General features: G+C 67.1%; 44 protein-coding genes and 2 pseudogenes (2 of these 46 cut by a window edge). 8 read left to right on the forward strand and 38 right to left on the reverse strand.

Annotated elements, in window-relative coordinates; genetic code table 11:
* The 3 genes from BLV92_RS30220 to BLV92_RS30230 form a co-directional block, all read left to right on the forward strand.
* A protein-coding gene (locus tag BLV92_RS30220) for a heavy metal translocating P-type ATPase (RefSeq protein ID WP_244283979.1) crosses the window boundary here: on the forward strand, nt 1–1,819 show its 3' portion. Its footprint begins 263 nt before the window's first position; only the last 1,819 of its 2,082 coding nucleotides appear in the window; its start codon lies off the left edge, out of view; its stop codon occupies nt 1,817–1,819.
* Between the two features lie 94 nt (nt 1,820–1,913).
* Nucleotides 1,914–2,408, forward strand: a complete 495-nt coding sequence (locus BLV92_RS30225) for a helix-turn-helix domain-containing protein (RefSeq protein ID WP_177197898.1) — start codon at nt 1,914–1,916, stop codon at nt 2,406–2,408.
* Nucleotides 2,401–3,741 carry a type II toxin-antitoxin system HipA family toxin gene (locus BLV92_RS30230; RefSeq protein WP_090552802.1) on the forward strand — a complete coding sequence of 447 codons (1,341 nt, stop codon included), beginning with the start codon at nt 2,401–2,403 and terminating at the stop codon, nt 3,739–3,741. Before BLV92_RS30225 ends, BLV92_RS30230 begins: the two co-directional genes overlap by 8 nt.
* A 115-nt stretch (nt 3,742–3,856) precedes the next feature.
* Here the strand turns inward: BLV92_RS30230 and BLV92_RS30235 are convergent.
* From BLV92_RS30235 to BLV92_RS30265, 7 genes and pseudogenes are all read right to left on the reverse strand, one after another.
* A pseudogene (locus BLV92_RS30235) lies at nt 3,857–4,273 on the reverse strand (dihydrodipicolinate synthase family protein); the annotation flags it as partial.
* Between the two features lie 260 nt (nt 4,274–4,533).
* Nucleotides 4,534–5,028 (reverse strand): helix-turn-helix domain-containing protein, encoded by a 495-nt coding sequence (locus tag BLV92_RS30240; protein WP_090552805.1) that lies wholly within the window; start codon nt 5,026–5,028, stop codon nt 4,534–4,536.
* The gene (locus tag BLV92_RS30245; RefSeq protein ID WP_090552807.1) at nt 5,018–6,334 is read right to left on the reverse strand and encodes an EAL and HDOD domain-containing protein; all 1,317 of its coding nucleotides are present in this window, start codon (nt 6,332–6,334) and stop codon (nt 5,018–5,020) included. The genes BLV92_RS30240 and BLV92_RS30245 overlap by 11 nt, the downstream gene beginning before the upstream one ends.
* Before the next feature lie 514 nt (nt 6,335–6,848).
* Nucleotides 6,849–7,152 (reverse strand): annotated as a pseudogene (locus tag BLV92_RS30250) (ANTAR domain-containing protein); the annotation flags it as partial.
* Nucleotides 7,153–7,205: 53 nt separating this feature from the next.
* Nucleotides 7,206–8,072 (reverse strand): NmrA family NAD(P)-binding protein, encoded by an 867-nt coding sequence (locus BLV92_RS30255; RefSeq protein WP_090552808.1) that lies wholly within the window; start codon nt 8,070–8,072, stop codon nt 7,206–7,208.
* 84 nt (nt 8,073–8,156) lie between these two features.
* Nucleotides 8,157–8,561 carry an MAPEG family protein gene (locus BLV92_RS30260; protein WP_090552810.1) on the reverse strand — a complete coding sequence of 135 codons (405 nt, stop codon included), beginning with the start codon at nt 8,559–8,561 and terminating at the stop codon, nt 8,157–8,159.
* 202 nt (nt 8,562–8,763) lie between these two features.
* Nucleotides 8,764–9,057 carry a hypothetical protein gene (locus BLV92_RS30265; RefSeq protein WP_090553186.1) on the reverse strand — a complete coding sequence of 98 codons (294 nt, stop codon included), beginning with the start codon at nt 9,055–9,057 and terminating at the stop codon, nt 8,764–8,766.
* 109 nt (nt 9,058–9,166) lie between these two features.
* Between BLV92_RS30265 and BLV92_RS30270 the strand changes: the two genes are divergently transcribed.
* Together BLV92_RS30270 and BLV92_RS30275 are read left to right on the forward strand one after the other, a co-directional pair.
* On the forward strand, nt 9,167–10,132 hold the full coding sequence (locus BLV92_RS30270; RefSeq protein ID WP_090552811.1) for a GlxA family transcriptional regulator: 966 nt from the start codon (nt 9,167–9,169) through the stop codon (nt 10,130–10,132).
* Between the two features lie 210 nt (nt 10,133–10,342).
* Nucleotides 10,343–11,173: a methyltransferase domain-containing protein gene (locus BLV92_RS30275; protein ID WP_090552813.1), complete on the forward strand. Its 831-nt coding sequence runs from the start codon at nt 10,343–10,345 to the stop codon at nt 11,171–11,173.
* 188 nt (nt 11,174–11,361) lie between these two features.
* Here BLV92_RS30275 and BLV92_RS30280 read toward each other — a convergent pair whose 3' ends face one another.
* The 5 genes from BLV92_RS30280 to gcvA form a co-directional block, all read right to left on the reverse strand.
* Entirely contained in the window at nt 11,362–12,576 is a 1,215-nt protein-coding gene (locus BLV92_RS30280) for a helix-turn-helix domain-containing protein (RefSeq protein ID WP_090552814.1), read from the reverse strand.
* Between the two features lie 181 nt (nt 12,577–12,757).
* Nucleotides 12,758–13,888: an NAD(P)-dependent alcohol dehydrogenase gene (locus BLV92_RS30285; RefSeq protein ID WP_090552816.1), complete on the reverse strand. Its 1,131-nt coding sequence runs from the start codon at nt 13,886–13,888 to the stop codon at nt 12,758–12,760.
* A 10-nt stretch (nt 13,889–13,898) separates the two neighbouring features.
* Nucleotides 13,899–15,374 carry a benzaldehyde dehydrogenase gene (locus BLV92_RS30290; RefSeq protein ID WP_090552817.1) on the reverse strand — a complete coding sequence of 492 codons (1,476 nt, stop codon included), beginning with the start codon at nt 15,372–15,374 and terminating at the stop codon, nt 13,899–13,901.
* A 415-nt stretch (nt 15,375–15,789) separates the two neighbouring features.
* Complete coding sequence (locus BLV92_RS30295) at nt 15,790–17,997, reverse strand: putative bifunctional diguanylate cyclase/phosphodiesterase (RefSeq protein WP_090552819.1); 2,208 nt, start codon at nt 17,995–17,997, stop codon at nt 15,790–15,792.
* A gap of 276 nt (nt 17,998–18,273) precedes the next feature.
* Complete coding sequence (gene gcvA, locus BLV92_RS30300; protein ID WP_090552820.1) at nt 18,274–19,182, reverse strand: transcriptional regulator GcvA; 909 nt, start codon at nt 19,180–19,182, stop codon at nt 18,274–18,276.
* A 128-nt stretch (nt 19,183–19,310) separates the two neighbouring features.
* Here gcvA and BLV92_RS30305 point away from each other — a divergent pair, with 128 nt between their 5' ends.
* Nucleotides 19,311–20,153, forward strand: coding sequence for a DMT family transporter (locus tag BLV92_RS30305; RefSeq protein ID WP_090552822.1), 843 nt, complete (start codon nt 19,311–19,313; stop codon nt 20,151–20,153).
* Nucleotides 20,154–20,232: 79 nt separating this feature from the next.
* Here the strand turns inward: BLV92_RS30305 and BLV92_RS30310 are convergent, their stop codons facing one another.
* From BLV92_RS30310 to BLV92_RS30410, 21 genes are all read right to left on the reverse strand, one after another.
* Complete coding sequence (locus BLV92_RS30310; protein ID WP_090552824.1) at nt 20,233–21,762, reverse strand: methyl-accepting chemotaxis protein; 1,530 nt, start codon at nt 21,760–21,762, stop codon at nt 20,233–20,235.
* Between the two features lie 655 nt (nt 21,763–22,417).
* A complete protein-coding gene (locus tag BLV92_RS30315) occupies nt 22,418–23,104 on the reverse strand; it encodes a GntR family transcriptional regulator (protein WP_090552825.1) in 687 nt (228 codons plus the stop codon).
* A gap of 32 nt (nt 23,105–23,136) precedes the next feature.
* Nucleotides 23,137–23,916 carry a 2,3-bisphosphoglycerate-dependent phosphoglycerate mutase gene (locus tag BLV92_RS30320; RefSeq protein ID WP_090552827.1) on the reverse strand — a complete coding sequence of 260 codons (780 nt, stop codon included), beginning with the start codon at nt 23,914–23,916 and terminating at the stop codon, nt 23,137–23,139.
* Between the two features lie 11 nt (nt 23,917–23,927).
* A complete protein-coding gene (locus tag BLV92_RS30325) occupies nt 23,928–24,125 on the reverse strand; it encodes a hypothetical protein (protein WP_090552828.1) in 198 nt (65 codons plus the stop codon).
* A gap of 7 nt (nt 24,126–24,132) precedes the next feature.
* Nucleotides 24,133–24,921 carry a carboxymuconolactone decarboxylase family protein gene (locus tag BLV92_RS30330; protein ID WP_090553188.1) on the reverse strand — a complete coding sequence of 263 codons (789 nt, stop codon included), beginning with the start codon at nt 24,919–24,921 and terminating at the stop codon, nt 24,133–24,135.
* Between the two features lie 75 nt (nt 24,922–24,996).
* Nucleotides 24,997–25,392, reverse strand: a complete 396-nt coding sequence (locus BLV92_RS30335; RefSeq protein ID WP_090552830.1) for a cupin domain-containing protein — start codon at nt 25,390–25,392, stop codon at nt 24,997–24,999.
* Entirely contained in the window at nt 25,389–26,306 is a 918-nt protein-coding gene (locus tag BLV92_RS30340) for an NAD(P)-dependent oxidoreductase (RefSeq protein ID WP_090552832.1), read from the reverse strand. The genes BLV92_RS30335 and BLV92_RS30340 overlap by 4 nt, the downstream gene beginning before the upstream one ends.
* A gap of 28 nt (nt 26,307–26,334) precedes the next feature.
* Complete coding sequence (locus BLV92_RS30345) at nt 26,335–27,684, reverse strand: MFS transporter (protein ID WP_090552834.1); 1,350 nt, start codon at nt 27,682–27,684, stop codon at nt 26,335–26,337.
* A 107-nt stretch (nt 27,685–27,791) separates the two neighbouring features.
* A complete protein-coding gene (locus BLV92_RS30350) occupies nt 27,792–28,187 on the reverse strand; it encodes a carboxymuconolactone decarboxylase family protein (protein ID WP_090552835.1) in 396 nt (131 codons plus the stop codon).
* Between the two features lie 123 nt (nt 28,188–28,310).
* On the reverse strand, nt 28,311–29,741 hold the full coding sequence (locus tag BLV92_RS30355; RefSeq protein WP_090552837.1) for an aldehyde dehydrogenase family protein: 1,431 nt from the start codon (nt 29,739–29,741) through the stop codon (nt 28,311–28,313).
* A 26-nt stretch (nt 29,742–29,767) separates the two neighbouring features.
* Nucleotides 29,768–30,655 (reverse strand): NAD(P)-dependent oxidoreductase, encoded by an 888-nt coding sequence (locus BLV92_RS30360; RefSeq protein ID WP_090552838.1) that lies wholly within the window; start codon nt 30,653–30,655, stop codon nt 29,768–29,770.
* A gap of 12 nt (nt 30,656–30,667) precedes the next feature.
* Nucleotides 30,668–30,994 (reverse strand): NIPSNAP family protein, encoded by a 327-nt coding sequence (locus BLV92_RS30365; protein ID WP_090552839.1) that lies wholly within the window; start codon nt 30,992–30,994, stop codon nt 30,668–30,670.
* 35 nt (nt 30,995–31,029) lie between these two features.
* On the reverse strand, nt 31,030–31,953 hold the full coding sequence (locus tag BLV92_RS30370) for an NAD(P)-dependent oxidoreductase (protein ID WP_090553189.1): 924 nt from the start codon (nt 31,951–31,953) through the stop codon (nt 31,030–31,032).
* A 38-nt stretch (nt 31,954–31,991) separates the two neighbouring features.
* Nucleotides 31,992–33,350, reverse strand: a complete 1,359-nt coding sequence (locus tag BLV92_RS30375; protein WP_090553191.1) for an MmgE/PrpD family protein — start codon at nt 33,348–33,350, stop codon at nt 31,992–31,994.
* Nucleotides 33,351–33,384: 34 nt separating this feature from the next.
* Nucleotides 33,385–34,182, reverse strand: a complete 798-nt coding sequence (locus BLV92_RS30380; protein WP_090552841.1) for an SDR family oxidoreductase — start codon at nt 34,180–34,182, stop codon at nt 33,385–33,387.
* Nucleotides 34,183–34,995, reverse strand: a complete 813-nt coding sequence (locus tag BLV92_RS30385; RefSeq protein ID WP_090552842.1) for an N-acyl homoserine lactonase family protein — start codon at nt 34,993–34,995, stop codon at nt 34,183–34,185.
* Nucleotides 34,996–35,060: 65 nt separating this feature from the next.
* Complete coding sequence (locus BLV92_RS30390; protein WP_090552844.1) at nt 35,061–36,467, reverse strand: MFS transporter; 1,407 nt, start codon at nt 36,465–36,467, stop codon at nt 35,061–35,063.
* A 427-nt stretch (nt 36,468–36,894) separates the two neighbouring features.
* On the reverse strand, nt 36,895–39,159 hold the full coding sequence (locus BLV92_RS30395) for a copper-transporting P-type ATPase (protein ID WP_167627170.1): 2,265 nt from the start codon (nt 39,157–39,159) through the stop codon (nt 36,895–36,897).
* A gap of 263 nt (nt 39,160–39,422) precedes the next feature.
* Nucleotides 39,423–42,005 (reverse strand): 2-oxoglutarate dehydrogenase E1 component, encoded by a 2,583-nt coding sequence (locus tag BLV92_RS30400; RefSeq protein ID WP_090552847.1) that lies wholly within the window; start codon nt 42,003–42,005, stop codon nt 39,423–39,425.
* A gap of 276 nt (nt 42,006–42,281) precedes the next feature.
* Nucleotides 42,282–43,961 carry a methyl-accepting chemotaxis protein gene (locus tag BLV92_RS30405; protein WP_090552848.1) on the reverse strand — a complete coding sequence of 560 codons (1,680 nt, stop codon included), beginning with the start codon at nt 43,959–43,961 and terminating at the stop codon, nt 42,282–42,284.
* 679 nt (nt 43,962–44,640) lie between these two features.
* The gene (locus BLV92_RS30410) at nt 44,641–49,674 is read right to left on the reverse strand and encodes a YadA-like family protein (RefSeq protein WP_090552850.1); all 5,034 of its coding nucleotides are present in this window, start codon (nt 49,672–49,674) and stop codon (nt 44,641–44,643) included.
* A gap of 672 nt (nt 49,675–50,346) precedes the next feature.
* Here BLV92_RS30410 and BLV92_RS30415 point away from each other — a divergent pair.
* Nucleotides 50,347–51,594 (forward strand): porin, encoded by a 1,248-nt coding sequence (locus tag BLV92_RS30415; RefSeq protein ID WP_090552852.1) that lies wholly within the window; start codon nt 50,347–50,349, stop codon nt 51,592–51,594.
* A gap of 39 nt (nt 51,595–51,633) precedes the next feature.
* On the opposite strand, the gene BLV92_RS30420 is transcribed toward BLV92_RS30415, so the two are convergent.
* The 5 genes from BLV92_RS30420 to BLV92_RS30440 all read right to left on the reverse strand — a co-directional run bounded on the left by BLV92_RS30420 (nt 51,634) and on the right by BLV92_RS30440 (nt 57,005).
* Entirely contained in the window at nt 51,634–52,767 is a 1,134-nt protein-coding gene (locus BLV92_RS30420) for a DUF2827 domain-containing protein (RefSeq protein WP_090552853.1), read from the reverse strand.
* The gene (locus BLV92_RS30425) at nt 52,764–53,324 is read right to left on the reverse strand and encodes a hypothetical protein (protein ID WP_090552855.1); all 561 of its coding nucleotides are present in this window, start codon (nt 53,322–53,324) and stop codon (nt 52,764–52,766) included. The genes BLV92_RS30420 and BLV92_RS30425 overlap by 4 nt, the downstream gene beginning before the upstream one ends.
* On the reverse strand, nt 53,321–54,484 hold the full coding sequence (locus tag BLV92_RS30430; RefSeq protein WP_090552857.1) for a DUF2827 domain-containing protein: 1,164 nt from the start codon (nt 54,482–54,484) through the stop codon (nt 53,321–53,323). The genes BLV92_RS30425 and BLV92_RS30430 overlap by 4 nt, the downstream gene beginning before the upstream one ends.
* On the reverse strand, nt 54,481–55,617 hold the full coding sequence (locus tag BLV92_RS30435) for a DUF2827 domain-containing protein (RefSeq protein WP_090552858.1): 1,137 nt from the start codon (nt 55,615–55,617) through the stop codon (nt 54,481–54,483). Before BLV92_RS30435 ends, BLV92_RS30430 begins: the two co-directional genes overlap by 4 nt.
* A gap of 458 nt (nt 55,618–56,075) precedes the next feature.
* Nucleotides 56,076–57,005 carry an AraC family transcriptional regulator gene (locus BLV92_RS30440; protein WP_090552860.1) on the reverse strand — a complete coding sequence of 310 codons (930 nt, stop codon included), beginning with the start codon at nt 57,003–57,005 and terminating at the stop codon, nt 56,076–56,078.
* 196 nt (nt 57,006–57,201) lie between these two features.
* Here BLV92_RS30440 and BLV92_RS30445 point away from each other — a divergent pair, with 196 nt between their 5' ends.
* Nucleotides 57,202–57,671: the start of an NAD(P)-dependent alcohol dehydrogenase gene (locus BLV92_RS30445; protein ID WP_090552861.1), read on the forward strand. Its footprint extends 592 nt past the window's final position; only the first 470 of its 1,062 coding nucleotides appear in the window; the start codon lies at nt 57,202–57,204; its stop codon lies off the right edge, out of view.

Below are 57,671 nucleotides of genomic sequence, written 5' to 3' on the forward strand. Positions count from 1 at the left end.
GGTGCTCGTCGCCGGGCCGGTGTTCGCCGGCGCCTGGCACAGCCTGAAGTCGCCGGATCTGCATGGCGTCACCGACCGGCTCATTGCGCTCGCGATGCTCGCCGCGTGGGCCACCGGCGACATGGTCACGGCCGCCCTGCTGCCCGTCGTCATGACGTTCGGACACGCGCTCGAAGAACGCAGCGTGTTGGGCTCGCAGGAGGCGATCCGCGCGCTGTCCCGGCTCGCTGCAACGCATGCGAGGCGCATCAAGGCGGACGGCACCGCCGAGGACGTGCCCGCCGAATCGCTCGCGCCCGGCGACCTGCTCGAAGTCGCCGCCGGCGCGCGCATTCCGGCGGACGGTGTCGTGAAGAGCGGCCGATCCGCCGTCGACAACAGCCCGATCACGGGCGAGTCGCTGCCGCTCGAAGTCGTCGCGGCGGATACGGTGTATGGCGGCGCGATGAATCTCGACGGCGCGCTGCGCGTGGAAGTCACGCAGGTGGGCGGGCAATCGACGCTCGGCAAGATCGTCGAGTTGCTCGCACACGCCGAGCGCGCCAAGCCGCCCATCACCGAGGCGCTCGAACGCTACATGGGCGGTTATCTCGCGCTCGTGCTGCTGTGCGCGGCGCTCGTGTGGTTCGTCTCGGCGAACGCATCGGCGATGCTCGCCGTGATCGTCGCCGCCTGCCCTTGCGCGCTCGTGCTCGCGGCTCCAGCGACGGCCATCGCCGGCATCGCCGTGGGCGCGCGCCACGGCCTGCTATTGCGCAACGCGGCGTTCCTCGACCGCGTGGCCGACCTCGACTCGCTCATCGTCGACAAGACCGGCACCCTCACGCACGGCGAACTGCACGTCGTCGACGTCGCATTGCAGCCGGGCGCCGATGCGGCCCAGGTCTTCGCGCTCGCCGCGCAGTTGAGCCGCGGCAGTTCGCATCCGGTGAGCCGCGCGCTGCAACGCTACGCGAACGCGCACGGCCATCACGCGGCCGGCGAGGACGCCGTGCGCGAACTGCCGGGTCTCGGCGTGGTGGCGCAAACCGCGGACGGGCTCGCCGTGCTGGGCCGCGACGCGTTGCTGCGCGAACACGCGCAGGACCTGCCCGCGCCGCCCGCACTGCACGACGGACCGCTTGCCGGCCTCGTGCTGGACGGCCGGCTGCTCGCCTGGTTCGCGTTCGCCGATACATTGCGTCCGGACGCCATCGATGCTCTCGCCGAACTGCGCAAGCTGGGCCTCGCACGCCAGACGCTGCTCACCGGCGACCGCGAGCCAGTTGCGCTCGAAGTCGCCGCGCAGGTGGGCATCGAGCGCGTGATTGCCGGCGCGCTGCCGCACGACAAGCTCGAATTCGTGAAGCAGGAACTCGCGGCGGGGCGCCGTCCGCTCGTGGTCGGCGACGGCCTGAACGACGTGCTCGCCATCAAGGCGGGCGCGACCAGCATCGCCATTGGCGGACGTGGCGTGGATATCGCGGTCGCCTCCGCCGACGTCGTGCTGCTCGGCGACGACCTGCGCCGCATTCCGGTCTGTGTGAGGCTCGGCCGGCGCTGCCGGCGGACCGCGACGGTCAACGCGATTTTCGGCATTGCGTGGACGGCCGCGGTCATCGCGGTCGCTGCGCTGGGCGTGCTCGGCGCGGTATGGATCGCCGTGCTGCACAACATCGGCACGTTCATCGTGCTCGCCAATGCAGGCAGACTGCTGCGCGTCGCCGAACCCGGCGTCACGCCCGCGCCGCCGCCAGCAAGGGGGGAAAGCGGGCCGGCCGCCGGGCATGACGATGGCGCGCCGCCGACTTCGAGCAGCACGACGCGACGGACGAACTGATCACCGCCATTGCTGCGACCTGCGGCAGCGTTCCGGAACCGCTTCAACTACGACTACAACGCGTTCTATCACCGAATAGCCGGGACCTGGCCTCATGGTGCATTCGGACCAGGGCACGGTGTCCTCAGATTCAGGGGGCTGCTCCAAGCCGCATCCGGCGATCTCCGCGCGGGCCACGCGTAAGCGGCCGGTACCGGCGCAGCCCTTTCTGTCGGCCTTAAATTTTCATATAATAAAAATTAAACCGGTTAAATTGGAAATTATTGTGAAAAAGCGGTTGGACGCTGACCTGCTTCCCTACGAGATAGAGCAGGCGTTGGAGGTGCTCGGCGAGAGCATTTCACTTGCCCGGCGCGCGCGTGGATGGACGCAGGCCGACCTTGCCGCAAAAATCGACGCAAGCGTCAATACCGTGGTCAGTCTGGAAAAGGGAAGGCCATCGGTATCGCTCGGGCAACTGGCAAAGGCGCTGTGGACGCTCGACCGGATAGATCTGTTGCGCGAAGTGGCGGCAGTCGATCGCGATACCATTATTCAGGAAGCGGCCCTCGGCAGCATTCCGCGCCGCGTGAGGTCACGACGTGGCTAAGCGCTCCCATCCGGTCTGGGTCTGGCTGCCAGGCGCGGTCGCGCCACGGGAGTGCGGCATCTTCTCGTGGGAGCCCGGACGAGGTGAATTCGGATACGCCGACGGCTACAAGGCATCGGCTGGCGCGATGCCCATTGATCCGATCAACCTCCCCTTTACGCATTCCCGGAAACCGGCGCTCACGACCGACATGAAGGGCGTTTTTGGCGTACTGCGCGACGCGTCACCGGAAGGTTTCGGACTCGACCTGCTGAATGCGAAGTACGGTAGCGAAATGCTCGACGAACTCGATCGCATGGACCTTGCGTCGGGCGATGGTGTGGGAGCCATAGAGGTCTGTGCGGAAGCACGAATCGAAGCAAAGAGCGCCTTCGTGCCGCCTCCCGAAACGCGCCTGCAGGTCGAGCTTGAGAAGATTGAACCGGGTGTATCTGCGCGGCGCGTGGTGCAGCGGATTGCCGGCACGGACGACGGCACCAGTCTCGGCGGCGAGAAGCCGAAGCTGACCATTACGCGAGAGAGCGCAAGCGGCACCGAATGGTGGATCGCGAAACTACAGGCCCCAAACGATCCACCGTTTCTGACCGCGAGAGAATATGTCGGGATGTCGCTTGCGCGTCGATGTGGCGTCCATACCGCAGACGTCGAGTTTTGCCACATTGGCCCTCATCCCATTACCCTGATCAGGCGCTTCGATCGCGCAGTGACGCCGGCCGGCGTGGAGCGAACCCTGTTCGCGAGCGCGGCCACGCTCCTTCGCCTGAAATCGGATGACCGCGACGATCCGCGTCGCTCGTACGTCAATCTGGCCCACGAGCTCCGTCGATGGTGCGGGAACAGGGAATATGACCCGTCCGAAGAGTTGCGCGAACTCTGGCGCAGGATGGTCGTCAATGCGCTGGTTGGCAACTACGACGACCATCCCCGTAACCACGGCGTGATTTTTACGGAGCGTTCGTGGCGCCTGTCACCGGCTTATGACATCGTGCCCATTCCGGTGAGGAACCCGGAGCAAAGCGGAACCGTGCAGGCGATGGCGATCAACCGCGAAGGCCAGCGCACCGTCACGGCCGCGGCCCTGGTCGCAAGCGCCGAGGTGTTCGAATATTCCGCGGCCGAGGCGTGGGAGATCATTCGGGCGATGGCGGCACAGGTCCATGAAGGGTGGCGTGACCTTTACATCCGCGACTGTGGTCTGACAGAAGAGGAGGCTGACCGGCAGCGATCGGCATTCCGCTTTGCCGAGAAGGTCGTGACCGGCCAGCAGTCGGTCGATCTGGAGGCACTTGCGACTCGACGCGGGGGGCGGCGAGGCACGGCGGGTCGGCGCTGACGCAGAACGAATATCCGCCTCGCGCGGCCGGTTCATGTCGGGTTGCTGTTTGGCATAAAACAGCTTTTAGAGCCTATAAATTTAACTTTATTGCGAATAAAGATCGGCGGGTACTCAACTGGGTCGCGCGGCAGACGCGGATCGCGTGCGCCGCCACGCCGTCGGAGTCGCATTCGGTCAGATACGGCGGAAACAGCAGAATGCCGTCCGCGCCGCTGGCTTCCGCTGCCCGGGCCTGCTCGATCGCCTGCGCGGTGCCGCCGCCCGCCGGCGCGATGACGGGCACCTTGCCCGCCACCTGTTCGACCGCGGCCTTGACGACGCGATCGACCTCGGCGGACGTCAGCGAGAAAAACTCGCCGGTGCCGCCGGCAGCGAAGAGTCCCGCTACGGAATAGCTCGACAGCCAGTCGAGGTTGCTGCGGTAAGCCGCTTCGTCGAACCGGTAGTCGTGGTCGAAATGGGTAACAGGGAAAGAGAGCAGCCCGGCGCTCAACGCGTCGCGCAGTTCCTGTTGTGTGTATTGGCTCATCGGCGTGATTGCTCCATCAAGAATGAGGGAGACTTTAGGAGGTAGACCGATTCACGTAAATTTCAAACAGTGAATCGATCGATACCTTTCCTGGATCGATCGCCGGGAAAGCCAGGAGAGGGATTACCGGTCCGGACGCGGCGCGGCATACTCATGGCGATTTTTCACCGTGGCGCCGGCCACATCGAACGCTTCGACGAACATCGAGCATCTATGACGCATTCGGCCGCCGACGGCGCGACCGGCGTGTGCCTCGCTGATTACATCAGCATGCCGAAGGGAAGTCGGTACCGATTGCATGCGGCCGCCCTTCCATCGACCAGACGCGACGAGCGGGATACCGCTTCGCATAACGGCATTTCCGGGGGGAAGCCAGAAGCGACGCCGCTCGGGTTATAACCAGACCGCGTCCGGAACGCCCTGCTGAAATGCGCTGCCGACCTGAATCCGAATCTTTCCACCAGTCTCAGCAGAGGTAGCCACCCGGCCCCTGTCAACAGGATGCCGCGTATCTTGAGGAGCCGACGCTCCCCGACGTGCCGCTCGACGCCGCCGCGCAACAGCGCATACGGCGCCGGCCCCATCACGACGATCACCACGTCGTTGGACACAACGGCGTCGAAGTTCTCGACGATGGGCGTCGCAGAGCCGAAACGCTCCGCGATCCGCGGCCGGATCTGCCGCCGCACTTCCTGTGCCGCTGACTCCGGCCGGTCATCGACCTCGCCGTTGTTCCACTGCCGATCAATCCCCATCCGCCAGGTTCGTCTCCCTGACCGACCACTGCGCCGCGCTCAGCCCCAATTCCGCAACCGCGCTGCGATCGAGTTCCCGCCACTGCCGCGCGACGGTGCCGAGCGTATCCTCGTCCTGTATTTCCAGCGCTTCGGCACAGGCGAGCAATGCGCCGAGGCAACCCTCCCGCGAGATAAGCGCGCCGCGGATCGCGCAGGACACCCGAAGCTGGTCGAGCAGTTCCGGCAGATCGATCTGCAGAACCACATGCGCCAGCGACAGCATGCCGGTCAGGTACGCCTCGGCGGCAAGATCGCCGGCCGCTGCGTTGCCGGTCGCGATGCGATGCGCCGCCAGTTCCATGAAGCGGGCTCGCGCGACGACCAGTTGAACCAGCGGATTGACCCGCAGCGGCACATCGCTGCTGCCCGCATACAGCAGCAGTTGAACCCAGCGCACCAGCCGACGCGTGCCCACGCGGGCAATCGCATCGTACAGCGTGCGCACGGCAGGAAAAGCACTGGATGCGGTGGCGTTGGCGAAACGCAGGACGTGCATCGCGATGTCCGGATGCGCCTTTAATGCCACTTCAAGCTTCTCCAGATCCGGATCGCCGTTGAGCAACGTCATCAGTTGCAGCAGCTGGCCGGACGAATTTCGCGCCTTGCGCGCGACCAGCACTTCCGGACGGGCGAAGAAATATCCCTGGAAAAGCGAGCAGCCCGCGCGACACGCGCGTTCGAATTCGCCCTGCGTCTCGACCTTTTCGGCGAGCACCGTTTTCCCGGTTCTCGTGAAACGGTTGACGAGGCGAGCCAGATCGTCCGGCACCGTTGCAGCGAGATCGATTTTGACGATGTCGACGGCCTTCAGGATCTCATCCGGAATATGCCGGTCCGGCGTGACGTCGTCGAGCGCGAGTCGATACCCGGCGTCGCGCAGCGCCCGACATCGCGCGACGAGCGAATCGTCGAACTCCACGGTTTCCAGAATTTCCAGCACGAAATCGTCCGGCGACAGCACTTCGAGCACGTCGTCGCGCAGCAGGCCGCTACCGATGTTGATATAACCGGGATGACCGTCGAGGATGCCCGCCGCGCCGAACCAGCCCAATGCGTTTTCCAGCACCTGGGCGCTCGCCTGCCGATCATCGGTCACGCGTGCGGCATTCGTCCAGTTCTGCCTGAACAGCAGTTCGTAAGCCGAAAGTCTCCCCATTCGATCGAGGATCGGTTGCCGCCCCAGGTAGATGTCCGCAACCAGCGTGGGATGGACCTCCGCCGGTTGCGCATCGAGCCGGATTATCGGCGCGCCCCGTCTTTTCATCTTTGAATCCTTCCCCCTGATAAAACCCAGCTTATATGTTGTTCTGAAGTTCTACGATCCTGCCGAACGGAAACGCGCGCTCGTCCGGCGACCAGGGAAGCAGGCGATCGGCCCAGGGCGTCGCCTGGTCAGCACGCGCCGCACGGACACCCGCCCATCTTTCAAATCTTGATCCGGGTTTCCCTGGCTATGGTCTGCTAACCATCATAACGGAAACCAGATGACAACTTTAAATTGCGCCTTCGACGCAAACGTTTTCTCAGGATTGGCGATCAATAAAAGAACGGGATTTACGGTATCGATTTATCCGGCGGTGGAGCGATGGGCGTCGTTGAAAGCAATTCCCCGATCAACAGCCGCGCGGCAACGGGCAGCGCATCGGGGTCCCGGCACACGATCTGCAGCGACCGCTCGACCCACGGCTCGTCCAGCCTGATCTTGACGAGACCCGGCGTCGCGTCCGGAATGCCGATCTCCGGCAGCAGTCCGATGCCGAGCCCCGCCGCGACCACCTCCCGCCCAACCCGAGCTTTTCCATCGCCTCGTGCGCGTCGATCACCATCATCGCGATTTCGCCGACCGTGATCCGCAGGCTCGTCGCGCGCGAGCGCATGTGTTCGTACGCTTCGTTTTCGCCGAGCCGCTGTGAGTCGATCAGGATGGGTGCGGCCTTTTCGATGTGCCGCCGCGCCTTGATCGCTTCTTCCAGCCTGGCGAGCTTGCTGTTCAGCCGTGGCTGATAACCCGACGACGCGCGCGAGCACGGGCGTGCTCAGGATTCCCGTCGAGCGATACGGCTCCGTGGTGAAGCCGTGAGCATCGATGGATTTTCGATGAGCGACCGCATCGGCGCCGCTACCCGCTGCCGATATCACTCGAAAGCCATCCGGTTTCTCTCGACGAACTCCGCCACCGACTCCGGTTCGCGGCCGATGATCGCCGCCACGATATCGTTGGTGCCGGCCATATGACCGGCCTCGTGCGCGTCGGTGATCCCATGGAGATGCTGCGCGCCAAACGGAAACTCGCCGCCGAATACGGTCCGAACCCATTCTTCCGGTGCGATCTGCTTGTAGCGCACCGCCTTGCCTAGCGTCCGTGCGACGATTTCCGCGATCTGCGGCGGGGTAAGCTCGACCGGCCCGAGAAGCGGATAGGTTTTCCCGATGTGCGCGGCCGGGTCAGCGAGGATCGCCGCGATGACTTCGCCCTGATCGCGAGCGGAGATCGGCGCGAAACGGCCGGTGGGGCCGAACGGTACGCCGTATTCACCATCGCGGATCTTGCCGCGCGTGTAGAGCAGCCATTCGTTGAACGCCGTCGGTCTCAGATGCGTGACGGGCACGCCGCTCCGGTCGAAAACCTGTTCCGCGAGCCAGTGCTGAAGCGCCGACTCGCTTCTTGCGTCCGCGCGGGCTGTCCGCTGCGATATGTTCACGACGTATTCGACGTCCTCTTCCCGTGCGGCCTGCGCGAAATGCACCGTCGCCTGCACGATGCCGGGAAACACCGGATAACAGAAATACGCTCGCTGGACGCCGTTGAACGCGCGCTGAACGGAGCGGAAGTCGAGGAAGTCGCCGGTGACGATCTCCGCGCCCTGCGCGGCGAGTTTCTTCGTCCGCTCGTCGTTCGTGCGAACGAGCGCCCGCACGGAAAAACCCCTGTCCAGCAGAAGCGACGCGGCCACGCTTCCGGTCGAACCCGTGGCGCCGGAGATGAGAATGGTCGGTTTCATGAAATTCTCCTTCGATTAGCCATCTTGATTAAATCCGGCCGCCGAACGAACGGCGTTTCATCCGAGCGGCCGTAAAACGGTGCGTCACGCGTGGCCGAGCAAGACCGCCGCGATGACCAGCGTCGCGCCGACGCCGGTGACGAAAGCCAGTGTCCGGACAACCGGAATGCCGGACGCGTAGGCGATGTAGTGGACGATCCGCGCGCCGAGATAGGTCTTGCAGGCCAGGATCGTGGCCGGCGTGCTCACGCCGGTCAGCGCGAGCACGATCACCAGCGGAGCGAACACCGCGAGGTTCTCCACCGCGTTGGCGTGCGCGCGCCGCGCCCGTTCGGCCCAGGCCGGGTCGGGCGGGAACGCGGGATCGGGATTGGCGAGCGTCCTGCCGACTCCGCGCGTCGCGATTCTCGCGAGTATGTAGGGGACCCACATCAGCACTGTCGCTACCGCTACGATGACCAGGATGCAGGATTCGGGGGTGAGCTTCATGATGGTTACCTCCTGTTGGGCAGCGAGTTTCACGCGGGTTTCGCGCGGGTTTCGCGCGTAACGGGCGGCTCTTCGTTCAGCCAAACGAAGAGCCCGCGCGACGAAGCCTTCCCGCTACCCGTGCCGGGTTGCGACGCTGCGATGAACACCGTCGGCGCCGCCGATGAAAAACGAAACGTTCATCGACGACGCCTCTCGCCGCTTATTGCCCCTGGATCAGCAGACCCAGCGGCGCGAGCGGGCCAACGTGCATCAGTTCGTACTGCGCGTATCCGCCGGACGTGAGCGGCAGCGCGTCGACGGCCGCCTTCGCCTCGTCGATCGACTCGACGTCCATCAGGAAAATCACGCCCGGCTTGTCCTGGCGGAACCAGAACTGCTCGATCTTGCCGTCCAGATAGAGCTTGAGCGTGGCAGGCACTTCGCCCGGCATGATCTGCTGCTTTTGTTCCGGCGACAGGGGCTTGACGATCGATGCGACGGCTAAAACTTTCATGGTGATCTCCTTGATCGAGTTCATTGCGTTGTGCAACGGAAGAGCACTGTAGCGTTCGCGGGCAAAAATATGTATTGTCACAAGTGACAACTTTAGAGTCATTTACGCCATGCGCATCGTCGTACTCGCTCTCGATGGACTGTTCGACACCGGCCTCGCGGTGACGCTCGATGCGCTCACCGCCGCGAACGGGCTCGCGTCCCGCCTGATGGGCGGCACACCTCGTTTCGAGGTATCGACCGTCGGCGTGCGCAAAAGAGTCCGGTCCGGCCAGGGCTTCACGATTCCCGTGCAAGCCATCACGCCCGATCTGAAGCCGGATTGGGTGATCGTTCCGGCGCTCGGCGCGACGACGCCGGAGCTGCTGCTTCCCGCCCTCGAACGGGCGGACGTGAAGCGCGCCGTCGCGCAGTTGCAGGCATGGCACCGCGAAGGCGCACGGATTGCCGCTTCGTGCATCGGCACGTTCCTGCTGGCGGAGGCGGGCCTTCTCGACGATCGGCCGGCGACGACGACCTGGTCGCTTGCGCCGCTGTTCCGGCAGCGTTATCCGCGTGTGTCGCTGGACGAATCGCGGATGCTCGTGCCGACGCACATCGGCGTGACCGCCGGCGCCGCGATGGGGCATCTCGATCTCGCGCTGTGGCTGATACGCACCGCGAGCCCGGAACTGGCGGCCCTCGTTTCGCGTTATCTGCTGGCCGACATTCGTTCTGCGCAGGCGCCGTATGTCATTCCGAACCATCTGGCGCAGGCCGATCCGTTGATCCAGCAATTCGAACGATGGGCGCGCGATCATCTGAAGAACGGGTTTTCGCTGCAGGAAGCGGCCGGCGCGCTGGCCACCAGCACGCGGACGCTGCAACGCCGTTGCCAGGAAGTCCTCGGCAAATCGCCGCTGAGCTACTTCCAGGATTTGCGCGTCGAACGCGCGCAATCGCTTCTTCACGGCAGCGGACTTGACATCGAAGCGATCGCCGCCGAAGTCGGCTATGAGGACGGTGCAACGCTGCGCACGCTGTTGCGCCAGCGGCTCGGCCGCGGCGTGCGCGATCTGCGCGTCGAGCTGCTTTGACGTGCCGGGTCCCGGCTCCGCGCGATGGCGGCGCGAATTCCAGTCGAGTCCCGTTGCCATGTCGGGCCGCCCTTTTTTCAACGCCAGGCAAGGCACGACGGCCGTCCGCTGGCGTAAACGGCTGCGAAGCTGGCGGGTATGACGCTGGGGCCTGTCGCGTTCCGGGATTAGACTCTGCATCGTGCATCGCACGGCGAACGGGAGGAAACCATGGCTGACGCAGCGGAGAACGCACAACACTACGAACCGGAAGGCCTGCTGGAACGCCTGAAACTTGCGCTGGCCACGATGGGGCGCGACCGCGGGCGTCTCGGCCCGGAGGATCTCGCACCGCTGGATCAGTTCCATTCTCGCGGACTGGACGCGACGATCGAACTCGCACAGGCGCTCGCGCTGGACGACTCGACGCGCGTGGTGGACATCGGCTCGGGCCTCGGCGGACCCTCCCGTTATCTGGCGGAGACCTACGGGTGCACGGTGCGCGGCATCGACCTCAGTCCACCGTTCGTCGAGGCGGCGACGTTCCTCGCGGAACGGGCGGGACTGTCCGGCAAGGTCGCCTATCAGTGCGCGGATGCGCTCGATCTGCCGTTCGACGACGAGTCGTTCGACGTTGCATGGACGCAGCACGTCGCGATGAACATCGCGGACCGCGCGGCGCTTTATCGCGAAACGTCCCGCGTGCTGCGGCCGGGAGGCCGCTTTGCGATCTTCGATGTCGTCGCGGCATCCGATGCGCCTCTGCATTACCCGGTGCCGTGGGCGCGCGGGCCGGAAGCGAGTTTTCTCGTTAGCGCGCAGCAGATGGACCGTCTGCTGACGGAGCAAGGGTTCCGGTCCCTCTCGCAGGTCGACAGCACGCAGGCCGGCATCGCCTGGTTTGCCGAACGGCAAAAGGCTCGCGCCGGACAATCGGAGCCGCCGGTGCTGGGCCTCCCTCTCGCGATGGGTCCGGGCTTCGGCGAAATGACGGCCAATCTCGCGCGCAACTTGCGCGAGGGACGCGCGGCGCTGGTTCAGGCCATTTACGAAAAGTCCTGACCGAGGCGGGACGCCCCGTGACCGGGCCGCGCGAATCCGGCATCGGCAGAAACGTCGGGCCGAACCCGAGACGATCGTTTAACTGAAGCGGGCAGCTTCACGCGCGTCAGCGGGATACGGCCAGTGAAGGATGGTTTCAAAAGGCGAGCCCGCATGAGAAGGGTATTCAGCGCGTGCTCACCGCGGACTCAGCGCGTACTCAGCGCCTGACGCGCCGGAACCGCGATCCCCGCCTGCCGCATCTCGTTCAACTTCGCATAAACCGTCGTCCGCGACACCCCGAGTTGCCGGGCCGCGGCGGCGACATTGCCGTCATGTTCGGCGAGCGCATTTCGCACCGCATGAAGCGCGCGTTCCTTCAGGCTCGCCGTGTCGTCGCCGGAGGCATCCGCGTCGCCCCCGAGCGAAGAGGAGGTGGTCACCGCCGCAACCTTCCCGCCGCTCCTGCGCATAACCGGCGAATCGATCGGCGCGCGCGCATGCTGAACCCAAAGATGCGTACCGTCCGCGCGCGCCACGCGCAGCGCGCTGCGTTGCGGATGAAGCAGCCGCCTCTGCTGCGCAGGCGACGCCTCCGCGAACAGTTCGCGAAGCTGCATCGAGCCGGACAACGGCACCCCTTGCGCCAACCCGAGCATCCTTCTCGCCAGCCGCGTGGCCGCGCGAACCCGCCCGTCCTCATCGACCGCGACGACACCCGACAACGGCGTGCCGAGCCAACGCGAATCGTGCTGCAAATGCAGCAGGTGACAGTCGCGCAGCGTCGTGAACAACCGCTGCTCGGCCGCCAGCGACGCATACCGGAACTGCTCGCGCAACTGCGCGACGTTGCGGCGGCCGACGCCGGTGATGTCGAGCGCCCCGGCCACTTCGCCATCGAGCCCATACAACGGCACCGCGAGGCAGAAAATCCGCGCGAAGTCTTCGAGGTAGTGCTGATCGCCGGCGACGATCGTTTCCGCGCCGTCGTGAATCACGCAACTGGGGGCCGTCGTGCCGATGTTGGATTCGTTGAGCCGCAGGCCGGCCACGATCGGCAGCAGGCGCGCATCGTCGCAATCCGGGCTGCGGCGCGCATGAATCACCGTGCCCGCCGCGTTCACGCAGAAGATCGTCCAGTCCGTGCCGCCAAACGCTTCCCACAGCCGCTCGATCTCGTCGGTCACGCTGCGATACAGCCGGCGATCGGCGTGCGATTCGCGTCCGCCGCGCACGGCCGCGTCGCCGCCTTCGTAGACCGGCGCCTGCGAAGGCTTCAGGCCGCTCGCCAGCGAACGCTCCCATGAGCGGGCGACGACCGCCGGCAACAATGCGGACGGCAACGGCTCGCCGTCGATGAAGCGCGCCCTGACCGCGCGCAGCGGCGTGCGCGCCGCGACTGACGAAGATAGCTGTCGTGCCATGGTGTTCCGCGTCCGGGTTCCCGACTCGCCGGCCGACGGGCCGGTCATGCGCGAGCGGCGACCGCCGCCGCGCCCCACCGGAAGCATAACGCGAGACGGCGCGGCACCGCGCCGGCGCCGGCGCCGTGCCGCGAAGAGAAGATCACCGCAAGGAATCCGCGCGGAACCTCCCCGCGCAGGATCACTGCGGCAGACGCAGGACAGGCTTCAGCGTGACGCCGCGCGTGCTGTCGTCGGCCGCTTCGTTGATCCGCTCCAGCGGATAGAACTTCACGAGCCGGTCGAACGGAAAGCGCCCTTGCTGATACAGCTCGACGAGCTGCGGAATGAAACGCTGCGGCACGCTATCGCCTTCGACGATCCCGCGAATGCTGCGCCCGCCGAGCAGCAGACTGTTCACGTCGAACGACGCCTTCGTGCCGAGCGGCGGCGCGCCGACGACACCGATCGCGCCGAGGCTGCCGAGCGCCTCGATTCCCTGTTCGAGCACGGCCGGGCGGCCGGTCGATTCGAGCGCGTAATCGACGCCGCCGCCGGTGATCTGTCGAATCGCATCGACCGGATCGGTGTCGCGGCTGTTCACCACGTGCGTCGCGCCGAGTTCGAGCGCGAGATCGAGGCGGCCCGGCACGACGTCGACCGCGATGATCGTGGTCGCGCCGGCCACGCGCGCGGCCATCACCGAACTCAAACCGACGGCCCCCGCGCCGAAGCTCGCGAAGCTGCTGCCCGGCGCGACCTTCAGCGAATGGATCACCGCGCCCGCGCCGGTCTGCACGCCGCAGCCGAGCGGCCCGAGCAGTTCGAGCGGCGCGTCCTTCGGCACCTTCACCGCGTTGTTCTCGCGCGCCAGCGCGAGGCTCGCGAACGACGACTGCAAGAAGAAGTGATCGTGCAGCGGCTGGCCGTTCGCGTCCTGCAACGCGTTTTGTCCGTCGAGGTCGCCGCCGCCGAAGTTCAGGCCGAAGAACTGCCGGCAATACGCGCCATGGCCGCCGATGCACGACGGGCAATGACCGCATGCGCCGTAGGTCAGCACGACATGATCGCCGACCCGCAGATCCTTCACGGCCGGCCCGACCTCCTCGACCACGCCCGCTCCTTCGTGGCCGAGCACCGCCGGCAGCGGCACCGGGTAATACTGGTCGCGTACGATCAGGTCGGTGTGGCAGAGCCCGGCCGCGACGACGCGCACCAGCACTTCGTCGCCGCGCGGCGCGCGAATCCGCGCCGGCTCCACGGTGAACGGCTCGCCCTTCGCGCGCGCGACGGCGGCGGTGATCGAACGGAATCCGGTGGTAATCGTGCTCATGAGCGTCTCCTCAGATCGGGTAGGCCGGCGCTTCGCCCTTGACGGTCAGCCACTGCCACTGGGTGAACTCCTCCCAGTTCGCCGGGCCGCCGATGCTGGTGCCGTTGCCCGACGCACCGACGCCGCCGAACGGATTGATGACCTCGTCGTTGACCGTCTGGTCGTTGATGTGCAGCAGCCCCGTGCGCAACCGCTCGCCCATTCGCAGCGCGCGGCCGACGTTCGCGGTGACGATCGCCATCGACAGCCCGTATTCGGTGCGGTTCGCGAGTTCGATCGCCTCGTCGTCGGTGTCGAACGGCACGACGACCGCCACCGGCCCGAAGATTTCCTCGTCGAACGCGGGGTTTTGCGGCGTGACGCCGCTCAGCACCGTCGGCTCGAAGAACAGCCCGCGATGCGTGCCGCCCGTCTCGACCTTCGCGCCCGCCTGCCGCGCCTGTTCGATCACCTTCGCGACGTGGTCGCGCTGCGCCGCGTTGATGAGCGGCCCGAGCGCGACGTCGCCCTTCGCGGGGTCGCCGACGGTCAGGCTCGCGGCCTTCTCCACCAGCTTGCCGACGAAGCGGTCGTAGATCTTGCGCTGCACGAGCACGCGGCCGGTCGCCATGCAGATCTGGCCTTGATGCAGATACACGCCCCACGCCGTGTTCGCGATCGCGAGATCGAGGTCGGCGTCGTCGAGCACGATCAGCGAATTCTTGCCGCCCAGTTCGAGCGACACCTTCTTCAGATTGCGGCTCGCGGCCTCGCCGACCTTGCGGCCCGCGCCGGTCGAGCCGGTGAACTGGATCATCGCGACGTGCGGGTCGGCGGTCAGCGCCGCGCCCGCGGCGCCGTCGCCCGGCAGCACGTGCAGCGCGCCGGCGGGCAGGCCCGCCAGTTCGAACAGCCGCGCGATCGCGAAACCGCCGCACACCGACGTGCGCGGGTCCGGCTTCAGCACGACCGCGTTGCCGAGCGCGAGGGCCGGCGCGACGGCCCGCATCGCGAGGTACAGCGGGAAGTTGAACGGCGAGATCACGCCGACGACGCCGAGCGGACGGCGGCGCGCGAGCGACAGCCGGCCGGGTTCGGACGGCAGCACTTCGCCGGCCGAACGCGACGGCAGCGCCGCCGCTTCGTGCAGGCACTTCACCGTCACCGACATTTCGAACGCGGCCTTGCCGCGCGTCGAGCCGCTTTCGCGGACGATCCATTCGACGATCTCGTCGAAATGCTGTTCGGCGAGCCGCGCCGCGTGGCGCAATACGGTCGCGCGCCGGTCGTACGGCAGCGCCGCCCACTGCGGCTGCGCGAGCGCCGCGACGGCCGCCGACGCGGCGACGCCCGCCGCGTCCGCCATGCCGATGCGGCCGAGCAGCTCGCCGGTGGCCGGCTCCAGCACGTCGGCCGTGCCGCTGGCGGCCTCCCACGCGCCGGTGAATACGCGGGCGTTCCAGATGGCCTTGTCCAGCAATGGCGGCGACGAATGGTCGAGGGTCATACATTCTCCAAGCTCTGTGCGTGCAAACGATCGATGGGCCGTCGAGGCCCGCTCGCGCAGAACATAGAAGCCGCCTTCGCGGCGGACCATAGGGGTTTTCTCCGGCGGCGCAAAGCCGCGTGGCTGCGGGGCCGGTGGCGCGGAGGTGTTCAGTTTCTGGACAGCGGGAGGGTGAAGTGCCGCGATTCCCGCAACGATGAGGCGGTCCATGTCCTGCCACTCGCTCCATCTTCCGCTCGATATCGGCACATGGAGTGGCGAACGCGTACCCGTCCGTGATTACCGTAGGCCGGCAAACAGTTGGCCGCCATAAACAGGATGAGCCGAAGCAGATCGGGGACGATCAGAGGACGTTCGAGCAAGGTGAGATTCATGCAGCAGAATCCGGCCGACACCCGCCGTACCGCCCGTCCCCCTACGCCCGATTCACATTCCACCCGACCCACTCGTCGCCCAGCCCGATGTCGAACCTCTCGCCGAACTCGCGCGCCGGCATCGGCACGCCGAACAGATACCCCTGCCCTTCGTCGCAGCCGAGCTGCCTCAGGCCGTCGCATTGCGGCACGGTCTCGACGCCTTCCGCGATCGTGCGCAGGTCGAAGCTGCGCGCCATGTCCACGAGCGCGCGCACGAGCGACGCGTCCCGCCCCGACTGCACCATCCCCTGCACGAACGACCGGTCGATCTTGATGCGGCTCAGCGGATAACGCCTCAGCAAACTGATCGACGCATAGCCGGTGCCGAAGTCGTCGAATGCGATGCCCACGCCGTATTCGTGCAGGCGTTGCAGCGAATCGAGCACCGCGTCGTCGTCGAGCACGATGTTCTCCGTCACTTCGAGTTCGAGCGCCTGCGGCGGCAGGCCGTGCCGGTCGAGCACCGCGATCACTTCGTCGACGATGTTGCCGACGCGGAACTGGGCGCCGAACAGATTGACGCCCATCCGGAACCCGGGCGCGCCGTTGCGACGCCAGAACGCGGCCTGCTCGCACGCCTCGTCGAGAATCCACGCGCCGACGGTCGGCGCCAGCGGTCCGCGTTCGAGCGCCGGCAGGAACGCGGCCGGCGACAGCAGCCCGCGCTGCGGATGCCGCCAGCGGATCAGCGCCTCCGCGCCGGTCAGCGAGCCGTCCGCGAAGTCCACCTGCGGCTGGTAGAACAGCACGAACTCGCCGTCGCTGACGGCCCGGTGCAGTTCGATGTTGTACACGCGGCGCGCGACCGCCTCCATCCGCAGCGCCGCGACGAACACGAACGCCTGGCCCGGCCCGTTGTGCTTCGCCCGCGACAGCGCGAGGTCCGCGTTGCCGATCAGGCTCAGCGCCTCCTGCGCGTGCTGCGGCGCGACCGCGACGCCGCAGCACGCGGTCACGCGCACGTCGAAGCCGCCGACCACCATCGGCTCCGCGATCGCCGCCGCGGCGGCGTCGGCGAAACGGCGCGCGTCCGCGGTGTCGGTCACGCCCCGCAGCAGCAGCGCGAACTCGTCCGCGCCGATCCGCGCAACGGTGTCGTCGGGTCGCGCGAGCGCAGTGAGACGCCGCGCGACGTCGCACAGGATGCCGTCGCCGACCGCGTGGCCGAGCGTGTCGTTGACGTCCTTGAAGCCGTCGAGATCGAGAATGACGACGGCCGCGCCGAGCGGGCACGTCAGCGCCGCTTCCGCGTTCCGGTAGAAGCTGATGCGGTTGGCGACGCCGGTCAGCACGTCCGCGCCGGCGAGCCGCTTCAGCGCGTCCTTCTCGTCGCGCAGGGCGCTCAGGTCCTGCAGATGCGCATTGAACGTCAGCACGCCGTTTTCGCGCCAGCAGAACAACGAAAAGCCGAGCAGGAACTCGGTGCCGTCGCGACGCAGTCCATGCACCTCGGGCGGCATCGTCATCCCGTCGACCGAACCCGCGGCCACGGCCCGCGCGATCAGGTCGCGCAACCCGGCCCGGTCGCGCTCCGGCGCAAGCAACTCCAGCGTGAGATCCGGACCGTCGGCGACCGCGTACCCATAGAGCATCGCGGCCGCGTCGTTCCAGTCGAGGATCGTGCCGTGTTCGTCGAAGCGGATCATCGCGGTCGGCGAGCGCCGCTCGGGTTCCGCGAACGGCCGCCGGTCGCGCTCGATGAACAGTTCGACGCGCCGCAACTCCATCCGGTCCGCCGCCATTCTCGCGAGTTCGCGCAGGCGTTCGCGGTCGTCGGCGGAGAAATCGTGATGCGCCTTCGTGTCGATCACGCACAACGCGCCGAGCGCATGGCCGCCCGCCGACAGCAGCGGCACGCCCGCGTAAAAGCGCACCTGGGTGTCGCCGGTGACGAGCGGGTTGTCGTGGAAGCGGTCGTCGAGCGTCGCATCGGGGACGACCATCACGCCGTCCTGCAGGATCGCGTGCGCGCAGAACGACGCGTCGCGGCTCATGTCGACGCCGTCGCCCGCGAACCCGGTGGCGGCGGCGAAGAACACGTGGTCGTCGCCGACCATGTTGACGGCGGCGACCGGCACCTCGAACATATGCGCGGCGATTCGCACGACGACGTCGAGGCTGGGCAGCGGGCGGTCGCTGCCCAGCCCGTATTCGGCCAGCGCGGCTAGCCGTTCCGTTTCCATCGGCAATGCAGGGGGACACTTCATCAACGGTCTCCTCGCCTGAAAGCGGCTTGATGAACACACTTCGCGCAGCTTAACGCCGCAATATGGCATCGGTTCGAAACCTGCGACGGGCGTTCGAAACAACCGCGCGGCCGTTGCCGGTGGTGCGAAACGCGGCTGCCGGCAACCTCCCCCGCGCCGGGCCGAACCGGATAAGCGACTTCCGGTTCAACGGATTATAGGGGCGAAGTCGCACGATGACGCATCGCGTCCGGTTCGCCCTCCGAACCGCCTCCACAATGCCCGATGAAGCGGCCGTCAAACGGCCCCGTTCGATGGCGGGCGCATTCCCTCGCGCTCCAGCCACGAGCGAAACTGCGCGACCAGTTCGTCATCCGATTTCTCGTCCGGCACGTACGTGCAATAGCTGCGCGACGGCAGCCGGGGACCGGCGAACGGCGCGACGAGGCGGCCCGCCGCGAGATCGTCGGCCACCAGCGCGGTCGGTCCCATCGCGATGCCCGCGCCGTCGATGGCGGCCTGCAACGTCAGATAAAAATGGTCGAAGGTCAGCACGGCGGCCGGCTGCAACGCCGGAATCCGCGCCTTCGCGAACCAGTCCGGCCACAGGCGCGGCAGGCTCGACGTGTGCAGCAGCGTGTGCCGCCGCAGGTCGTCCGGCGTGCGAAGCGGCACGCGCTGCATCAGCGCAGGACTGCAGACCGGCAGCCGCTCTTCGGACAGGAACGGCCGCATCGAATAACCGTAGAACGTATCCGGGCCGCCCCGGACGATCACGTCGTAAGCGCCGCTCTGGCTCTCCACCGGCTCGTTCGAGGTCTCCACGCTGACGTCCACGTCCGGATGCGCGGCGCGGAACCGGTCCAGCCGCGGCACCAGCCAGCGCAGCGTGAACGTCGCCGGCGCGTTCACCGCCAGGCGCCGCGACACCGCTTCGGGAAAACCATATCGGACGGTCGCCTGCGAAAGCTGCTCGAACAGCGGCCCGATCTCCGCGAGATACGCGCGCGCCGCCGGCGTCAGCACCACGCGCCGGTTGTGCCGTTCGAACAGCGGCGCGCGCAGCCATTCTTCGAGCAGGCGCACCTGCTGGCTCACCGCGCCGTGCGTGACGTGCAGTTCGGCGGCGGCGTCCTTGAAGCTGCCGAGCCGGCCGGCGGCCTCGAACGCGCGCAATGCATTGAGCGGAGGCAGGGTCCGTTTCATTCGTGAGAGTTCGGCTAACGCGAACGGCCAATTTATCTGGTTTGTTCGCCGCTCACAAGATAGATATCCTGCTTACCTAGATGCCCGGACCGGCCCGGCGCATCCCTTCTCCCCCCTCTGGAATCCGCATGTTCAGTTATACCGGCGGTGTCGTCCTCGTGGCCGCGCTGCTCCACGCAAGCTGGAACGCGATGCTGCACGGCAACCGCGACCGGTTCCTGTCGATGACGTGGATGAGCATCGCGATCGCATCCGTCGCCACGCTCGCGATCGGGTTCGCGCCGCTGCCGGCCGCTGCCGCGTGGCCTTATATCGTCGCATCGGGCCTCGTGCACATCGCGTACAACGCGAGCCTCGTGCGGTCGTATCGGCGCGGCGACCTCGCGCAGGCGTATCCGGTCGCGCGCGGCTCGTCGCCGGTGCTCGTGACGCTCGGCGCAGCGCTGTTCGCGCACGAGGCGATCGGGCCGCTGCACGGGCTCGGCGTCGCGATGGTATCGGGCGGCATCGTCTCGCTCGCGCTGGATGGGCGGCACGTGTCGCGCGACGGCGTGCTCGCCGCGCTGACGACCGGCGCGACAATCGCGGTTTATACGGTGATCGACGGCATCGGCGTGCGGCTGTCCGGCGGCCACGCGTTCGCGTACACCGCGTGGATGTTCCTGTTCTACTGGCTGATGCCGCTGCTGTTCGGCGCGATGCGCGGGTTCGCCGCGTTATGGACGCCGCTGCGCGCCGCGCCGATGGCGGTCGCGTCGTCGCTCGCGGGCGGCATCGTGTCGATCGCCGCGTATGGCATCGTGATCTGGGCGCTGCAATCGGGCGCGATGGGCGCGGTGTCGGCGTTGCGCGAAACCAGCGTGGTGTTCGCGGTGCTGATCGGGCGGGTGATTCTGCGCGAAACGGTCAGCGGCAAGCGGTGGGCCGCGTGTATCGTCGTCGCGGCCGGGGCGGTTTGTCTCGGGATTTGAAGGCGGGTGAGACCGGCTTGCCCGGACCCGGCGCAGCCCCGCCCCGCCACGCATCCGCAGACCCGCTGCGGACTACGGCCTACACCCGAAACACCGCCACCGCCGTGCGCAACTGCTCTGCCTGATCGTTCAGCGAATTTGCCGCGGCCGCCGCTTCCTCGACGAGCGCCGCGTTCTGCTGCGTGACCTCGTCCATCTGCATCACCGCCTGGTTGACCTGCTCGATGCCGCGGCTCTGCTCGTGCGACGCGGACGCGATCTCGCCCATGATGTCGTTCACGCGCTGGATCGCCGCGCCGACCTTGTCCATCGTGTCGCCCGCGCGCGCGACAAGCTCCGAGCCCGACTGCACGCGGCCGTCCGACGTCTCGATCAGCGCCTTGATTTCCTTCGCGGCCGTCGACGAGCGTTGCGCCAGGTTGCGCACCTCGCTCGCGACCACCGCGAACCCGCGGCCCTGCTCGCCCGCGCGCGCGGCCTCGACCGCCGCATTGAGCGCGAGAATGTTGGTCTGGAACGCGATGCCCTCGATGATGCCGATGATCTCGGCCATCTTCCCCGAGCTTTCCGCGATGCCCGCCATCGTCGCGACCACCTCGCCGACGATCGTCCTGCCTTCGGCGGCGACCGCGGTCGCGTCGTGCGCGAGGCTGCTCGCGTGATGCGCGTGCTCCGAGTTCTGCTTCACCGCGGCGGTCAGTTCCTCCATGCTCGCGGCGGTCTGCTGCAACGACGCGGCCTGCTCCTCGGTGCGCGACGACAGGTCGGTATTGCCGGCCGCGATCTGCGTGGTGCCGACCGTCACCGCGTCGGAGCCGGACCGCACCCGCGCGATCATGTCGGTCAACCCCTGGCGCATCCGCGCGACCGACGCGAGCAGGCTGCTGTCGTCGCCGGGCTTCAGTGCGATCGGCACGCCGAGGTCGCCCGCCGCCATCCGGTGCATCACCTCGCCCGCATACGCGGGTTCGCCGCCGAGCGTGCCGGTCAACCTGCGGATGATCTGCCACGCGACCAGCGCGATGCCGGCCGTCGCGACGACGATCAGGCCGATCAGCAGCCAGCCGATGCTCCAGAACGCGGCGCTGACGTCGTCGAGGAAAAACCCGGTGCCGATCCACCAGTCCCACGGCTTGAATTCGACGAGGCCGTTCATCTTGTCGATCATCTTGCCGGTCGTCGGATGCTTCGCGAGCACCAGCATCACCGGCGTGTGCTCGCGGTCGAGCATCTCGCGGTATAGCTCGCCGTCGGGCCGCCCGTCCGGCGCCTTGCCCATGTTGATGCGGCCGATCACGGACGGATCGCGGTGCACGAGCGTCAGGCCGTTCGGCCGGCGCACCCAGAAGAAGCTCGTGTCGGCGTAGTTCAACTGGTTCAGCGCGAGCCGCGTCGCCGTCTGCGCCTGTTCGGTGGTCATCCTGCCGGCGACTTCCTCGCCGTGGAAATAGGTGGCGAGATGCTCGGCCATCCGCAGCAGGTTCGTGACCTGCTCGCGCTTCTGTTCGAGCATCGCCTCGCGCACGCTGTAAAGACTGCCCGCGCCGACCACGACGAGCGCAAGAAGCGCGACCATCGTCAGGATCGCGAGCCGTGTCGAAACCTTCATATATCCCCCGGACTTTTATTCGTTTATTTAAAAGAAGATCGCCGCCTGCCGGCCGGAGATAAAAACCGATTTCCGGCGGTGCGATAAACGCGGCCGAAAACGCGCGCAAGGCATCGGCCGGGGCGCGACATCGCGGGCCCGGCGTCGAGCGTCGAAACGGATATTCAAGAGGTCTCCCGGATTCGCTGGTTCTTATGCCTGAAGCACCGATGCGGCAACGCACCGGCTGGGTTTAACAATTTTATTGACGGACTGATGGTAACGATACCATATCCGGTCAGGCGCCGGCAATTTTACCCGGGTCGTTGTATGGCATTTACGACGAACTAAAACGGCGGGCCTGCGCAGATTCGAAACCATTCAATCCGGTTTCTTTATCTGACGAATTCATTAAATTGATCCGTCGTTTTCGTTAATTAATCAGGAAAGCAAAATCATCCGATATCGAAACGATGCAATCCTGATTTTCTATGCCGCAAAAGAGAAGGAAATGGAGAAAGACGGCAAAAAACCGTCTATAGAGAGCGGAGAATCCGGAGGAACCACGGCCATTGAGCCGTGGCAAAAAGAAGCGCAGTGCCGGCACGACCACCACCGCAGACACCGCAACGCCCGCTACCGGGAGCGGGCGATGAAAACAACGGCAACCCCAACGTTACGAAGCGACCTCCGCCTCGCCCTGCTCCTCCAGCATCCGCATCGCCGCCTTCTCGGCGTTCAGCACGTGCTGGCGCGCGAGCGCCTGCGCTTCGTCGCCGTCGCGCGCCTTCAGCGCCTTGTAGAGCTTGTCGATTTCGCGCAGGCTGCTCGGCAGCCGGTCGGGGTGCATCAGCGACGTCGCGCGCAGCAGGTTCACGCGCGAATACAGGCTCGTCAGGATCTCCTTCACGAGTCCGTTGCCGCAGTTGTCCAGCAGCACGTCGTATAGCGCCGTCTTGGCCTTCAGCACGCCCGCCTGGTCCTGCGCGGTCGCCTGCACGCGCAGCGCCTTCGCGGCCTCGCCGAACTGGGCGATCGCCGCGTCGCTCGCGAGCCGCGCGAATTCGTGCGCCGCGAAACCTTCGAGCAGCGCGCGCAGCGCGTAGAGTTCGGCCGCCTCCTCGCGCGACATCACCGCGACCACCGGCCCCTTGTGCGGCACGTTGCGCACGAGCTTTTCGGCTTCGAGCTTGCGCAGCGCCTCGCGCACGGAGGTGCGGCTCACGCCCAGCGTCTCGCACAGTTCGCGCTCGATCAGCCGCGCGCCCGGCGCGAAACGGCCGCTCATGATCGCCTGGCGAAGCACGTTCTCGACCTGGTGCCGCAGCGTCTCAGGCCGGACCAACTCGATATCAGCCGACATTATTGTCTTCCCGTCCGACAAAAATACAGTCGCTATGATACTTCACTACTGCCCGCTTCAGTGGCCCGATGCAGCGGAATCCGTTGCGTCTGCGCGAATGCGCCGAGCCCGGCGCGCGAAACGATCCGCAATGAATCGTCGAAACGCAGCACCAGCGGCTCCGCGTGCGCGACTTCCAGCGACGCGATCCGCGCGTCGTCGATCCCGTCCAGATGCTTGAACAGCGCCCGCAGCGCATTGCCGTGCGCGACCATCAGCACCGATCCGCCGCCGCGCAGCGCGGGCGCGACGGTGCCGTCCCACAGCGGCAGCACGCGCGCGAGCGTGTCCCGCAGGCTTTCGGTGCGCGGCAGCGCGTCCGGATCGGGCAGCGACGCATCGGCAAATCGCGCGGCAAACCTGGCGACGATCTCGCGTTGGCGCGCGTCGTCGAGCGGCGGCGGCGCTTCCGCGAAACCGCGCCGCCATACGCGAACCTGCTCGACGCCGTACGACGCCGCGGCCTCGTCCTTGTCCATGCCGGTCAGCACGCCGTAGTGGCGGTCGTTCAGTCGCCACGACCGCACGACAGGACGCTGCGGGACGCCGCAGCGCGCGACGATCAGATCGAGCGTGCGCGTCGCGCGCTGGAGCGCCGACGTGACCGCGAGATCGAACCGGAACGACAGCGCATCGAGTTGCTCGCCGATGTGCTGCGCCTGCTCGACGCCATGCGCGGACAGCGGCACGTCCACCCAGCCGGTGAAGCGGTTCGCGCGATTCCACTCCGACTGGCCGTGGCGCAGCACGACGAGCGTGGCGCGATCATCCATGGGCGGCCCCGCTAGTTGTAGCCGAGGATCGCGACGGTGCGGACCGGCGCATGTTCGTCTCCGCTGGAGGCGAGCCGCGCGAGCGGCAACGCCTGTAGCGCGCGGAACGTCGAGTCCGCCGCGTCCGTTCCGCGCGCGGCCACGGCCCCGACAATCCGCGCGCGCTCGCGCTCGCCGTCGCGCTGCGGCTCGGTGCGCTCGCGTCGCATCGGAACCTCAGGCCCCGGCCGCGCCGCGCGCGTTCGCGAGCGCCGCGTCGAGCAGCGGCGCGCCGAGTTCCGCGCCGTGAATGCCGGTCGTGCTGACGATCTCCAGCAGTTCCATCAACTCGCCGGCCGTCGCGCCGTAGCGCAGCGCGTTGCGCATGTGCAGCTTCAGCCCCGGCACGTACAGGTGCGTCGACGACGCGTCGAACGCGCAGTACATGAACTCCTTGACCTTCGGACTCAGCACGCCGGTGCGCCACGGCACCGACGAAAACGCGACGTACGCCTCGAACAGATCGGGATCGAGTTCGAGCAGCCCTTCCCATGTCGCGTGCCAGTAGCCGCGATTCTTCTCGAACGCCGCCTTCAGCGCGAGCTGCCGTTCGTCGAGCGTCGCGGAACCATCGCGCAAGCCCTCTTCCTGAAGGACTTCGAGCAGCACCGGCACGCCGACGTTGCTGGTATGAATGCCGATCGTGCTCACCAGTTCGAGCACTTCCATCAGTTCCTCGCGCGTCGCGCCGAACGCGAGCGCGCGTTCCAGATGATGCGCGACGCCCGGCGCGTAAAGCTGCGTCGCGCATGCGTCCGCGGCAAGCGCGATGAACTCGCGGACCTTGTCGTCGAGATGGCGATGCCGCTGCGGCACCGCCGAAAACTGCAGATACGCGTCGACGAAACCTGCGTCGAGCCGCAGCATGCTGTCCCACGCCGCGTTCCAGACGCCGTGCACCCGCACGAAATCGTCCTTGATCTGCTGCGGATCGCGCGGCTGCGCCGGTTGCTCTGCGAGATGCATCGAGCCGTTCCTCCTGATGATGATGGCGACGAACGAAGCGCGCGCCTCGTTCGTCAACGAAAGGTCAACGCGCGCTCAACGCAGCGTGAGCCCCTTCGGATAGTCCGCCTCGGCGACTTCTTCCTGCCACGTCGCCTTGCCGAGCGAGGTCGCGATGTGCACCATGTAGCTCGCGTCGCTCGCGCCGTGCCAGTGGCGCTCGTTCGGCCCGATGAACACGATGTCGCCCTGGCGGATCTCCTGCGGCGCCTCGCCTTCGACGCAGATCCAGCCCTTGCCCGCCGTCACCTGCAACACCTGGCCCAGCTCGTGCGTGTGCCAGTAGGTCCGGCCCTGCGGCGCGAAAAACACCGTGTTGATCGTCACGCCGCTGGTCGCCGGCATCACCGGGTCGGCGTACACCGTTCCCGTGAACGTCTCACCGCGCTGTTCCGAATGGCCGCCGTCGGCCCTGCCGTGAAATACCTTCATTGCTGCTTCTCCTCGTTACGTTTTCCATCAAAGAGCCGGACGCCGCCCGACACGTCGCCGATCGCGTCCACCACCCGGTTGCTGATTACGTCGCCGTAACCGAGCGCCGTGCCGAGCCCGAAGCTCGCGAGCGGCCCGGACGCGTTCAGCGACACCACGCCGAGTTCGCGCACGCGGTCCACGTACAGCACGACGTCCTTCGTCATCAGCTTGCCCGTGAGGCCGCCTTCCAGATAATCGCCGTCGACGATCTTCGGGAAGCGGTTCAGCGTCGCGAAGTTCACGCCGCTGCTGCTGTTCAGCACGTCGAGCAGCAGATGCAGGTCGAGGCCCGCCTTCTTGCCCGCGACCATCACCTCGGCGCTGGCCGCGAGGCTCACCGCGTTCAGGAAGTTGTTCAAGAGCTTCGTCGTGTGGCCCGCGCCGCTTACGCCCATGTACGCGACCTTCGTGCTGATCGGCGCGAACGCCCATTTGAGCGACGCGACCGCTTCCGCGTCGCCGCCGACCATCAGCGTGAGCGACCCCTTCTCCGCCGCGGCCGCGCCGCCGGAGATGCCGGCGTCCACGTACTGCACGCCGCGCTGCGCGAACAGTTGCGCGAGCCGTATCGTCGAGCTGGCCGCCGCCGTGCTCAGGTCGACCACGATCTGTCCGGCGCGGCAGTGTGCGAGCACGCCGCCCTCGCCCTCGACGACCGCCTCGACGACCTTGCTGTCCGGCAGCGACATCATCACGACGTCAGCGAACTGCACGACCTCCGCGACCGAGCCGGCAGCCTGCGCGCCGGCCGCCGCGACCCGTTCCGGCGTGGCGTCGTAGCCGAGCACGGCGATGCCGGCATCGACGAGCCGCCGGGTCATCCGGCCGCCCATGTTGCCGAGGCCGATGAATCCGATCCGTTCCTTGTTCATCTCTCGTGTTTCCTGTGCAGATAGTGAATCAAAAATCGACGTCCTTCGTTTCCGGTCCCATCAGCGCGCCGACTGCGCCGATCACGCCGCCCACCGACAGCAGCACGACCGACGTGATCTGCAGCGGCATGAACGCGCCCAGCCAGTTCATGTAGAACGCGTAAAACGACGGGATGATGACGGACAGGCTGAAGCCGACGCCGAAGCCGGTCGCGCGCACGTCGGTGACGAAGCGTTCGTTGATGTACGTGACGATCACGCCCCACGGCGACGTGACGAGCACCGCGAGCACGCAGGTCAACACGATGATCGTCGTCAGCGTCAGTCCCTGCACCGTGGCGAGCACGTACAGCAGCACCGAGCCGACGGTCGCGATCAGCGGGCCGACGATCGCGAAGAAGCGCCGCCGTCCGATGCGCTGCGCGATCAGCCCCGACGCGATGTAGCTGAAGAACAGCACGCAGTAGGTAATCATCAGCGTGAGCGTCATCTGGAAACCGGTGAGGTGCAGCGTCTTCACGAGCAGCCCGGTCGGCAGGTAGATCGTGATGATGTTCTGCGTGAGCCAGAAGCCCGTCATCATCACCAGCACCTGCAGCAGGTTGCGTCCGCTCTTGCCGCGCAGCAGATCGGTCAGCGGCAGCTTCTCCGCCTGCGCCGGCTTGTCGCCCGCCTCGCTCTGCCAGATCTCCGATTCCGCGACCTTGTGCACGTAGTACAGCGCGAGGATGCCGGCGAGCACCGCGCCGATCACGAACGGCACGCGCCAGCCCCACTGCGCATACGGCGAGTTCAGGCCGCTCATCGGGAACAGCGCGAACATCACCATCGCGACGAGGTTGATCGTCACGTAAGCGAGCGGAAAACCCGCGATGATGAAACCGCCGACGAAACCGCGCTGCTCCTTCTTCGAATACTCGATCGCGAGCGGCATCGCGCCGGTATAGCCGCCGCCGAGAAAGATGCCGTCGACGAACCGCAGCAGCACCAGCAGCCAGTACGACGCGATGCCGATGCTCTGGTAGCCCGGCAGCACCGCGATCAGCAGCGTGACGACGCCGAAACCCGACACCGACCAGATCGACGCGTTGCGGCGTCCGACGCGGTCCGCGATCATGCCGAACAGCAACGCGCCGACGGGCCGCCCGAGCAGCGTCGTGATGAAGACCAGCGACGCGAGGATCGTCTCCATGCCGCTCGACAGATGCGGCGGCTGAAAAAAGGCCAGCACCGGCGAAAGCACGACCACCGGCAGATAGATATCGAACATGTCGATGAATTCGGAAAAGAACGCGCCTTTGATCGCGTTGCGTCGCCTCGTTTCGATCGACTGCCCGCCGTCCGACTGCACGGCTTCGTTCGCAGTTAGGGTCTTCATCGTTGTTGTCTCCAGTTCATTGTCCGCGCTTCGCGGCGCCGGTTTGTTCCCCGCGCGGCCGGCGGCGCGGCGCACTCACGCGCGCCCCGCCCGGCCGCCGCCGTGGTTCAGGTTGCCGAAGTCTCCGCCTCGTAGGCCTTGATCGTCTCCGTCGCGACGCGGAACGCCGCGAGCGCGAGCGGCACGCCGCAATAGATCGCGGCCTGCATCAGCACCGCGCGGATCTCGTCCTTCGTCACGCCGTTGCGCAGTGCGCCGCGCACGTGCACCGACAGTTCGTGGTGCTGGCTCATCGCGGTCAGCATGCCGAGGTTCAACAGGCTGCGGGTCTTGAACGGCAGCGTCTTGTCGCCCCAGATGTCGCCCCAGCAGCTTTCGGTGACGAACTTCTGCATCGGCCGGTTGAAGTCGTCGGCATTCGCCCACGACTTCTCCACGTGCGCCGCGCCGAGCACTTCCTTGCGGTTCTCGAAGCCCTTGTCGAAACGTTCGTTCGTGTCCATCTTGCGATCCTCCCGGTGTCCGGTTTCATTCAGCATTGCCATTGCATGACAGCCTGATTGAATGCTTGTCATACAATGAATTCGAGCAAAATTTTTTTTGGCCTCGCGGCCCGGCGACGCGGCTCACGCGTCGCCGTAACCCACCAGCGCCTTCGTTTCCAGATACTCGCGCAGCCCGGCTTCGCCCCATTCGCGGCCGTTGCCCGAACGCTTGTAGCCGCCGAACGGCGCGTGGAAGTCCGCCGGCGGGTAGTTCAGATGCACGCCGCCCGCGCGCAACGCGCGGCCCACCTTGCGCGCGCGGTCGAGATCGCCGGACTGCACGTAGGCCGCGAGGCCGTAGTCGGTGCCGTTCGCGATCGCGATCGCATCCGCGTCGGTGTCGTAGGCCAGCATCGACAGCACCGGCCCGAAGATTTCCTCGCGCGCGATCGTCATGTCGGGCGTCACGTCCGCGAACACCGTCGGCTTCGCGTAATAACCGGTGTCGAGGCCGGCCGGCCGTCCCGTGCCGCCGGTCACGAGCCGCGCGCCTTCGTCGATGCCCTTCTGGATCAGCATCTGCACGCGCTCGAACTGGCTGCGGTTCACGAGCGGGCCGAGCTGCGTCGCCGGGTCGTCGGTCGGGCCGACGCGGTACGTTTCGGCCGCGCGTTTCGCGATCTGCGCGGCGTCGGCCATCAAATGGCGCGGCACCAGCATCCGCGTCGGGATCGAGCACGACTGGCCGGAGTTCGTGAAGCACGCGGCGACGCCGCGCGTCACCGCCGCTTCCAGGTCCACGTCGTCGAGCAGGATGTTCGCGGACTTGCCGCCGAGTTCCTGCGCGACGCGCTTCACGGTCGGCGCGGCCGCCTGCGCGACCAGCACGCCCGCGCGGGTCGAGCCGGTGAACGACACCATGTCGATGTCCGGATGCGTCGCGATCGCCTCGCCGACGCCGGGGCCGTCGCCGTTCACGAGATTGAACACGCCGGCCGGCACGCCCGCTTCGTCGAGCACTTCGGCAAACAGCAGCGTGCTGAGCGGCGAATACTCGCTCGGCTTCAGCACCATCGTGCAGCCGGCCGCGAGCGCGGGCGCGATCTTCACGACGATCTGGTTGACCGGCCAGTTCCACGGCGTGATGAGGCCGCATACGCCGATCGCTTCGAGCACGACCCGCGTGCTGCCGCGCTGCTCCTCGAATGCGAAGTTTTCCAGCACCTCGATCAGCGCGTTCAGATGCGCGGTGCCGCGCGCGGCCTGACCGTTGCGCGCGAACGTGATCGGCGCGCCCATCTCGCGGCGCATCAGCTCCGCGAACTCGTCGTAGCGGCGCTCGTAGACCCGCAACACGCGCTTGAGCAGCGCGACGCGCTCCGCGACGCTGGTCGCGGACCACGATTCGAACGCGCGCCGCGCCGCCGCGACGGCGCGGTCCACGTCGTCGGCGTTGCCGAGCGCGAGCCGCTCGAACGGCGTTTCGGTGGCCGGATCGATGACGTCGAACCAGCGGGGCGACGCCGGTTCGACCCAGCGTCCGTCGATGTAGAACTGTGCAGTGTGTGACATGAATACTCCGGATGACGGGGGCGGGTTCACGACCCGGTGCCGGGCAGCAGCCGGTACATTTCGGTGTGGTCGGTCGCGGGCGTCGAACGCTGCGCGGCTTCGTCCCACATCGCGACGCAGGTCTGGCCGAGCGTCATCGGATAACCGACCGACTCCGCGAGCGCGCGCGCGATCTTCAGGTCCTTGGTCATCAGTTGCAGCGCGAAGCCGGACCCGAACGTGCCGCTCAGCATGAACTGCTTGACCTTGTTCTCCGACGTGTTGCTGCGGCCCGACGACGCGTTCAGCACGTCGGTCATCACGCCCGGCTCGATGCCGAAGCGTTCCGCGACGTGCAGCGCCTCGACGGTCGCCGCGAGGCCGGCCGCCGACACGTAGTTGTTCAGCGCCTTCGCCGCGTGTCCCGCGCCCGCGCCGCCGATGTGCAGCAGGCTCTTGCCCATCGCCTCCAGCACCGGCCGGCAGCGCGCGAACACGTCCTCGCGGCCGCCGACGAGAATCGCGAGCGTGCCGTCCTTCGCCTTCTTCACGCCGCCCGACACGGGCGCGTCCAGATACGCGAGGCCGCGCTCCTCGACCACCGCGCCGAGCTTGCGCGAGCGTTCCGGCTCGGACGAACTCATGTCGATCACGACCGCGCCGGCCGGCAGGCGGCTGACCCAGCCGTCCGCGCCGCTGCCCAGCAGCACGCGCTCGACGATCGCCGAGTTCGGCAGCATCGTGATGAGCGCGTCGAGCGAGCCGGCGTTGTCGTGGCTCAAGCGTTGCGCGCCGGTCTGCGCGGCGACCGCTTCGGCGCGCGCCGCGTCGGCGTCGTCGATGAACAGTTCGAAGCCCGCGTTCGCGAGGCATTGCACCATCGGCGCGCCCATCATGCCGAGGCCGATGAAGCCGATACGTTTCGGTTGACTCATGATGTCCGCCTCCTAGCGCAGCGCCGAAAACGCGGTCGGCGTCAGAAACTGGTTTTCGATGCGCTCGACGATCGGCCGTTCCGCCTCGGTCGCGCTGCGCTTCGCGATCCAGTCCGGGTCGGCCTGGAACGCGTTCCACTTCTGCTCGCGCTCGGCCAGGCTTTCCCACTCCAGCAGATACGTGAGCGCGTGATTGTCCGGCCCGATCAGCGTGGTCCAGAAGCCGATCTGGCGGATGCCGTACTTCTCGAAGAAGCCGAGCGTCGTGGTCGAGAAGCGCTCAAGCAGCGCGGGCAGGCGCGTGGGCGCGCAGTGATAGATCCGCATTTCAACGATCATCTTGTTTCTCCATGTGATGTGGCGTCAGGCGCCGTTCAATCGTCGAGGCCGTCGGCGGACGACCAGCGTTCGACGTACCGGACGAGTTCCGTCATGTCGCGCGCGGCGCCGTCCTGCATCGCCGCGTAATTCCAGATCTGGCGCGCGGCGCTGCCGACCCACATCGGCACGCCGAGCGCCTGGCATTCCTCGACCGCGAGGCCGATGTCCTTGCACACGCTGCCGACCGGGAAGCCGAAGTCGAACGTGGCGGGCAGCACGTGCTTCGGGAACTTGTCCAGCGTCGCGCCGTTCTTGCCGCTGCCCGCGTTGATGACCGCCATCATCACCTCGGGGTCGAGGCCGCCGTGAATGCCGGCGACGTACGCCTCCGACGTGATCGCGAACGCGGTCGTGGACAGCATGTTGTTCAGCAGCTTCAGCAACTGGCCCTGCCCCGGCACGCCGCCGACAACGAACACCTTGCCGAGCACGTCGAACAGCGCGCGCACCTCGTCGAGCGCCGCCGGCGCGCCGGCCGCCATGATCGCGAGCGTGCCCTTGCGCGCGCCCGCCGCGCCGCCGCTGACCGGCGCATCGACCGTTTCAACGCCGTGCGCGAGCAGCCCCTGCGCGACTTCCTTCTCGACCCGCGAGCCGACCGTCGACAGGTCGACCAGGATCTTCAGCGCGCTGCCGCCCGCGAGGCCGCCGTCGCCGATCGCCACCTGGCGGAAAATCGCGGGCGTCGGCAGGCTCGTGAACACGATGCGCGCCGTGTCCGCGACCTCGCGCACCGACTGCGCCGCGTGCGCGCCGAGCCCGGCGAGTTCCGCGACGGCCGCGTCATCGCGGTCGTACACGATCAGGTCGTGCCCCGCCTCGATCAGCCGCCGCGCCATCGGGCGGCCCATCGTGCCGACGCCCACGAAGCCGAGCCGCCCCTGCTTGCGCTCGTCTGTTGCCGGACCATTCGTCATGTCCATCCTCGTTCTGTGAAATGTGAATAACCGTTGTGTCAGCGGGCCGCGTGCGCCGCGCGCATCGGCGCGGCCGCATCGGGCGCGGTGTCGAGCTTCCAGAGCAGGTCCGCGACCGGCTGCGGCGCGACGCCGGAGCCGCCGAACGCGGCCAGTTGCCGGAGCTTGTCCACGAGTTCCACGTCAGCAAGCGGCGCGGCGAGGCTGCCGCGCGCGGCCAGCACCCGATGCGCGATGCGCTCGCCGGAGCGCAGCGCCAGCGTCACCTGCGCGGCCTCGACCGGCCACGACGGATCGTCGATGAAGCGCAGCCGGCTGCCGAACGCGCGCAACGCCGGTTCGGCCACCGCGGCGTCGCTGAATTCCGCGAGCCCGGCCTTGCCGCGCGCAAGCGTCACCGCGACCGCATGCTGCGCGCTGACCTGCGATTCGCGGCCGGTGCGCACGCCGGGACGGTCGGTGCGCTCGCGCAGCAGCGGATGGCCGAGCAGCTCGACGGACTCGATGTCGTCCAGCGTCCAGCGCGCGTCGCGGCGCAGGTCGAGGCACGCGTCGATCACCGGATTGAGCACCACGCCGCACGGATACGGCTTGTACGTGTTCGACAGCAGCGCCCATTCGCGCCCGAGCCCTTCGGTAATGCGGCTCGTGTCCGGCTGCGTGCAGACCACCTTCAGAAAACCGCGCGCGCCTTCGAGCGGCGCATCCGGTCCGGCGAGCCCTTCGTCCGCGAGCAGCGCGGACAGCAGCCCGTTGCGCGCCGCGTTGCCGACGCTGACGCTCTTCGACATCGTGCCGAGCGTTTCGACGAGGCCGCCCGCCTGCCCCGACGCATGACCGAGCGCCCATGCGGTCCGCGTCGCATCGAGCCCGAGCGCGTGCGCGACGGCCGCCGCCGCGCCGAACACGCAGCACGTCGACGTGATGTGCCAGCCGCGCTGATAGTGCTCCGGCGACACCGCGTTGCCGATCCGGCATGCGACCTCGACGCCCGCGACGAACGCGAGCAGCAGCGCCTCGCCGGTCATCGGCCGGCACTCCGCGAGCGCGAACAGCGCGGCGGCGATCGGCGCGGTCGGGTGGATGATGGTCGGGATGTGCGTGTCGTCGAAGTCGAACACGTTCGCGCTCATCGCGTTCAGCGCGGCCGCGTTCAGCATGTCCATCCGCTCGTTGCGGCCGACGATCGTCGCGCGTTCGTTCGCGCGAAAACGCCCGTACACGCCGACTGCTTTTTCGATCGTCGGATCGTGCGCGCCCGCGAGCGCCACCGCGAAGTAGTTGACGAGCGAGCGTTTCGCTTCGTGGCGCACGTCGGGCGGAATATCGGACCACCGCAACGCGCCGACGAAACCGGCCAGCGCGCGCGTCACCGCGCCTTCGTGCGACGGCCGCATGGCGTTCGCGTTCGCGTTCGTGGTCGTGTTGGTGTCAGCCTGCAAGCCAGCCTCCTTCGATCGGCATCAGCGCGCCGGTGATCTGGCTGCCGGCCGGCCCGCACAGGAACGCGGCCAGTTCGCCGACGTGCGCGGCGTCGATCAGCTCGCCGCCCGGCTGCTTGCCCTTCAGGAACTCGCGCACCGCGTCGCCGCGATCGAGCCCGCGCGCGTCCATCAGTTCGTGGATGCGCCCGTCGATGTTCGGCGTCAGCACCGAACCCGGACACAGCGCGTTGCACGTGATGCCCTGCCCGACCGTCTCGATCGCGACCGAGCGCGTGAGCCCGAGCAGCGCGGTTTTCGTCGTCACGTAATCGACGCGGTTCGCGACCGCGCGCGTGCCGTACACGGACGTCATGTTCAGGATGCGGCCGAAGCCGCGCTCGCGCATGCCGGGCAGCGCGCGCTGGATCGCGCGGAACGCCGCCGTCACGTTCACCGCGAGCGCGTCGTTCCAGCGGTCGAGCGGGAACGCGTCGAGCGGCGCGAAGTGGCGCACCACCGCGTTGTTCACGAGCACGTCGAGCGTGCGAAGCTGCCCTTGTGCCGCGTCGAGCAGCGCATCGACACCCGCCGCGCTCGCGAGATCCGCGTGCACGTAACCGACTTCGACGCCGAATTCCGCCGCGAGGCCGGCCGCCGTCGGCGCGACGTCCTCCGGCGCTTCGAGGCCGTGCAGCACGATATCGCAGCCCGCCGCCGCGAGCGCCTTCGCGATCGCCAGCCCAAGGCCGTTCGACGAGCCGGTGACGAGCGCGCCCTTGCCGCGGAGCCTGTCCGGTTGCGTCATTTATTGCTCCGCCGCGCGGGGTTCGAGATCGAGCCGCACGATCCAGCCTTCGGTCTCGGCGTCGTGCGCGGGATAACGCGTGAGCACCGCGGGATCGTGGCCCGGAATCACGTGGTCCGGCGAACTGGCGAGGCGGTGCGCGGTCTCGTAACCCTCGATCATGTCGCCGACGTTGTAGACGACCGGAAACGGCCGGTGGTCCTGCATGTTCGCGTAGAAGTGCGACGCGTCGGAGGCGAGCACGACCCAGCCGCGCGCCGTGTGCACGCGCACGACCTGCAGGCCGTTCGTGTGGCCGCCGACCCAGTGCACGCTCAGGCCCGGCGCAAGTTCCGACGCGCCGTCGTGGAACTGCACGCGGCCGGCGAACAGCCGCCCGACCATCGACTTCACGTCCTCCGGCTCGAACGGATGGCTAAGCGCGTGGTGACACATGCAGCGGCCCGTGCAGTACGCCATCTCCCGGTCCTGCAGGTGGTAGCGCGCGCGCGGAAACAGCGCGGCATTGCCCGCGTGGTCGTAGTGCATGTGCGTGATGACGATGTCCTCGACCGCGTCGGCGCGAATGCCGAGCTTCGCCAGGCCGTGCTCGACCGGGGTCGTGATCGTGCGGCCGCGCTTGTCGGCCATCGGCTGGTCGAAGCCGGTATCGACGAGGAACGTCCGCGATTCACCGACCACCGCCCACACGAAATAGTCGAGCGGCATCGGCACGTCGTGGGAATCGCCGCCGATGAAGTTGTCGCCGGAGCGGCGTTCGAAATGCGCGTACTTGATCGCGTAGATACGGTAGTTCTCGATCGGTGATTCCATGTCTCGTCTGTCCTTTCGTTGTTGATCTGTACTGCGATGCCGCCATGCCGCGAGAGATCGGCGCGTCATTCGACGACGGCTGCCGCCGCGTCGCCCGCGCCGCCTTCCTTCTGCGCGCCGTCCGTGCCGGCGATGTCCGCCGCGATCGACTCCAGCGAGCGGCGGCGCGTTTCGGTGCCGAGCAGGCCGACGATCAGCGCCTGCGCCAGCAGCGTGCCGACGATCAGCGTCAGCACCCCGGCGATGCCGAAGCGGGTGAACGCGCCCGCCACCGCGAACGGCACGAAGATGCTGACGCCGCGGCCCACCGTGTTCGCGAGGCCCGAGCCGCGCAGCCGCAGTCCGGTCGGGAACAGTTCCGGCACGTAGGTCGCGACGCTGAACGACGACAGCACGTAGATGCATGCGGTGATCGCGAAGCCGAGCGCCGCGATCGCAGTGGCCGACTGCGCGAACGGATACGCGACGCCGAACCCCGCGCACACCAGCGAAAACAGTACGATGCCCCATTTCCGGCCCAGCCGCTCGGCGAGGAAAAACGCGACCAGCGAGCCGACCGGGCCGCCCGCGAACATCACGGCGGTCAGGCCGAGCGAGCTGGACACGCTATGCCCCTGCTTGACGAGGAACGTCGGGATCCAGCTCACGAACGCATAGTTCACGACGAACAGCGCGACGAGCACGACGACGGCGGTGATGGTGCGCGCGAGCAGCCGGCGCGAGAACAGGTCGGCCATCCGGCCTTCGCTGCCGGCCGCGATCGGGGCCGGCGCGGGCGTCGCCGCTTGCGCCGGAGTCGTCCCGCATTCGGTCTCGATGCGCTCGACGATCCGCAGCGCCTCTTCGCCGCGGCCGTGCTCCGCGAGCCAGCGCGGCGACTCGGGCATCGACTTGCGCAGGAACCAGACGAACAGCGCGCCGCAGCCCGCGATCGCGAACATCCAGCGCCAGCCGTATTGCGGCACGATCAGCCAGCCGAGGAACGTCGACAGGAACAGCGACGTGTTGATGATGAGGTTCAGCACGGTGCCGAAGCGCCCGCGCCACGACGCCGGGATGAATTCGCTGAGCGTGCCGTAACCGACGACGATTTCCGCGCCCATGCCGATCCCCATCACGAGGCGGAAGAAGATCAGCCAGTCGATCGACGGCGCGAGCGCGCCGGCAATCGACGCGAAGCCGTAGATGCCGAGGTTGAACTGGTAGCAGAAGCGGCGGCCGAAGCGGTCGCCGAGCCAGCCGGACAGCCATGCGCCCGTCATCATGCCGATGAACGTGACCGACACGAACATCGCGTTCTGGCTGAGCGTGGATTCGCCGCTGTGGATCATCGCGGCGAGCACGGTGCCGGCGATGTAGATATCGAACGAATCGAAGTACATGCCCGCCGCGATCAGGCCCAGCAGCCGCCAATGGAATCCGGAGAGCGGCAGTCTGTCGAGGCGTGCTCCGATGCTTGCATCAGCGTGCATGTTGCTTGTCTCCAGTTCGTTGTCTTGATAGCGCCGCGCGGATGGGGAGAGCGGGTCCCCAGCGCCAGGCACGGGAGCGATTATATTCTTGTCATACAATCCGTCAAGAAGATAAATCGCGAAGATAACGAGCGGCAGGCAGGCGTCGAAGGGGTCGCCGCGACGCAACATGACCGCGGTGCATCGACGGCCGTCAGGTGATCGGAAGGCGGGAGAAATGCGGGCTCGGCGGCGGCTGTCCGCGATAGCATGCCGGCAATCAACGCTTGTTGCCGCGCAGCGAAAGTAGTCGGTATCGCGAACGATTCAGCCAGGAAGAAAAACGGCCGTCAGTTCGAAGCAGACGGCCGGAAAAAACGCAGCGGCGCGGAACCTCGGCGGCCGGCGGCATCGTGCGGGCCAACGACCCGCGCCGACGGCCCCGCGCTCACGTCCTCACGGTCCGCAACCGCAGCGCGTTGCCGATCACCGACACCGAACTGAGCGCCATCGCGGCGCTCGCGATGACCGGACTGAGCAGGACGCCGAGCCATGGATACAGCACGCCGGCCGCCACCGGTATCCCGATCGCGTTGTACGCGAACGCGAAGAACAGGTTCTGCCGGATGTTCGTCATCGTCGCCACGCTGAGCGCGCGCGCCCGCGCGATGCCGCGCAGGTCGCCCTTCACGAGCACGATCCGCGCGCTGTTCATCGCGACGTCGGTGCCGGTGCCCATCGCGATTCCGACGTTGGCCTGCGCGAGCGCGGGCGCGTCGTTCACGCCGTCGCCGGCCATCGCGACCACGCGCCCCTGCTTCTGCAACGCCAGCACGTGCCGGTACTTGTCCTCGGGCAGCACGCCCGCCTCGACGCCGTCGAGCGCCAGCGCCTGCGCAACCGCGTGCGCGGTCACCGCGTTGTCGCCGGTCAGCATCACGATGCGCACGCCGGACGCCTTCAACTGGCGCACCGCGTCGGGCGTCGTGTCCTTCACCGGGTCCGCGACGCCGATGTAGCCCGCCAGCGCGCCGTCGATCGCGACGTACATGACCGTCTGCCCCGCCGCGCGCAGTTCGTCCGCCGCGCGCTCCACCGGCGCGCAATCGACCCCGATGCCGGCCATCATCCGCGCGTTGCCGAGCGACACCGCCCGGCCGCCGATCGCGCCGGTCACGCCCTGGCCCGGCACGGAGTCGAACCGTTCGACCGGCGCAACGGCCGCGCCCATTTCCTTCGCATGACTGGTGATCGCCTGCGCGAGCGGATGCTCGCTCGCGCCTTCGAGGCTCGCGGCGAGGCCGACGATCGCCGGCTCCTGGCCGGCCTGCAACGCGACGACCTTCTGCACGCGCGGCCGGCCGAGCGTCAGCGTGCCGGTCTTGTCGACGACGACCGTATCGACCTTCTCCATCAGTTCGAGCGCCTCGGCGTCCTTGATCAGCACGCCGGCCTGCGCGCCGCGCCCGACGCCGACGATGATCGACACCGGCGTCGCGAGCCCGAGCGCGCACGGACACGCGATGATGAGCACGCTGATCGCGACGACCAGCGCGTTCGCGAGCGCCGGCGCGGGACCGGCGACGGCCCACGCGGCGAACGCGATCACCGCGATTCCGATGACCGCGAGCACGAACCAGCCGGACACCCGGTCGGCCAGCTTCTGGATCGGCGCGCGCGAACGGCCCGCTTCCGCGACCATCTGCACGATGCGCGCGAGCAGCGTGTCCGCGCCGACCTTTTCCGCGCGCATCAGGAACGTGCCGGTCTGGTTCACCGTCGCGCCGGTCACCGGGCTGCCGGCGATCTTTTCCGCCGGGATCGGCTCGCCGGTAATCATCGACTCGTCCACGCTGGAGCGCCCGTCGACGACGATTCCATCGACCGGCACCTTCGACCCCGGCTTCACGCGCAGCGTGTCGCCGACCGCAACCGAGTCGAGCGGCACTTCGTCCTCGCTGCCGTCCGGCCGCACGCGGATCGCCGTATGCGGCGCGAGCCGCAGCAGGTCGCGGATCGCATCCGACGTGCGCGAGCGCGCGCGCAGCTCCAGCACCTGGCCGAGCAGCACCAGCGTCACGATCACCGCCGCGGCCTCGAAGTACAGCGGCAGTTCGTGACCGTGCCGGAACGCGTCGGGCAGCGCGGCGGGGAACAACAGCGCGAACGCACTGAACAGATACGCGGCCGCGATGCCGAGCGCGACGAGGCTGAACATGTTCAGTTGCCGCGTGACGAACGACTTCGCGCCGCGCACGAGGAACGGCCAGCCGCCCCACAGCACGACCGGCGTCGCGAGCACGGCCTGAATGCAGGCGGACCACGACGCGCCGCTCCACGGCGGCGCGGCGGGGAACAGGCCGTCCAGCGCCGCGCCGACGTCGAACGGCAGGATCATCCCGCCCATCGTGATGAACAGCAGCGGCGCCGACAACGCAAGCCCGACCCAGAAGCGCCGGGTCATCGACTCCAGTTCGACGTTGCGCTCCACGGTCGCCGCCGGCGCGAGCGGTTCCAGCGCCATCCCGCAGATCGGGCATGCGCCGGGCGCAAACGCGCGTATCTGCGGATGCATCGGACAGGTGTAGATCACGCCGGCGCGGCGCGGGTCCGCGTCGTTCGACGTACCCGTTGAAGCGGGATGCGCCGCCGTTCCGTCGATGCCTGTTCCGTGGGCGGCGCTGCCGTGCGAGGCGGGATGGGAGTGAGGCATCATGGGCACCGGTGGGTCGAAGCGGATACAGCCGTGTATCGCTGACTGTATCGGTCGCGGCACCGTTGCGTTTGACCTGACTCAAGCCGGGCGCCTGCCTCTGGATCGTAGGCTAAGGCGGCCGTGAGCGGAAGGAAGCAGGCCGCTCGGCGCGAACGTCGGCCTCGCGGCCGTTTCGCCCGCGCGACGGACAGGACCGCCCCCACGACAGTCGTGTCCGTCTTCACGCGGCGCCGAAGGGCTGCCGCGCGGACTGCCCGCTGCTACAACCCGAGCGCCTGCCCGACGATCCGCCGCTGCTCGTCGCGATGCGTGCGGACCGACGCATGCGCGCCCGACGGCGTCGCGGTCCGGCATACGCTGGTCAGCCGCAGGCCGTCCGCCACGACGCTTTCGAGCGCGTCACGCACCGACCGCCATGCGCCCTGGTTCGCATCCTCCTCCTGCGCCCATACGACTTCGGCCAGGTTCGGATAACGCGCGAGCGCCCGCTCCAGCGCATCGTGCGGAAACGGATACAACTGCTCGACGCGGATCAGCGCAATGGTTTCGTCGTGGGCGTCGTTGCGCGCCTTCAGCAGCTCGTAATAGAGCTTGCCGCTGCACAGCACCGCGCGCGTCACCGCCCGGGCCGGCGCGTCGGCGTCGCCGAGCACCGGCGCAAACGCGCCGCCCGCCAGTTCGTGCAACGGCGAATGCGACGCCCCGTTGCCGTACAACTGCGATTTCGGCGACATCACGACGAGCGGTTTGGGCTGCGCCGACAGCGCCTGCTCGCGCAGCAGATAGAACCATTGCGCGGACGTCGAAGGAACGGCGACGCGCAGGTTGTCGTCCGCGCACAGTTGCAGGAAACGCCCGAGAAAACCGTTCGAATGCTCGGGACCGACGCCTTCGTGACCGTGCGGCAGCAGCACCGTCAAGCCCGACTGATAACCCCACTTGTATTCGCCCGGCGCGAGGTACTGGTCGATGAACACCTGCGCGCCGTTGACGAAATCGCCGAATTGCGCCTCCCAGATCGTGAGCCGCCGTTTCGACGACACGCTGTAGCCGTACTCGAAACCGAGCACCGCCTCCTCGGTCAGCGGCGAGTTCACGATGTCGAACGCGCCTTGTCTTTCAGCGACGTGCTTGAGCGGCACATGATGATCGGCGTCGCCGTCACGCGCGGACTGCGCATGCCATACCGCGTGCCGGTGCATGAAGGTGCCGCGCCCGACGTCCATCCCCGAGATGCGCACGCCGTGGCCCTCTTCGAGCAGCGTCGCATACGCGAGGCTCTCGGCCTGGCACCAGTCCACCGGGTGGTCCGCATCGGCAACGGCGGACTGCCACTTCGCGAGCACGTCGCGCACGAACGCGTGCAGTTCGAAGTTCGCCGGCACCCGCGTGAGCGCGGCCGTCAATGCTTCGAGACGCGCGAGCGACAGCGGCTGTCCAGCCGGTTTCGACGCCGGCCAGTCGATGCCGGCGACCGGGAACGCGCTGTCTCCGGCGGGCCGCTCCAGCATCTCGCGCAGCACGGCGCTCCGCACCTGCGCGAGCGGGACGAGCGCGTCGATCGCCTTGTGATAGCGCTCGGTGACGCGCGGATGCGCGGCGATCGCCGCCTGCAGCAGCGGCTGCGTGACGGCCGGAATGTCGTGCTCCGAATGCCCGAGCCGGCGATAGCCCAGCAGGTCGATCACGATGTCCGAACCGTGGACCGCGCGGTAGTCGAACGCGATCGCGACCGCGCGCACCACGTCCTCCGGATGGTCGGCGTTCACGTGGATGACCGGCGCGTCCACCGAGCGCGCGATGTCCGTGCAGTACGCGTGCTGGCACACGTCCATTGGGTTCGGCGTCGTGAAGCCGATCTGGTTGTTGACGATCACGTGGATCGTGCCGCCGGGCGTGTAGCCGGGACGGCGCGTCATGTTCAGCGTTTCCGCGACGATGCCCTGGCCCGCGAACGCCGCGTCGCCGTGCACGACGACCGGCACGCAGCCCGCGTCCGGATGCTCGTCCTGCCACGCGCGCGCCATGCCGGTCACGACCGGATACACGCTTTGCAGATGCGACGGGTTGTGCGCGAGGACCACCGACACGTCGCCGTGCGGAGTATGCGTGCGCGCGGTGCCGCCGAGGTGATACGGCAGGTCGGTCAGCGCGGCCGCTTCGTCGGATTCCGGATCGAGGCACGCGAGCATTTTCGCGGCCGGAAAGTCCATCACGTTGACGAGCGCGTTCAGGCGTCCGCGATGCGGCATCCCGAGAAACACCCGATGCAGGCCGCGCCGCGCGGCTTCGTGAATCGCCGCGTCGAGCAGCGGGATCAGGCTCTCGCAGCCTTCGAGCGAAAACCGCTTCGCGTGCGGGAAACGATCCGCCACATGCTCTTCCCACATCTCGGCGGCGGCGAGCCGGCGCAGCAGCGCGCCGCGTTGCGCGAGCGTCGGCGGCGGCGCGAACAGGTCCGCCTCCATCCGCGCGAACAGCCAGCGCCGCCGCGCCTCGCTGCGGATGCCGCCGCAGTCGAGGCCGATCGCGCCGCAATACACGCGCCGCAACTGCCGCTCTAATTCGGCGACAGTGACCGCAGCCGGAAACGCCTGGTCGGGCATGCGCAACTGCGCGGAATCGAGCCCATGGAAACGCGGCGCAAGCTCCGGCACGACGGGCAGCGGCGCGAGCCCGAGCGGATCGAGCCGCGCGACGCGATAACCGTGGCGGCGATACGCCTCGACGAAGCGCGCGATCTGCATCGGGGAGGCCGTCGTATCGACGGCCGAGGGTTGCTGCGTGAACGACTCGAACGAAAAACCTGGAACGGCGACATGCTCGGGGTAGAGGTCGGACATGATGGCGCGATACCTGGAGAGAAACCGTTAGTCGGATCCCGGTGTCCGTCGCGGCGGTTATGCCCGACGCCGCCGCGATCGACGCGACCGGCCCATGAGTCGAAGGCCGACCGGTCGATCGTGCGGCGACGCCGGACGCCGCCTGCGGACGGCGGGACGGCTCCGGAACGCGCGCCATCGTGACCGGCCGCGCGCTCCGCTGTTTCTTTCATCGGGTCAACGCAGCGGACCCGTGTCTCCGTCCTTCGTAGCGACCTCCCCTGTTACGACAATCCTTTAGCTGCTGAGCGCGAGCGACGGCGCGACCGCTTCGGCCGGCTCCGCGGTGTCGCGCGAATCAGCCCGAGATTCAGCCCGAAAATCGGCCCGAAATTCAGCCCGCTGGACCGCGCGCCTCGGCGCATGCGCGGTTTCGTCGAGGCGGAACACGCTGACCATGTCCGTCAACTGGTTCGCCTGATCGCGCATCGCCTGCGCGGCGGCGGCGCTTTCCTCGACGAGCGCGGCGTTTTCCTGCGTGACCTGATCCATCTGCGTGACCGCGCGGTTGATCTGCTCGATGCCGTCGCTCTGTTCGCGGCTCGACGCGCTCATCTCGCCGACGATCGCCGTCACGTGCTGGATGTTCGTCACGACCTCGCGGATGATCTGCCCGGCTTCGTCGACGATGCGGCCGCCGGCCTCGACGTGATTGACCGAGTCATCGATCAGCGTCTTGATTTCCTTCGCGGCGACGGCGCTGCGCTGCGCGAGGCTGCGCACCTCGCTCGCGACAACCGCGAAACCGCGGCCGTGTTCGCCCGCGCGCGCCGCTTCGACCGCCGCGTTCAGCGCGAGGATGTTGGTCTGGAACGCGATGCCTTCGATCACGCCGATGATGTCCACGATCTTGCGCGACGAGTCGTTGATCGCGCTCATCGTGTCGACGACGCGGTTCACCGCGTCGCCGCCCTTCGCCGCGACGACCGACGCGTTCGACGCGACCTGGTTCGCCTCGGCCGCGTTGTCCGCGTTGTGCTTGACGGTGGACGTCAGCTGCTCCATCGCGGCGGCCGTCTGCTCCAGCGCGCTCGCCTGCTGCTCGGTGCGGCTCGACAGATCCATGTTCCCGCTCGCGACTTCGTGCGACGCGCTGGTGATCGTCTCGGTGCCCTTGCGCACGTTCGACACGAGGCCGTGCAGGTTCTCGGTCATCTGCCGCAGTGCGGCGAGCAGCCGGCCGATTTCGTCGTTCGAGTCAACCTGGACGTGATGCGTGAGATCGCCGCCCGACACCGCCTCGGCGACGCTGACCGCGCGATGGATCGGCCGCGTGATGCTGCGCGTGATGAAGAAGCCCGTTCCGGCCGCGATCACGATCGCGAACACCGACAGCAGCACCATCTGGATCTTCGCCGACTGGCCGTCGTCGGCCGCCTTCGCGACGTCGTCCTCCATCGCCTTCGCCTGGTAGTCGACCATCTTGTCGACCAGCACGTAATAGCTGTCCTGCAGCCGCGCGAGGTCGCCCTGGTAGAGATCGCGGGCGTCCTGCTGCTGGTTCGCGGCGACGAGTTCGAAGAACTTCTTGACCGCGCCGCCGTACGCGCCGCGCGCCTGGAACTGCTCCTGGAACAGCGCCTTGCTGCGGTCGTCGGTGAGCAGCTTGTCGAGCTTCCCGTAGACTTCGGCGTTCGCATTTCGAACAGCCGTGTAGCCGTCCATGTACTGCCTGGCCTGCTCCGGCGACGTGACCAGCAGCAGATTGCCGAGAATGCCGTTGGCCTTGTAGCCGTTGTTCTTGATCTGGGTGCTGAGCGCGATCAGCCGGTAACGCTGGCTGACGATGTGGTCCATCTTTTCGTTGCTGGCGTTCAGGTGCTCGACGCCCAGGACGGCGATACCAATCAGCAAAATGACGACGAGAGCGAATGCAGAACTGAGGCGGGCCCCGATCCCTAGACTTGAAATCTTCATGTATGCAATCCCTGCTTCAACGGCGCTTGTAATGTCGATACGGCATGACGCGAGAGAGGTACTGCATCGCCCTGTGACACCCGGATGAAATTGCCCACGGCGATGCCGGGCGCGCCATGCAATGCCGGCGCGCTCCTTATTTCAGGGTTTACGGCAATTGATCTGACGAATTGAGTGCCGGAATGAAGAAAAATTTTCGACGTTGGAGCGGCGCATTCGATGCGTGATCGGCGCGCTTTGGAAGCCGCTCATGCACTGAGTTGCACCGTTCGGAATCCACAATGGTGCAGGATTGGGTGATGGGCGCGATCGGCGGCTGTCTGGCGCGCGTAGTTCGTGAGCAGGCGTTGGCGTGCGCCTTTGCGCGTCGGGCCTGGCGGCGGCGTATGAACGGTCGTGCTGCGCGAAATGATCTGCAAGACGAAGCGTCTCGTCGCGTGATACGGGGGATCGTGGGCCGGGCTTGCCTGTGGTGTTTGTTTGGTCAGCTTCCGGCGACCGTCGGCGGCAGCGATCGTCGCGAGCGGACTCGCCACCCGTCGATGGATGCGGGCGACGATGCGTATGACGCAACGTCGCCGCCTGCTTCAATGGTTCGGGGTCTGCCTGTCGGGCGGTCGCGTCGATCCTGCGGAATACGCCGGATGCGGGCGACGCGCTCGCCCGACGACAGGGCTTTCTACCACTGATAAGCCGCGCCCGCTCCGAACGCGGTGCTGGCTCCGCTGATCCCGACGCCGGCCTTCACCTTGAGGTTCTGCGTGATGCGCGCGGTGCCGCCGAGCGCCACGGCCTGGTAGCCGTGGAACGAAGCTGCGCCGATCCCGAACGACAACGTCTTGCCCGGGTCGACTTCCGGGATCATCGTCAACGCCGTGGCCGCCGCGACCCCCGAATAGGCATTCCGCGCGACGTCGTTGATCTGGTTCTGCACGCCGGAAATCGCGTCGCGGAGCTGGCCGACGTTGACCGCGTCGGTCGGGTTGATGCCCGCCGACACGTTGGTGATCCGGCGCTCCGCGCCCTGCGCGCCGACCGAGACCGTATTGTCCTCGGAGGCCACGGAACCCGTGCCGAGCGCGACCGAGTTCGCGGCCGTCGCCTGCGCGTCCGCGCCGAGCGCGACCGCGTTGTTGCCCGACGCCAGTGCGTTCGAGCCGATGGCCGTCGTCGGATCGGCGGTCGCCCGCGCGTTGTAGCCGATGGCGACCGAGCCCGCGTACGTGGCGGCCGCGCGGAAGCCGATGGCCGTCGTGTTTTCCGCGGTTGCGGACGCGTTCGACCCGTAGGCCGTCGCGCCGTCGGCCTGCGCCTTCGAACAGACGCCGGTGCCAGTCGCGTCGATCCCGGAGACCGACCCGCACGAGGCGGGCATCACCAGTTTCACGGCTTCGCCGGCGGGACCGCGCGTCTGCACTTCGCCGTTGGCCGCTGCGCCGCCGACGACGGTCCCCACCACCGAGCCGCCGCTGCCGGCCGCGGCGTTCGCCTGGGCGACCAGCGGCTCGACCGAGGTGGACAAGGACGTCAGGGAGTTGCCGACCGTGGTCAGGCCGGTCGATAGCGAGGCGATGTTGCCTGTCGTTGTCGACAGGCCGGTTGACAGGGAGCCGAGGCCTTCGGCTGTGGAGGTCGATAGCGATGCTACGTTGCTGTTCGTCGTGTCGAGGCCGGTTGACAGTGATGCGACGTTGCTGGTTGTCGTCGATAGGCCCGTTGACAGCGAGTCCAGGCCTTCGGCCGTTGAGGTCGATAGCGACGCCACCGTGTTGTTGGTTGCATCGAGGCCGCTCGACAACGATGCGACGTTGCTGGTCGTCGTCGACAAGCCCGTCGACAGTGAACCCAGGCCTTCGGCTGTCGAGGTCGACAACGACACAACGTTACTGCTCGTCGTCGACAAGCCTGTCGACAGCGAGCCCAATCCGTCGGCCGTTGACGTCGACAGCGACGACACCGTGTTGTTGGTCATATCGAGACCACTCGACAGCGATGCAACGTTGCTGCTCGTCGTCGACAGACCGGTAGACAGCGAACCCAGTCCTTCGGCCGTCGACGTCGACAGCGACGACACCGTGCTGTTGGTCGCATCGAGGCCGCTCGACAACGATGCGACGTTGCTGGTCGTCGTCGACAGCCCCGTCGACAGCGAACCCAAGCCATCGGCGGTCGAGGTCGACAACGATGCCACTGTGCTGTTAGTCGCATCGAGACCACTCGACAGCGACGCGACGTTGCTGGTAGTCGTCGACAGGCCCGTCGACAGCGAACCGAGTCCGTCAGCCGTCGACGTCGAGAGCGATGACACCGTGCTGTTGGTCTCGTCGAGACCGCTCGACAGCGACGCGACATTACTGCTCGTCGTCGACAGACCCGTCGACAACGATCCCAGTCCTTCAGCCGTCGACGTCGAGAGCGACGACACCGTACTGTTGGTCTCATCAAGGCCGCTCGACAATGACGCGACATTGCTGCTCGTCGTCGACAGGCCCGTCGACAGCGAACCCAACCCTTCGGCCGTCGACGTCGACAACGACGACACTGTGTTGTTGGTCGCATCGAGACCGCTCGACAACGACGCGACATTACTGCTCGTCGTCGACAGACCTGTCGACAGCGATCCTAACCCTTCGGCCGTTGACGTCGATAGCGAAGACACCGTACTGTTGGTTGCATCGAGGCCGCTCGACAACGATGCAACGTTGCTGGTCGTCGTCGACAGACCCGTTGACAGCGAACCCAGACCATCGGCTGTCGAGGTCGACAGCGACGACACCGTGTTGTTGGTCGCATCTAGACCACTCGACAACGATGCAACGTTGCTACCCGTCGTCGACAGCCCCGTTGACAGTGAACCCAGACCATCGGCCGTCGAGGTCGACAGCGACGACACTGTGTTGTTGGTCGCATCGAGACCGCTCGACAGCGATGCAACGTTACTGCCCGTTGTCGAAAGACCCGTTGACAGTGAACCTAGGCCATCGGCCGTCGAGGTCGACAGCGACGCCACCGTGTTGTTGGTCGCATCTAGACCACTCGACAACGATGCAACGTTGCTACCCGTCGTCGACAGCCCCGTTGACAGCGAGCCCAGCCCTTCGGCCGTCGAGGTCGACAGCGACGACACCGTGCTGTTGGTCGCATCGAGACCACTCGACAGCGACGACACGGTGCTATTAGTCTCGTCTAGCCCACTCGACAACGAAGCCACATTACTGGTCGTCGTCGACAACCCAGTCGACAGCGAACCGAGTCCGTCAGCCGTCGAAGTCGACAGCGATGCCACCGTGCTGTTGGTCTCGTCGAGGCCGCTCGACAACGATGCGACATTGCTGCCCGTCGTCGACAGACCCGTCGACAGCGACCCCAGCCCTTCAGCCGTCGAAGTCGACAGCGACGCCACATTACTGCCAACCGTATCAAGCCCGGTGGACAACGAATTCAACCCCGCCGCCGTGGACGTGGACACCGAATCGACAGTCGTGGAAAGCGACGCCAGACTCGAAGTCGTCGTACCCAGCACGGTCGACAGGGAATCCAGGCCCGTCGACGTGGCCGTCGACAGCGACGTGAGCTGGCCAAAATTCACCGCATCGGTCGGGTTCGCGCCCGCCGCCACGTTGGTGATGGTCACCGCCGACGCCGCGCCGACACCGCCCAGCGTGATAGTCGTATGATCCGGGCCGTCGTACTGAACGGCATTGGCCACGCCGGTCGACAACGAACTCACGCTCGCCGATGTCGACGTCGACAGGTTGTCGAGTTGCGTGTTCGTCGCCGCGATACCGGTCGACAGCGAATCCACGTTGCTATTGGTCGTATCGAGCCCTGTCGACAGGGAGCCCAGCCCTTCCGTCGTCGAGGTCGACAGCGATGCCACAGTGTTGTTCGTCGCATCGAGACCACTCGACAACGACGCGACGTTGCTGCTCGTCGTCGACAACCCCGTCGACAGAGAACCCAGCCCATCGGCCGTCGAGGTCGACAGCGATGTCACCGTGCTGTTGGTCGCATCGAGACCACTCGACAACGACGCGACGTTGCTGCCCGTCGTCGACAGCCCCGTCGACAGCGAGCCCAGGCTCTCGGACGTCGAGGTCGACAGAGACGCCACGGTGTTGTTGGTCGCATCGAGACCACTCGACAACGAAGCCACGTTGCTACTCGTCGTCTCAAGCCCCGTCGACAACGAACTCAAACCCGCCGCCGCAGAGGTGGACACAGAATCGACGGTCGAAGAAAGCGACGTCAGATTCGAATTCGTTTCATCGAGTTTCGTGGACAGGGAACCGAGGCCCGACGTCGTGGCCGTCGACAATGACGTGAGCTGTCCAAAGTTCACCGCGTCAGTCGGATTCACGCCTGGCGCCACATTGGTGATGGTCACCGCGGAGGCGGCCCCCACACCGCCCAGGGTGACAGTCGTATGACTGGGGTCGTCGTACTGGACAGAATTGGCGATGCCGGTTGACAACGAACTGACGCTCGTCCACGTCGATGTCGAGAGGTTACCCAACTGGGTGTTGGTCGCGTCGATACCCGTCGACAGCGAATTCAGCCCTGTAGCTGTGGCCGTCGAAAGCGACACGACAACGCCATTCGTGGTATCCAGTCCCGTGGACAACGAGCCCAGTCCCGATGCCGTCGCAGTCGAAAGCGACGACAACGCGCCGGCGTTGGCGGTCGTCGCAGTATCCAGCACGGTCAACGCACTGCCGATGTCGTGCACCGTCGCGCCCTGAACGGCATAGGCGGAAGCACTGATCGCTCCCGTGGTCGAATCGTAGCTCGCGCCGCCGCCCAGCGCCGATGCCGTATCCGCGCCGGTCTGGTTTGTCTTCTGGTTCAGCGACTTGAGCTGGCTGACATTGACGGCATCGGTATCCGCAGTGCCTGCCGCGACATTCGTGACACGGCGCTCCGCACCAGCCGCGCCCACGGAAACCTCGCCGGCCGCCGTCCCCGCTATCGTGCCGTTGCCCGGATTGTAGGCCGCCGCGCCCAGATTCGCGTTCGTCACTGCATTGGCGCCAAGCGCAACAGAGTTCGCCGCCGATGCATTGGCGCCGGCTCCGATCGAGACGGCATTGGCTCCCGAAACGCTTGCGCCATCCCCGACAGCAATGCTGCTGGTCGCAGCCGCGCCGGTCGAAGAACTGTTGCCGATCGCGATCGAACTCGTCGCGTTCGATTTTGCATAGTTCCCGACCGCGACACTGTTGACGCCCGCAGCGCCCGCGTTGTTACCGACCGCCGTCGCATAGTCGGCCGTCGACGCAGAGTGGTAGCCAACGGAAACGGACTTGGTGCCGGTGGCGTTCGCGCTATAGGCGCTGTTCGAGCAGTCGCCGCCGATCGCAACGGAAGCATCCCCGGCATTCGCCGAACAGCCAACGGCGATCGAGTTGATTGTCGCGCCCGTGGCACTCGCCCCCGACGACACCGTATAACCGACCGCCGCCGCGGTTCCCGACGTCGCCAGCCACGCACTGAAGATCAGCACCGCATTGGAGACGGCAACCCGCATCGCGTTGTGCGTCGCCTTGTGGCCGGGCAACGAAATGGCCGTTCCCCGTTCTCCACACGCGGGCGCCTTCCGCTCGCTGCCGTCTTCCTGAGACTTGACACTGCCTCGCGAACACGTCGCTTTCTCCGCGACGACGACCCATGCTTCCCGCGCACGGCTCCAGACAACCCTGAAAATCCTGTTCATGGCTATTCACACCTACGGACATCAAAGAGAAACGACCACTCCTGTTTAACGCAGGCCATCGCACTCGACTCAATGACCTCCCGAATTCCAGCGAGTGAAACCGGCTAAAAACTGGCGAATCATCGTTCAATCACAAGATTAACAATGCAAAGAAAATGTAAAAACATCATCACGACTTGATATAACGCAGCCTTTTACTTTTAGTTTTTTCGCACGAATATCCGTGGGGATTTGGCATTCACCCGCTCGCAGTTGGCGCTCTTTTTTGGGATTACGCACCCAATTCCGTGCTGAATTCTCGACTTCCTGATTCTGCGGATGCGAAAAATCAACGCAATAAATTCCACGCCATTGAGCCCTGACTTTACGGAAAGTATTACATCAACCATTTATCTCTAAAAACCAGGATTTTTAGATTTGATTCAGACCAGCATGAAAGTCCATTAGGGTCTCAGGGATAGAAAACTTCGATTGCTTAGGTCAAAGCCCGGATCAGAGCCTGGTTGAGTGTCCGCACACCCCATTCCTCCCCATCCCGCAGAAGACCCTTCCATCACAGCGTATTAATCGTCCGCAACACCCGCGCCAATAATCCGCCCAGCGCCGTCATCCGTTCGTCACGACGGCATGGCAGGCCGCGCCGCCCCACCCACGACACGCACAGACAACTCCATGCATTCGAACCACAACGAACAGAAGCAGCACCGCGACAGGCCCTCGCGCGCCGCGCGCCGCCCGTCCACCGCCGTCGCGCAAGCGGCCGTCGCGGCCTGCATCGCCGGCGTCGGGATCGGCGTGGCGCACGCGCAAAGCAGCGTCACGCTGTACGGCCTGATCGACACGTCGATCACCTACGCGAACAACCAGCGCACCGGCGGCGCGGGCTCGCCGGGCAGCAGCGACTGGACGATGACGAGCGGCAACCTGAGCGCGTCGCGCTGGGGCCTGCGCGGCAGCGAGGACCTCGGCGGCGGGACAGCCGCGGTCTTCACGCTGGAGAATGGTTTTTCGTCCACGACTGGCGCGCTGTCGCAGAAAGGCGTCGACATGTTCGGCCGCCAGGCGTGGGTCGGCCTGCAATCGAACACGGCCGGCACGCTGACCCTCGGCCGCCAGTACGACCTGATCCTGAACTTCGTGACGCCGCTCGGCGCATCCGGGTCCGGCTGGGGCGGCAACCTCGCGATGCACCCATACGACAACGACGACTCGATCCAGAACATCCGCATCAACAACTCGGTGAAATACGTGAGCCCGACGTGGCGCGGCCTCACGTTCGGCGCGATGTACGGGTTCTCGAACACGCCGGGCCAGTTCGGCAACAACGCGGCATGGAGCGCGGGCCTGTCGTATGCGAACGGACCGATCAAGCTGGGCGCGGGTTACCTGAAGATCAACCGCGATTCGAACCTCGCGAACGCGGCCGGCGCGGTCAGCACGACGGACGGCTCCGCGACGGTCACGGGCGGCAGCGAGCAGATCTGGGCGCTCGCGGGACGCTATGCGTTCGGGCCGCACTCGGTCGGCGTCGCGTGGTCGCATTCGACGACCGACGACGTGACCGGCGTCTATCAGGGCGGCAACATCAGCACGCTGAAGGGCAATACGCTGGTGTTCGACAATTTCTCGGTCGATGGCCGCTACTTCGTCACGAGCGCGCTGAGCCTCGCCGCCGCGTACACGTACACGATGGCGCGTTTCGACAGCAGCACCGGGCAGACGCGGCCGAAGTGGAACCAGGTCGTCGCGCAAGCCGACTACGCGTTCACGAAACGCTCGGACGTGTATCTGGAAGGCATCTATCAGAGCGTGAGCGGCGGCAACGGCAATCCGGTGTTCAACGCGTCCGTCTATACGCTGACGCCTTCGTCGAACAGCAACCAGGTCGTCGTGTCGCTCGGGCTGCGGCACCGGTTCTGATGCACGAACGCGGCCGCGCACCACTGCGCGGCCGCGGTGTCAGCGCAGCGGCCGCCGCATCAACGCATCGAGCAGCGTCGCATACGTGCTGACGACCAGCGGATCGTCCGGCAGGAACCGGGCGATCATCGCGCGCTGGCGTTCGCGCCAGGCGTGCGGATCGCCGAGGCGCGCGTCGATCGCTTCGAGCAGCCGCGCGGCGCCTTCGCTGACGTCGTTCGCGCGATAGTAGTAGCCGAGTTCGGGGCACAGCGCCGCGTTGTGCACGAGCGGATACCCCAACCAGCACACTTCGAGATAGAAGTAGTTGAGCGGGTTCTCCATCTGGTGCGACACGACGATATCGACGCCGTGCGCGAGAAACGCCGGCGTATCGTAGCGGCCAAGAAACACGGCCTTGTGATCGCGCACGATGTCGAGCTGGTTCATCAGCGCGATGAAGTCCGGGTTCTGCTGCGCGAGCGCCAACGCGTTCGTCACCTGTAGCAGCGCGACGTCGTCGGGACGCGCGCGGTAAGCCTGTTCCGCGATCAACGCCGGGTACAGGCAGAACTTCACGATGTTGATATTCGGCTCCATCACCGCGAGCCGCACCGGCCCCCGCTTCGGCACATGGACGCCGCCGTCCGGCAGCGCGCGGCCGCGCTCGTCGATGAACGCCGGGCTCCAGACGAACGGCACGACACGCGCCGGAACCCGGCGCAGCACCTCGAAGTACGGGCGGCTGTTGCCGGCCACCTGCGGGATCACCCACAAATCGTCGTAGCGCGGATTCACGAACAGGCCGCCGCCCCACACCGGCCGGCCCGCGAGGATCGCCTCGGTCGCGTGCACGTATTCGGAGCCGCAGCAGTACGAGACGAGCCGCACGCCGCGCGTCTTCAGATAATCGGTGCGCGCGGCGTCGAGCTGGCCGCCGAGTTCGATCACGACGTCGAGGTCGTCCTTCACTTCGTCGAACGCGCAGGTCGGCCATCGCGCGACATCCCATGGCAACGCGGACGTCACCGGCACCGCGGTCGTGTTCACGAGCGTCACGCGCTCCACGCCGGGGCAGCGGCGCAGCGTGTCCGACAGGAACACCGCGTTCTGCTTGATGCCGTTGGTCCACAGCGATTCGTCCGCGCGGTTCAGGCCGATCGTGATGCCGATCCGGCGCGCGTGCGCGGTCATTGCGGACCCGCGCCGTACGACGCCGAAAATTTCACGTAACGCCGGATCGTCAGACAGCCGGGCGGCGAATCGACCAGCGACACCGTCGAGCCGGGCTCCCGGTCGCGCGTATAGACGGTCATGTGCGGCAGGAGCGGCGTCGCGCGGTAGTCGCGCAGTTCGCGCTGCGCGACCTGCCGGCACGGCGACGCGTCGAACGCGACCCGCTCGGCCGACACCGCACACGTGCCGTCCGCCGCCGGCGCCGCGTTCACGGAGATCACCGCGTTGCCCTGCGCGGTCTCCAGCCCGACCAGCGAGAACACGGGCGCGCCGTTCGGATGGGCGCGGTCCCAGTCGATCAGCACGTCGCTGCGCGTCGCGCCGCGCACGCCGATCGACGACAGCGCGTCCAGCGCGGGCAGGCATTGCCGCACGCCGACGCTCGACGCCGCGCGGGTCAGCGGATTGACCGGCGCGGCCGGCGCGCCGCCCGGCGCGAGCACGCCTTGCGCGTGGGCGGCGAAGCTCGCGATCGCTGCCGCAACGACCAGGGCGGCCGGAACGATTCGTTTCATGCGTAGATTCCTTGCGGGTACAACGCGTCGATGGCGGCCGCATAGGCCCGGACGTTGCCCTCGTCCTCGGGATGCAGCGTCCGCAGGAACGCGCGCGCCGTCTCGCGATAACGGCCGAGTTCGGCGTCGTGCCGGACGAACGCGTCGCGCAGCGCGCGGCCGCCCTCCTCGCAGTCGAAGTCGTGATAGCGATAGCCGCAGCCGCCGATCAGCGGCGAGTTGTGCACGAGCGGATAACCGCCGTGCAGCGCCTCGTAATACAGGTAGTTCTGCGCGTTTTCCCACTGGTGCGCGACCACCGCGTCCACGTAACCGCCCATCACCTCGTAGAACGGAAAGCGCCCCTCGAACGACGCGATGCCGTGCCGCACGATGTCGAGACTGCGCGCGAACGCGTTGAAGCCCGGATGGTCCTTCATCTTCAGCGTGTTGTAGACCCACACGTGTTCGAGCAGGTCCGGATCGGCGCGATGCGCGGCCTCGCAGCACAGCATCGGCAGCGGACTCGTCTTGACCATGCACAGGTTCGGCTCGAAGATGCCGGCCCGCCAGCGCCGCCGGCCGGGCCGATAGCCGAATGGCCGGTCCGCCGGCAGCCGCGCGGCCGCGCGGTCCAGCACGAGCGGGCTCCACAGATGCGGCAGGATCCGCACCGGCGCGCGCATCGCGCCGCGATAGTACGGCGCGCAGGTCGTCGCGTATTCGGGCAGCGTCCAGACCTCGTGATACGGCGTGCGGTGGATCAGCAGCGCATGCGGACGGTTGAACACCATCCGCTCGACGTCGATCACATAGTCGTTGCCGACCCGCATCGACACGACCCGGCCGCCGCGGTCGCGGAACCGCTCGACCCAGGCGCGATCGAGCTGCGCGCTCATCTCGATCATCAGGTCGAGACGCGCGGCCGCGTCGCTCATGTCGATCAGCGGCGCGGGCGCGTCCTCGACCAGGCGGCGCGCGTCGTCGCAATCGCCATCGCCGCCGCCGATCACGAGATACACCTCGGACACCGACGGCACCTTGCGCAGCAGCATCACCAGAAACAGGCAGTTCTGGAAGATGCCGTTCTCCCACAGCGACTGCCCGCCCTTGCGCACGAACAGCGACACGCCGACCTTCAGCCCACGCCGCGCGGAGTCGCTTCGAGCCTTCTGCGTCATGCGTTGCCTCCGCGCGCGCCGAGCGCAAGCAGTCGCTCCGCATAGGCCGCGAGGTTCGCGTCGCTGTGCGGATCGACCGCGTCGAACACCGCGCGCGAGCGCGCGCGATACGCGGCGAGCGCCGCGTCGTGCCCCCGCGCGGCGGCGAGCAGTTGACGCGCGCCCGCATCCGCGTCGAAGTCCGGATAGTAGTAGCCAGCGTCGGCAAGCCACGGCGAATTGTGGATCAGCGGATAGTCGCCATACAGCACGTCGAGGTACGCATAGTTCTGGTCGTTGTTCCACTGATGCGAGACGACCGCGTCCGCATGCTGGCCCATGAAGCCGGCGATGTCGTGCCGGCCGTGGAACGTCGCGCGATGCTCGCGCACGAGGTCGAGCGAGTTCGCGAGATGCAGCATCGTCCGGTGATCCTTCATGTGCAGCGTGTTCAATACGTGCATCGCACTGACCGCGCCGCGCTCCATGCGCCAGGCTTCGTCGCAGACCAGCATCGGAATGCTCGACGCCTTGACGACGGAGATGTTCGGCTCGAAGATCGCGACCCGCAGGCCGCCGCCTGCGGCCTCGCGCGCTTCGCGCGCCGCTGCGTAGCCGTAGTGCACGCCGTGACGCGCGATTTCGGCGATCCGCGCTTCGAGAAACGCGGGGCTCCAGACGAAAGGCACGATATGCACCGGGCAACGGTGCAGCGTGCGCATCCACGGAATCGACAGCCGGTCCTTCGGCAGCAGCCAGACTTCGTCGCAGCGGTCGGGCCGCTGGACGGAGCCCGGCCGGTCGAACACCGCGGGCTCGACGAGCGCCGCATACGGTTGCCCGCAGCAGCAGAACACGACCTTGCAGCCGCGCGCGCTCATCAGGTCGAGCCATGCGCAGTCGAGCGCGCCGGCCATCTCGACGATCACGTCGACTTCGTCGGTCGCGTCCCGCTGCGTGACGAGGCGCAGGCCGGGCGCAACGCGTTCGACTTCGCAAGGCAATGCGCGCTCGCTGCCGGCGTCGATCAGCATCACTTCGCGCACGAACGGCAGACGCCGGAACGCGGCGGCAAGAAAGATCGCGTTCTGGCCGAGACCGTTCTGCCAGATGCTCTGGCCGCTATGACTGAGGACGGAAATGCCGATGCGCACGGTCCGGTTTGTTCTCCTGAAGCCGCGCGGCCTTCACGCGTGCATGAAGTGCATGAAGCGCGTGAAGGCCGAACGGCGGGTTGACGCGGGCTGACCGGCGGCGCGAGACGGAACGTGCGAAATTCATTCGATCGCCGAACAACGGATTGGCATGGAAAACGTCGCGCTTGCATCCGTCGTAATGAGATGGGCGCGCCGCTTCCCGTTCGTCACGCGCGCAGGCAGCGGCCCGGAAAGCGCAAGATTTTATGGGCAGAGCGTGCGTTCGGGACGCGCAATCCGGCGGCGTCCTGACGGCGATCATCTGTTGGGTCGTGGGGGCCGGCGAAACCCGTCGCGATGCGGGCATTCGCCCGGGTAAATCCGGCCGCCGTGCCGGAGAATTGCGATAAAGCGAAACGGCGGCGGCGGCAATCAACCGATACGCCTCGCCGCTCGAAAGTAAGCAAACCCGCCGCTCACCTCCGCTCCGTCCTCAACCTCACCGCATCCTGCATCGGCGGCGCGCCGAACAGCCGTTTGTATTCGCGATGGAACTGCGAAAGACTGTCGTAGCCGACCGCCGCCGCGACGACGCCGAGGTCGGTCGCGCCCTGCATCAGCCGCCGGCGCGCCTCGAAGAGCCGCAGGCGTTTCTGGTACTGCAGCGGGCTCAGCGACGTCGAATCCTTGAAATGCCGGTGCAGCGACGACACGCTCATGTTCACGTGAGAGGCCAGCACGTCGAGCCGCAGCGGCGCCGCGTAGTGCGCCTTCACCCATTCGACCGCCCGCCCGATCCGCGACGTGCGGCTGTCGGCGACCAGCGCGTCGCGCAGCCGCGCGCCCTGGCTGCTCGTCAGCACGCGGTAGATGATCTCCTGCTGGATCAGCGGCGCGAGCGTCGGAATGTCCCGCGGCGTGTCGAGCAGCCGCGCGAGCCGGCACGCGGCGTCCAGCAGCGCTGGCGGCAGCGCGCCCGCGCTGATCCCCGGCCCGGCCGGCGCGGCGTCCGGCGGCGGCAGGTCGCGCGAGACGACGAGATCCGTCGCGAGCGCGATGTCGAGTTCCAGCGCGAAACACAGGTACGGCCGCTCGCGGCTCGCCTCGATCACGCGGCCGACGATCGGCAGGTCGATCGACACCACGAGGCAGTGGGCGGTGTCGTAGCGGTACGACTGGTCGCCGGCGGTGATCTGCTTCGCGCCCTGCGCGGCGAAGATCAGCGCGACCTTGCTGAACGTGTACTCGCCGGCCGAAGGCGCAGAATAGCGGTGAAAAGTCAGCGGCTCGATGGCGGTGCGGTGCTCGCCGTCGATCGGCGAAAACCGCTCGACGATGCGGGCCAGTTCGGCCAGCGCGCTGCCCCGCTCCGGGGCCGGCGGCGCGACGAGTCTATGGAGATCCATGCGCTGCGGTTCCTGAAATGTGCTGACCGGATTATTGCGCCACGCCGCGCACAGGGAAACACCGCCGATCCGGATTCGCAGGATCGTGCACGAATCAGGCAGGAATGTGGAGCCGGCAGCGCGCCGCAACGACCACAATCCGTCTGTCTTTCATTCGCCCGCTTCCGTTGCGGGCCCGAACCCGAAGGAGATTCGCATGATCCAGGTTCACGGCTATGCCGCCCAGCACGCCGGCGCCCCGCTGACGCCGTTCCAGTTCGAACGCCGCGCGCCCGGCCCGCACGACGTCCAGATCGAGATCCTCTACAGCGGCATCTGTCACTCCGACCTGCACCAGGCGCACGCGCACTGGGGCGCCGAACTGTTTCCGATGGTGCCGGGCCACGAGATCATCGGGCGCGTCGTCGCGGTCGGCGCGCACGTCACGAAGCTGAAACCCGGCGACTACGCGGGCGTCGGCTGCATGGTCGATTCCTGCCGCCACTGTTCGGCCTGCGAGGAAGACCTCGAACAGTATTGCGACGAAGGCGCGACGTGGACGTACAACGCGATCGAGCGCGACGGCGTGACGCCGACCTACGGCGGCTACTCGGACCAGATCGTCGTCGAGGAACGCTTCGTCGTCAGCATTCCGGAGACGCTCGACCTGAAGGGCGCGGCGCCGCT

The organism is Paraburkholderia caballeronis, assembly GCF_900104845.1.
GTDB lineage: Bacteria > Pseudomonadota > Gammaproteobacteria > Burkholderiales > Burkholderiaceae > Paraburkholderia > Paraburkholderia caballeronis.

Excerpts from the sequence above, each read along its gene's own strand:
- BLV92_RS30225 (WP_177197898.1), top strand. The coding sequence starts at position 1,914 with ATGGTGCATTCGGACCAGGGCACGGTGTCCTCAGATTCAGGGGGCTGC.
- BLV92_RS30240 (WP_090552805.1), bottom strand. The coding sequence starts at position 5,028 with ATGGGGATTGATCGGCAGTGGAACAACGGCGAGGTCGATGACCGGCCG.
- BLV92_RS30245 (WP_090552807.1), bottom strand. The coding sequence starts at position 6,334 with ATGAAAAGACGGGGCGCGCCGATAATCCGGCTCGATGCGCAACCGGCG.
- BLV92_RS30255 (WP_090552808.1), bottom strand. The coding sequence starts at position 8,072 with ATGAAACCGACCATTCTCATCTCCGGCGCCACGGGTTCGACCGGAAGC.
- BLV92_RS30260 (WP_090552810.1), bottom strand. The coding sequence starts at position 8,561 with ATGAAGCTCACCCCCGAATCCTGCATCCTGGTCATCGTAGCGGTAGCG.
- BLV92_RS30265 (WP_090553186.1), bottom strand. The coding sequence starts at position 9,057 with ATGAAAGTTTTAGCCGTCGCATCGATCGTCAAGCCCCTGTCGCCGGAA.
- BLV92_RS30270 (WP_090552811.1), top strand. The coding sequence starts at position 9,167 with ATGCGCATCGTCGTACTCGCTCTCGATGGACTGTTCGACACCGGCCTC.
- BLV92_RS30275 (WP_090552813.1), top strand. The coding sequence starts at position 10,343 with ATGGCTGACGCAGCGGAGAACGCACAACACTACGAACCGGAAGGCCTG.
- BLV92_RS30280 (WP_090552814.1), bottom strand. The coding sequence starts at position 12,576 with ATGGCACGACAGCTATCTTCGTCAGTCGCGGCGCGCACGCCGCTGCGC.
- BLV92_RS30285 (WP_090552816.1), bottom strand. The coding sequence starts at position 13,888 with ATGAGCACGATTACCACCGGATTCCGTTCGATCACCGCCGCCGTCGCG.
- BLV92_RS30290 (WP_090552817.1), bottom strand. The coding sequence starts at position 15,374 with ATGACCCTCGACCATTCGTCGCCGCCATTGCTGGACAAGGCCATCTGG.
- BLV92_RS30295 (WP_090552819.1), bottom strand. The coding sequence starts at position 17,997 with ATGAAGTGTCCCCCTGCATTGCCGATGGAAACGGAACGGCTAGCCGCG.
- gcvA (WP_090552820.1), bottom strand. The coding sequence starts at position 19,182 with ATGAAACGGACCCTGCCTCCGCTCAATGCATTGCGCGCGTTCGAGGCC.
- BLV92_RS30305 (WP_090552822.1), top strand. The coding sequence starts at position 19,311 with ATGTTCAGTTATACCGGCGGTGTCGTCCTCGTGGCCGCGCTGCTCCAC.
- BLV92_RS30310 (WP_090552824.1), bottom strand. The coding sequence starts at position 21,762 with ATGAAGGTTTCGACACGGCTCGCGATCCTGACGATGGTCGCGCTTCTT.
- BLV92_RS30315 (WP_090552825.1), bottom strand. The coding sequence starts at position 23,104 with ATGTCGGCTGATATCGAGTTGGTCCGGCCTGAGACGCTGCGGCACCAG.
- BLV92_RS30320 (WP_090552827.1), bottom strand. The coding sequence starts at position 23,916 with ATGGATGATCGCGCCACGCTCGTCGTGCTGCGCCACGGCCAGTCGGAG.
- BLV92_RS30325 (WP_090552828.1), bottom strand. The coding sequence starts at position 24,125 with ATGCGACGCGAGCGCACCGAGCCGCAGCGCGACGGCGAGCGCGAGCGC.
- BLV92_RS30330 (WP_090553188.1), bottom strand. The coding sequence starts at position 24,921 with ATGCATCTCGCAGAGCAACCGGCGCAGCCGCGCGATCCGCAGCAGATC.
- BLV92_RS30335 (WP_090552830.1), bottom strand. The coding sequence starts at position 25,392 with ATGAAGGTATTTCACGGCAGGGCCGACGGCGGCCATTCGGAACAGCGC.
- BLV92_RS30340 (WP_090552832.1), bottom strand. The coding sequence starts at position 26,306 with ATGAACAAGGAACGGATCGGATTCATCGGCCTCGGCAACATGGGCGGC.
- BLV92_RS30345 (WP_090552834.1), bottom strand. The coding sequence starts at position 27,684 with ATGAAGACCCTAACTGCGAACGAAGCCGTGCAGTCGGACGGCGGGCAG.
- BLV92_RS30350 (WP_090552835.1), bottom strand. The coding sequence starts at position 28,187 with ATGGACACGAACGAACGTTTCGACAAGGGCTTCGAGAACCGCAAGGAA.
- BLV92_RS30355 (WP_090552837.1), bottom strand. The coding sequence starts at position 29,741 with ATGTCACACACTGCACAGTTCTACATCGACGGACGCTGGGTCGAACCG.
- BLV92_RS30360 (WP_090552838.1), bottom strand. The coding sequence starts at position 30,655 with ATGAGTCAACCGAAACGTATCGGCTTCATCGGCCTCGGCATGATGGGC.
- BLV92_RS30365 (WP_090552839.1), bottom strand. The coding sequence starts at position 30,994 with ATGATCGTTGAAATGCGGATCTATCACTGCGCGCCCACGCGCCTGCCC.
- BLV92_RS30370 (WP_090553189.1), bottom strand. The coding sequence starts at position 31,953 with ATGACGAATGGTCCGGCAACAGACGAGCGCAAGCAGGGGCGGCTCGGC.
- BLV92_RS30375 (WP_090553191.1), bottom strand. The coding sequence starts at position 33,350 with ATGCGGCCGTCGCACGAAGGCGCGGTGACGCGCGCGCTGGCCGGTTTC.
- BLV92_RS30380 (WP_090552841.1), bottom strand. The coding sequence starts at position 34,182 with ATGACGCAACCGGACAGGCTCCGCGGCAAGGGCGCGCTCGTCACCGGC.
- BLV92_RS30385 (WP_090552842.1), bottom strand. The coding sequence starts at position 34,995 with ATGGAATCACCGATCGAGAACTACCGTATCTACGCGATCAAGTACGCG.
- BLV92_RS30390 (WP_090552844.1), bottom strand. The coding sequence starts at position 36,467 with ATGCACGCTGATGCAAGCATCGGAGCACGCCTCGACAGACTGCCGCTC.
- BLV92_RS30395 (WP_167627170.1), bottom strand. The coding sequence starts at position 39,159 with ATGCCTCACTCCCATCCCGCCTCGCACGGCAGCGCCGCCCACGGAACA.
- BLV92_RS30400 (WP_090552847.1), bottom strand. The coding sequence starts at position 42,005 with ATGTCCGACCTCTACCCCGAGCATGTCGCCGTTCCAGGTTTTTCGTTC.
- BLV92_RS30405 (WP_090552848.1), bottom strand. The coding sequence starts at position 43,961 with ATGAAGATTTCAAGTCTAGGGATCGGGGCCCGCCTCAGTTCTGCATTC.
- BLV92_RS30410 (WP_090552850.1), bottom strand. The coding sequence starts at position 49,674 with ATGAACAGGATTTTCAGGGTTGTCTGGAGCCGTGCGCGGGAAGCATGG.
- BLV92_RS30415 (WP_090552852.1), top strand. The coding sequence starts at position 50,347 with ATGCATTCGAACCACAACGAACAGAAGCAGCACCGCGACAGGCCCTCG.
- BLV92_RS30420 (WP_090552853.1), bottom strand. The coding sequence starts at position 52,767 with ATGACCGCGCACGCGCGCCGGATCGGCATCACGATCGGCCTGAACCGC.
- BLV92_RS30425 (WP_090552855.1), bottom strand. The coding sequence starts at position 53,324 with ATGAAACGAATCGTTCCGGCCGCCCTGGTCGTTGCGGCAGCGATCGCG.
- BLV92_RS30430 (WP_090552857.1), bottom strand. The coding sequence starts at position 54,484 with ATGACGCAGAAGGCTCGAAGCGACTCCGCGCGGCGTGGGCTGAAGGTC.
- BLV92_RS30440 (WP_090552860.1), bottom strand. The coding sequence starts at position 57,005 with ATGGATCTCCATAGACTCGTCGCGCCGCCGGCCCCGGAGCGGGGCAGC.